General features: G+C 66.8%; 58 protein-coding genes and 1 pseudogene (1 of these 59 running past the window's edge). 22 read left to right on the forward strand and 37 right to left on the reverse strand.

Translation table 11 applies throughout. The features are described 5' to 3' along the window. The 3 genes and pseudogenes from E2493_RS22285 to E2493_RS07280 form a co-directional block, all read right to left on the reverse strand. Positions 1–178, reverse strand: a pseudogene (locus E2493_RS22285) (IS110 family transposase); the annotation flags it as partial. A gap of 22 nt (positions 179–200) precedes the next feature. Next, positions 201–665 carry a winged helix-turn-helix transcriptional regulator gene (locus E2493_RS07275; RefSeq protein WP_225421205.1) on the reverse strand — a complete coding sequence of 155 codons (465 nt, stop codon included), beginning with the start codon at positions 663–665 and terminating at the stop codon, positions 201–203. A 375-nt stretch (positions 666–1,040) separates the two neighbouring features. After that, positions 1,041–1,424, reverse strand: a complete 384-nt coding sequence (locus tag E2493_RS07280; protein WP_135085234.1) for a hypothetical protein — start codon at positions 1,422–1,424, stop codon at positions 1,041–1,043. Positions 1,425–2,408: 984 nt separating this feature from the next. Here E2493_RS07280 and E2493_RS07285 point away from each other — a divergent pair. Continuing rightward, positions 2,409–3,311, forward strand: coding sequence for a tyrosine-type recombinase/integrase (locus tag E2493_RS07285; protein ID WP_135085236.1), 903 nt, complete (start codon positions 2,409–2,411; stop codon positions 3,309–3,311). A gap of 6 nt (positions 3,312–3,317) precedes the next feature. Next, positions 3,318–4,508 carry an IS91 family transposase gene (locus tag E2493_RS07290; protein WP_135085238.1) on the forward strand — a complete coding sequence of 397 codons (1,191 nt, stop codon included), beginning with the start codon at positions 3,318–3,320 and terminating at the stop codon, positions 4,506–4,508. 348 nt (positions 4,509–4,856) lie between these two features. On the opposite strand, the gene E2493_RS07295 is transcribed toward E2493_RS07290, so the two are convergent. The 19 genes from E2493_RS07295 to E2493_RS07385 all read right to left on the reverse strand — a co-directional run bounded on the left by E2493_RS07295 (position 4,857) and on the right by E2493_RS07385 (position 22,593). Continuing rightward, on the reverse strand, positions 4,857–5,714 hold the full coding sequence (locus E2493_RS07295) for a hypothetical protein (RefSeq protein ID WP_135085240.1): 858 nt from the start codon (positions 5,712–5,714) through the stop codon (positions 4,857–4,859). A gap of 25 nt (positions 5,715–5,739) precedes the next feature. Continuing rightward, complete coding sequence (locus E2493_RS07300) at positions 5,740–6,561, reverse strand: hypothetical protein (RefSeq protein ID WP_135085242.1); 822 nt, start codon at positions 6,559–6,561, stop codon at positions 5,740–5,742. A gap of 72 nt (positions 6,562–6,633) precedes the next feature. Continuing rightward, positions 6,634–7,500: a HesA/MoeB/ThiF family protein gene (locus E2493_RS07305; protein ID WP_135085244.1), complete on the reverse strand. Its 867-nt coding sequence runs from the start codon at positions 7,498–7,500 to the stop codon at positions 6,634–6,636. Next, positions 7,497–8,003, reverse strand: a complete 507-nt coding sequence (locus E2493_RS07310) for a hypothetical protein (protein ID WP_135085246.1) — start codon at positions 8,001–8,003, stop codon at positions 7,497–7,499. Before E2493_RS07310 ends, E2493_RS07305 begins: the two co-directional genes overlap by 4 nt. Continuing rightward, positions 8,003–8,431 carry a hypothetical protein gene (locus tag E2493_RS07315; protein WP_135085248.1) on the reverse strand — a complete coding sequence of 143 codons (429 nt, stop codon included), beginning with the start codon at positions 8,429–8,431 and terminating at the stop codon, positions 8,003–8,005. Before E2493_RS07315 ends, E2493_RS07310 begins: the two co-directional genes overlap by 1 nt. After that, positions 8,416–8,724: a multiubiquitin domain-containing protein gene (locus E2493_RS07320; RefSeq protein ID WP_135085250.1), complete on the reverse strand. Its 309-nt coding sequence runs from the start codon at positions 8,722–8,724 to the stop codon at positions 8,416–8,418. The genes E2493_RS07315 and E2493_RS07320 overlap by 16 nt, the downstream gene beginning before the upstream one ends. 87 nt (positions 8,725–8,811) lie before the next feature. Further along, positions 8,812–9,921, reverse strand: coding sequence for a HigA family addiction module antitoxin (locus tag E2493_RS07325; RefSeq protein ID WP_135085252.1), 1,110 nt, complete (start codon positions 9,919–9,921; stop codon positions 8,812–8,814). 881 nt (positions 9,922–10,802) lie between these two features. Next, positions 10,803–11,990, reverse strand: coding sequence for an IS91 family transposase (locus E2493_RS07330; RefSeq protein ID WP_135085254.1), 1,188 nt, complete (start codon positions 11,988–11,990; stop codon positions 10,803–10,805). A 6-nt stretch (positions 11,991–11,996) separates the two neighbouring features. Next, positions 11,997–12,902, reverse strand: coding sequence for a tyrosine-type recombinase/integrase (locus E2493_RS07335; RefSeq protein WP_135085256.1), 906 nt, complete (start codon positions 12,900–12,902; stop codon positions 11,997–11,999). A 456-nt stretch (positions 12,903–13,358) separates the two neighbouring features. Further along, positions 13,359–14,141: a substrate-binding domain-containing protein gene (locus tag E2493_RS07340; protein WP_135085258.1), complete on the reverse strand. Its 783-nt coding sequence runs from the start codon at positions 14,139–14,141 to the stop codon at positions 13,359–13,361. After that, positions 14,138–15,103, reverse strand: a complete 966-nt coding sequence (locus E2493_RS07345) for a PQQ-dependent catabolism-associated beta-propeller protein (RefSeq protein ID WP_135085260.1) — start codon at positions 15,101–15,103, stop codon at positions 14,138–14,140. The genes E2493_RS07340 and E2493_RS07345 overlap by 4 nt, the downstream gene beginning before the upstream one ends. After that, positions 15,103–15,474, reverse strand: a complete 372-nt coding sequence (locus E2493_RS07350) for a c-type cytochrome (RefSeq protein WP_225421206.1) — start codon at positions 15,472–15,474, stop codon at positions 15,103–15,105. The genes E2493_RS07345 and E2493_RS07350 overlap by 1 nt, the downstream gene beginning before the upstream one ends. A gap of 25 nt (positions 15,475–15,499) precedes the next feature. Further along, positions 15,500–16,375, reverse strand: a complete 876-nt coding sequence (locus tag E2493_RS07355; protein ID WP_135085264.1) for a cytochrome c oxidase assembly protein — start codon at positions 16,373–16,375, stop codon at positions 15,500–15,502. Beyond that, positions 16,372–16,701: a hypothetical protein gene (locus E2493_RS07360; protein WP_135085266.1), complete on the reverse strand. Its 330-nt coding sequence runs from the start codon at positions 16,699–16,701 to the stop codon at positions 16,372–16,374. Before E2493_RS07360 ends, E2493_RS07355 begins: the two co-directional genes overlap by 4 nt. Beyond that, positions 16,698–17,315, reverse strand: coding sequence for a cytochrome c oxidase subunit 3 (locus tag E2493_RS07365; RefSeq protein WP_135085268.1), 618 nt, complete (start codon positions 17,313–17,315; stop codon positions 16,698–16,700). Before E2493_RS07365 ends, E2493_RS07360 begins: the two co-directional genes overlap by 4 nt. Then, entirely contained in the window at positions 17,312–19,237 is a 1,926-nt protein-coding gene (ctaD, locus tag E2493_RS07370) for a cytochrome c oxidase subunit I (RefSeq protein ID WP_135085270.1), read from the reverse strand. Before ctaD (E2493_RS07370) ends, E2493_RS07365 begins: the two co-directional genes overlap by 4 nt. After that, a complete protein-coding gene (gene coxB, locus E2493_RS07375; RefSeq protein WP_135085272.1) occupies positions 19,234–20,259 on the reverse strand; it encodes a cytochrome c oxidase subunit II in 1,026 nt (341 codons plus the stop codon). Before coxB (E2493_RS07375) ends, ctaD (E2493_RS07370) begins: the two co-directional genes overlap by 4 nt. Further along, a complete protein-coding gene (locus E2493_RS07380; protein ID WP_135085274.1) occupies positions 20,259–20,801 on the reverse strand; it encodes a c-type cytochrome in 543 nt (180 codons plus the stop codon). Before E2493_RS07380 ends, coxB (E2493_RS07375) begins: the two co-directional genes overlap by 1 nt. Beyond that, complete coding sequence (locus E2493_RS07385) at positions 20,779–22,593, reverse strand: PQQ-dependent dehydrogenase, methanol/ethanol family (protein ID WP_135085276.1); 1,815 nt, start codon at positions 22,591–22,593, stop codon at positions 20,779–20,781. The genes E2493_RS07380 and E2493_RS07385 overlap by 23 nt, the downstream gene beginning before the upstream one ends. A 203-nt stretch (positions 22,594–22,796) precedes the next feature. Here E2493_RS07385 and E2493_RS07390 point away from each other — a divergent pair, with 203 nt between their 5' ends. Next, complete coding sequence (locus E2493_RS07390) at positions 22,797–23,033, forward strand: hypothetical protein (RefSeq protein WP_135085278.1); 237 nt, start codon at positions 22,797–22,799, stop codon at positions 23,031–23,033. Between the two features lie 167 nt (positions 23,034–23,200). Further along, the gene (locus tag E2493_RS07395) at positions 23,201–24,727 is read left to right on the forward strand and encodes an FAD-dependent oxidoreductase (RefSeq protein WP_135085280.1); all 1,527 of its coding nucleotides are present in this window, start codon (positions 23,201–23,203) and stop codon (positions 24,725–24,727) included. 46 nt (positions 24,728–24,773) lie between these two features. Here E2493_RS07395 and E2493_RS07400 read toward each other — a convergent pair whose 3' ends face one another. Both E2493_RS07400 and E2493_RS07405 read right to left on the reverse strand, forming a co-directional pair. Continuing rightward, a complete protein-coding gene (locus E2493_RS07400; protein ID WP_135085281.1) occupies positions 24,774–25,235 on the reverse strand; it encodes a PA2169 family four-helix-bundle protein in 462 nt (153 codons plus the stop codon). A 120-nt stretch (positions 25,236–25,355) separates the two neighbouring features. Next, positions 25,356–25,793 carry a group III truncated hemoglobin gene (locus E2493_RS07405; RefSeq protein WP_225421207.1) on the reverse strand — a complete coding sequence of 146 codons (438 nt, stop codon included), beginning with the start codon at positions 25,791–25,793 and terminating at the stop codon, positions 25,356–25,358. Between the two features lie 124 nt (positions 25,794–25,917). Here E2493_RS07405 and E2493_RS07410 point away from each other — a divergent pair, with 124 nt between their 5' ends. Beyond that, entirely contained in the window at positions 25,918–27,144 is a 1,227-nt protein-coding gene (locus tag E2493_RS07410) for an NAD(P)/FAD-dependent oxidoreductase (protein ID WP_135085289.1), read from the forward strand. On the opposite strand, the gene E2493_RS07415 is transcribed toward E2493_RS07410, so the two are convergent. Further along, positions 27,141–28,013 (reverse strand): arginase family protein, encoded by an 873-nt coding sequence (locus E2493_RS07415; RefSeq protein ID WP_225421208.1) that lies wholly within the window; start codon positions 28,011–28,013, stop codon positions 27,141–27,143. The genes E2493_RS07410 and E2493_RS07415 overlap by 4 nt on opposite strands. 40 nt (positions 28,014–28,053) lie before the next feature. On the opposite strand from E2493_RS07415, the gene hutI reads away from it, so the two are divergent. The 6 genes from hutI to E2493_RS07445 all read left to right on the forward strand — a co-directional run bounded on the left by hutI (position 28,054) and on the right by E2493_RS07445 (position 35,696). Beyond that, positions 28,054–29,265, forward strand: coding sequence for an imidazolonepropionase (gene hutI, locus E2493_RS07420; RefSeq protein ID WP_135085293.1), 1,212 nt, complete (start codon positions 28,054–28,056; stop codon positions 29,263–29,265). A gap of 91 nt (positions 29,266–29,356) precedes the next feature. Then, positions 29,357–31,018, forward strand: coding sequence for a urocanate hydratase (hutU, locus tag E2493_RS07425; protein ID WP_404828300.1), 1,662 nt, complete (start codon positions 29,357–29,359; stop codon positions 31,016–31,018). Beyond that, the gene (gene hutH, locus E2493_RS07430; protein WP_225421209.1) at positions 31,015–32,544 is read left to right on the forward strand and encodes a histidine ammonia-lyase; all 1,530 of its coding nucleotides are present in this window, start codon (positions 31,015–31,017) and stop codon (positions 32,542–32,544) included. The genes hutU and hutH overlap by 4 nt, the downstream gene beginning before the upstream one ends. Next, positions 32,541–34,136, forward strand: a complete 1,596-nt coding sequence (locus tag E2493_RS07435; RefSeq protein WP_135085390.1) for an FAD-dependent oxidoreductase — start codon at positions 32,541–32,543, stop codon at positions 34,134–34,136. Before hutH ends, E2493_RS07435 begins: the two co-directional genes overlap by 4 nt. Continuing rightward, positions 34,133–35,236 carry a CDP-alcohol phosphatidyltransferase family protein gene (locus tag E2493_RS07440; protein ID WP_135085295.1) on the forward strand — a complete coding sequence of 368 codons (1,104 nt, stop codon included), beginning with the start codon at positions 34,133–34,135 and terminating at the stop codon, positions 35,234–35,236. The genes E2493_RS07435 and E2493_RS07440 overlap by 4 nt, the downstream gene beginning before the upstream one ends. A 10-nt stretch (positions 35,237–35,246) precedes the next feature. Then, positions 35,247–35,696: an HIT family protein gene (locus E2493_RS07445; RefSeq protein ID WP_135085297.1), complete on the forward strand. Its 450-nt coding sequence runs from the start codon at positions 35,247–35,249 to the stop codon at positions 35,694–35,696. On the opposite strand, the gene E2493_RS07450 is transcribed toward E2493_RS07445, so the two are convergent. Next, positions 35,656–36,429: a phosphocholine cytidylyltransferase family protein gene (locus tag E2493_RS07450; protein WP_135085299.1), complete on the reverse strand. Its 774-nt coding sequence runs from the start codon at positions 36,427–36,429 to the stop codon at positions 35,656–35,658. The two genes, E2493_RS07445 and E2493_RS07450, sit on opposite strands and share 41 nt — an antisense overlap. A 118-nt stretch (positions 36,430–36,547) precedes the next feature. On the opposite strand from E2493_RS07450, the gene E2493_RS07455 reads away from it, so the two are divergent. After that, complete coding sequence (locus E2493_RS07455) at positions 36,548–37,360, forward strand: nucleotidyltransferase family protein (RefSeq protein WP_135085301.1); 813 nt, start codon at positions 36,548–36,550, stop codon at positions 37,358–37,360. Between the two features lie 2 nt (positions 37,361–37,362). Continuing rightward, positions 37,363–37,974: a PAS domain-containing protein gene (locus E2493_RS07460; RefSeq protein ID WP_135085303.1), complete on the forward strand. Its 612-nt coding sequence runs from the start codon at positions 37,363–37,365 to the stop codon at positions 37,972–37,974. Between the two features lie 66 nt (positions 37,975–38,040). Here the strand turns inward: E2493_RS07460 and E2493_RS07465 are convergent, their stop codons facing one another. After that, on the reverse strand, positions 38,041–39,714 hold the full coding sequence (locus E2493_RS07465) for a flotillin family protein (protein WP_225421210.1): 1,674 nt from the start codon (positions 39,712–39,714) through the stop codon (positions 38,041–38,043). Positions 39,715–39,737: 23 nt separating this feature from the next. Then, positions 39,738–40,367: an OB-fold-containig protein gene (locus E2493_RS07470; RefSeq protein ID WP_135085305.1), complete on the reverse strand. Its 630-nt coding sequence runs from the start codon at positions 40,365–40,367 to the stop codon at positions 39,738–39,740. Between the two features lie 181 nt (positions 40,368–40,548). On the opposite strand from E2493_RS07470, the gene E2493_RS07475 reads away from it, so the two are divergent. Next, positions 40,549–41,040 carry a flavin reductase family protein gene (locus E2493_RS07475; RefSeq protein WP_167737439.1) on the forward strand — a complete coding sequence of 164 codons (492 nt, stop codon included), beginning with the start codon at positions 40,549–40,551 and terminating at the stop codon, positions 41,038–41,040. Positions 41,041–41,049: 9 nt separating this feature from the next. On the opposite strand, the gene E2493_RS07480 is transcribed toward E2493_RS07475, so the two are convergent. The 4 genes from E2493_RS07480 to E2493_RS07495 all read right to left on the reverse strand — a co-directional run bounded on the left by E2493_RS07480 (position 41,050) and on the right by E2493_RS07495 (position 44,665). After that, a complete protein-coding gene (locus tag E2493_RS07480) occupies positions 41,050–41,724 on the reverse strand; it encodes a prolyl hydroxylase family protein (RefSeq protein WP_135085309.1) in 675 nt (224 codons plus the stop codon). Beyond that, a complete protein-coding gene (locus E2493_RS07485) occupies positions 41,721–42,992 on the reverse strand; it encodes a metal-dependent hydrolase family protein (RefSeq protein WP_135085311.1) in 1,272 nt (423 codons plus the stop codon). Before E2493_RS07485 ends, E2493_RS07480 begins: the two co-directional genes overlap by 4 nt. A gap of 115 nt (positions 42,993–43,107) precedes the next feature. Further along, positions 43,108–44,007: an RcnB family protein gene (locus tag E2493_RS21735; RefSeq protein ID WP_225421211.1), complete on the reverse strand. Its 900-nt coding sequence runs from the start codon at positions 44,005–44,007 to the stop codon at positions 43,108–43,110. 106 nt (positions 44,008–44,113) lie between these two features. Further along, the gene (locus E2493_RS07495; RefSeq protein WP_135085313.1) at positions 44,114–44,665 is read right to left on the reverse strand and encodes a (2Fe-2S)-binding protein; all 552 of its coding nucleotides are present in this window, start codon (positions 44,663–44,665) and stop codon (positions 44,114–44,116) included. A 29-nt stretch (positions 44,666–44,694) separates the two neighbouring features. On the opposite strand from E2493_RS07495, the gene E2493_RS07500 reads away from it, so the two are divergent. From E2493_RS07500 to E2493_RS07510, 3 genes are all read left to right on the forward strand, one after another. Next, on the forward strand, positions 44,695–45,519 hold the full coding sequence (locus E2493_RS07500) for an enoyl-CoA hydratase-related protein (RefSeq protein ID WP_135085315.1): 825 nt from the start codon (positions 44,695–44,697) through the stop codon (positions 45,517–45,519). A 213-nt stretch (positions 45,520–45,732) separates the two neighbouring features. Beyond that, entirely contained in the window at positions 45,733–45,939 is a 207-nt protein-coding gene (rpsU, locus tag E2493_RS07505) for a 30S ribosomal protein S21 (protein ID WP_106515466.1), read from the forward strand. Positions 45,940–46,031: 92 nt separating this feature from the next. Beyond that, the gene (locus E2493_RS07510; protein ID WP_135085317.1) at positions 46,032–46,592 is read left to right on the forward strand and encodes an FKBP-type peptidyl-prolyl cis-trans isomerase; all 561 of its coding nucleotides are present in this window, start codon (positions 46,032–46,034) and stop codon (positions 46,590–46,592) included. 52 nt (positions 46,593–46,644) lie between these two features. Here the strand turns inward: E2493_RS07510 and E2493_RS07515 are convergent, their stop codons facing one another. Genes E2493_RS07515 through pyrE form a run of 5 tightly spaced genes read right to left on the reverse strand, consistent with a single transcriptional unit; the run spans position 46,645 to position 50,389 of the window. Then, positions 46,645–47,706: an AI-2E family transporter gene (locus E2493_RS07515; RefSeq protein WP_135085319.1), complete on the reverse strand. Its 1,062-nt coding sequence runs from the start codon at positions 47,704–47,706 to the stop codon at positions 46,645–46,647. After that, positions 47,703–48,581: a signal peptidase I gene (lepB, locus tag E2493_RS07520; protein WP_135085396.1), complete on the reverse strand. Its 879-nt coding sequence runs from the start codon at positions 48,579–48,581 to the stop codon at positions 47,703–47,705. Before lepB ends, E2493_RS07515 begins: the two co-directional genes overlap by 4 nt. 23 nt (positions 48,582–48,604) lie before the next feature. After that, positions 48,605–49,021, reverse strand: a complete 417-nt coding sequence (gene acpS, locus E2493_RS07525; protein ID WP_135085321.1) for a holo-ACP synthase — start codon at positions 49,019–49,021, stop codon at positions 48,605–48,607. A gap of 55 nt (positions 49,022–49,076) precedes the next feature. Beyond that, a complete protein-coding gene (locus tag E2493_RS07530) occupies positions 49,077–49,796 on the reverse strand; it encodes a pyridoxine 5'-phosphate synthase (protein WP_135085398.1) in 720 nt (239 codons plus the stop codon). An 8-nt stretch (positions 49,797–49,804) separates the two neighbouring features. After that, positions 49,805–50,389: an orotate phosphoribosyltransferase gene (pyrE, locus tag E2493_RS07535; RefSeq protein WP_135085323.1), complete on the reverse strand. Its 585-nt coding sequence runs from the start codon at positions 50,387–50,389 to the stop codon at positions 49,805–49,807. Between the two features lie 171 nt (positions 50,390–50,560). Between pyrE and coxB (E2493_RS07540) the strand changes: the two genes are divergently transcribed. The 5 genes from coxB (E2493_RS07540) to E2493_RS07555 form a co-directional block, all read left to right on the forward strand. Further along, entirely contained in the window at positions 50,561–51,769 is a 1,209-nt protein-coding gene (gene coxB / locus E2493_RS07540; protein ID WP_135085325.1) for a cytochrome c oxidase subunit II, read from the forward strand. 4 nt (positions 51,770–51,773) lie between these two features. Continuing rightward, the gene (gene ctaD, locus E2493_RS07545; protein ID WP_135085327.1) at positions 51,774–53,435 is read left to right on the forward strand and encodes a cytochrome c oxidase subunit I; all 1,662 of its coding nucleotides are present in this window, start codon (positions 51,774–51,776) and stop codon (positions 53,433–53,435) included. A 140-nt stretch (positions 53,436–53,575) separates the two neighbouring features. After that, positions 53,576–54,475, forward strand: a complete 900-nt coding sequence (locus E2493_RS07550) for a heme o synthase (protein WP_225421212.1) — start codon at positions 53,576–53,578, stop codon at positions 54,473–54,475. Further along, a complete protein-coding gene (locus E2493_RS22045) occupies positions 54,472–54,606 on the forward strand; it encodes a hypothetical protein (RefSeq protein ID WP_263854060.1) in 135 nt (44 codons plus the stop codon). Before E2493_RS07550 ends, E2493_RS22045 begins: the two co-directional genes overlap by 4 nt. Next, positions 54,603–55,130, forward strand: partial view of a cytochrome c oxidase assembly protein gene (locus E2493_RS07555; RefSeq protein WP_135085331.1) — the 5' portion only. Its footprint extends 24 nt past the window's final position; the window shows 528 of its 552 coding nt (coding positions 1–528); its start codon is at positions 54,603–54,605; the stop codon falls past the right edge of the window. The genes E2493_RS22045 and E2493_RS07555 overlap by 4 nt, the downstream gene beginning before the upstream one ends.

Raw genomic sequence — 55,130 nt, forward strand, 5'->3', positions numbered from 1 at the left:
GATGCGCACCGCCGCACGCCTCCAGCGCTACAATGCATCGCGGCTGCCCCGCGAAGAAGTCGAGCAGCTTGCCGCGCGTGAGCTTGCGGCTGAACACCAGCGTACCGCGCGCATCTGCGCCATGCGCATGAAAAACACTCTTGGCGATATCCAGACCGATTGTGGTAACTTCCGACACGGACGCCTCCCTCAGTGGTGTTTCAACACCTCCACTTTGGCACATCGATGCCGTCGGGGGGCGTCCACCCCATCAGCTTTCGTCCATCCGCCGCGCGGACTTCGATCGGCGCAATTGGAAGTCTGTCCCTGACGTCGACGAGAACGAGCTGGCTTTCACCCCTTCGCACCCACTGTTCGCCCCATTGGCGGATTGCGATGACCACGGGGAGGAGTGCATCTCCTTTTGCGGTCAAGCGGTACTCGACTTTGCGGCGGTCAGTCTTGTCACACACCCGGTCCAGTACACCGTTTTCAACAAGGCGCACTAGACGACTGGACAAAATGTTGCGGGCGATACCCAAGGTACGCTGGAACTCCTCGAAATGAGACAAGCCATTGAAAGCGGCCCGCAGAATCAGGAAGGACCAGCGCTCCCCGACGACTTCAAGCGCTGCAGGGATGGAGCATTCCCGTAGCATGGCTTTATGGTGACTGAGCTCGATCATGCCTCCTCCCATCGGCTAAGAATGCCTCGCATGGATCATGTTCGTCCCGCCTGCGGGCTCACCGAGCGACAAGGCGGGAGCATTCACCGTTGGGTGATGGTGGGACCATCCGGTTCCGTTGTCTACAGAAACTAACACTGATGCGACCCATCAGCGGGCAGCTGGCCGGACGCGCCGGTGGACGCACGCTTGTTCCTTTTGCTTTACCGTTGCGGAGGGGGCGGCGCAGGTTCTCAAGTCTTCCCGCGCTTGCGACCGGGACGCTTTGGCTTCGGCGTCGCGCTCGAGCATGGTCTCGCTAACGCTGCGTAACAATGAAGTACGCGCCGGCCGTGGAGTGGTTGGTGAAAGGCGAGCGAGTGCCGGCAGACAAGGTCATTCGACGCAGTCGGCTTGAGTCGAGCACAGGCGGAAGATGAGATCGCGGCTCGCGGCCGTCGGCGGTGTGTCTGCTCGTGCGCCGGAAGGCCGCTGCTCGGTATCGGTCCGGCGAACCACACCGGTGAGGCAATCTTCGACACCTGTTTTCGGAAGCCCCTTCGCAGCAGGGGCGATCCGCAGCCTCTGATCGGACCCGCGCAATGCCACCTGCTCGGCCATGCCGTCTAACACAACCTTTCCACAGATCTTCACGGGGACGTTCCAGTAGCCTGGATTCAGCACTGCCGCGGGGACGGTGATCACGAGAGGGCGTTCGGTAACCGCCGTCGGCTGCAGCGCCTTGGCGAGAAGGATGCCTGGCAGGATGTACAAGGGCATATCTGTTCCTGTTGTTTACCGGCGGCAAATTGATCGGCGGCGCGAGGTGGAGTTCTCCACCGGCAACGTCCGACAGAGCACCTGAGTTCACTCCGGCCCAGTCGTCGACACGAGGGGGGAACCTCTCTTCAGCGCCCCGAGCTCGCCCGCTACGGGGCCGATAGCGGATTGGTTCGCCTCCCGCTCGCGGGACGCTCTTCCGCTTAGCGCACGCGATCGGTCTGAGAGCGGTGCTAAACAAGCCAGGAGGCTCGGGTCAGGACATCTGCGGAATGGACGCTCGCCAACTTTGCTCCATCTTGGATTGAAGAGGCTCTCCGGCGCGGTGTGCCCCAGGACAGGGGGGGGCGGGGGGCGATGCGTGATCCAACTGATGGGTGAGCTACTTGAGCAGGCGTGCCGGTGGTGCGGGGGCGCTCGATCCCAGCGCCGATCATACGAGCACTCTTATTGCGACTCGTTCGAACAGATCGGCACCGGCGTCGTATTTAGTCAAATTTAGAATGTGAATTACCTCTAGCTGAGCATCGCCCGTCGACTCTCGAGCTTCTTGATTGGCGCGATAAATGAACCGAACGCCTCCATCGCCGACCTTACCTAAGAGCCGCAGTCGCACGGCATGATCTGATGCTAGCAACATCGTAGAACTTCTTCCGGATGAGGTCTCCGTGAGATGCGGCTCAATTTTGTTGGGCGCAGGAGTTCGCGCCCTAGCCTCGACAGGCTAAAAAGGGCTCGCTAGCTGTCGACCCTCTGTCCCGGTTGCGAACGGCAGCTATTGCCGCGAGCGATCGTTGAAAGCTGCCAGTCGGCTCGCGCCCAGCTCCAGCCGAAAAGCAGCCGGGCTAGAATGCGCCAAAGTACGAACCCGCTCGCGCGGGATTGGCGCGAGCGGTGAGGCAGCGGGTCATCGATATTGCTTGAGCGCATCGGAGTCGTCCTCCGAGCCTGAGGGGTCACCCTTCAGCTCGAGAGGAAGACGCAATGACGACACAGTTCCCCCGTCCGATCAGCCCACTCCGCCAGCGCATGCTGGAGGACATGGCGATGCGCGGCCTGCGCGAGGGCACGCAGCGCGACTACATCCGGTTCGTGCGCAGCTTCGCCGCTTTCCTGGGGCGGCCTCCCGACACGGCCACGGCCGAGGATGTCCGTCGCTTCCAGGTTCACCAGGCCGAGAGCGGCGCGCAGGCGCCCACCGTCAACAGCGCAGTGTCGGCACTGCGCTTCTTCTTCAGCGTGACGCTCGATCGGCCGGATCTGGCACGGCGGCTGGTGCTCACCCGCTATGCTCGCAAGCTCCCGACCGTGCTCAGCGTCGAGGAGGTCGGTCGCCTGCTCGAGGCGGCGCCCGGCCTCAAGTACCGGGCGGCGCTCGGCACCGTCTACGGGGCCGGGCTGCGGGTCTCCGAGGTCGCCACGCTCAAGGTCGACGACATCGACAGCACGCGGATGCTGATCCGGGTCGAGCAGGGCAAGGGCCGCAAGGATCGTAACGCGATGCTGTCGCCCCAGTTGCTGGCTCTGCTGCGGCTGTGGTGGCGTGAGGGCAGGCGCCGCAGCGTCTTGCTGCCGCACGGATGGCTGTTTCCCGGGCGCAGCTACACCGATCCGCTGTCGACGCGTCAGCTCAATCGCGCCGTGCACGAGGCCGCCGAGGCCGCAGGGATCCGCAAGCGCGTCACTCCGCATACCCTGCGGCACAGCTTCGCCACCCACCTCCTCGACCAGGATGTCGACATTCGCGTCATCCAGGTGCTGCTCGGCCACAGCAAGCTCGACACGACGGCGCTCTACGCCAAGGTCGCGACGCGGACGATCCGCTCGGTTACCGGCCCGCTCGAGCGGCTTGCGGCCGTGATGGAGGGGAGAGAGCCCGCCGGTTGACAGCCCGTGCGCGCCTCGCTCGAGGTCGCCGATATCTTCCGCAGCGCCGGGCCGGGATACCGCTCACGTCATGCCGGGCATCTGAGCCTGGGCCAGCTCAAGATCATGTCGGCGATCGAGGCCTGCCGCACCGCCGCTCTCGGCGGCCATGTCGAGGGCTGCGAGGACTGCGGCCACCTCCGGATTGCCTATAACAGTTGCCGCAACCGGCACTGCCCAAAATGCCAGGGCGCTGCGGCTCGCGCCTGGCTCGCCGAGCGCGAGGCCGACCTGCTGCCGGTCGGCTATTTCCACGTCGTCTTCACGGTGCCGGCCGAGGTCGCCGACGTGGCCTTCCACAACAAGGCGGCCGTCTACGACCTGCTGCTCCGGACGGCGTCGGAGACGATGATGACGATCGCCGCCGATCCGAGGCATCTCGGCGCCCGCATCGGGATCACCGCAGTCCTGCACACCTGGGGATCGGCGATGACCCATCATCCGCACGTCCACATGATCGTGCCGGGCGGCGGCATCTCGCTCGACGGGCAGCGCTGGGTCTCCTCGCGCGCCGGCTTCCTGCTGCCGGTCCGGGTGCTCGGCAAGCTCTTCCGACGCCTCTTCCTCAGCCGCCTCAATGCCCTGCACGAGACCGGCCGGCTCGTTTTCTTCGGAGCGCTGGCCGCCCTCAGCGACCGGCGAGCATTCCTGCGCCACCTGGCGCCCGTCCGGAAGAAAAGGTGGGTGGTCTATGCCAAGCCGCCCTTCGCCGGGCCCGAGGCGGTGCTCGCCTATCTCTCCCGCTACACCCACCGCGTCGCCATCTCGAACCGGCGGCTGATCTCTTTCGACGAGCGCGGTGTCACCTTCCGCTTCAAAGACTATCGCCGCACCGGCGCGGAGCGCTACCGCGCCATGACGCTCGGCGCCGACGAGTTCATCCGCCGCTTCCTGCTCCACGTGCTGCCCCGCGGCTTTCACCGTATCCGCCACTACGGCCTGCTCGCCAGCGCCTCCCGCAAGGAGAGCATCGCCCGTGCCCGCGAGCTCCTCCCAGTGGCACCGCCGTCCGAACCGCCACCAGCGGATCAGCCCGCGCCGCTGCCGCCCTGTCCCTGCTGCGGCGGACGCATGCGCATCATCGACAGTTTCGAGCGATGGCGCCAGAAGCGCCCACCGCCCCCGGTGGTCGCGCTCGCCCGGGAGAAGGCGCCGTGACCCGGCACGGCCTGTTCCACCTCGATGCTGCTGCGGTAGCGCTCCAGCCGACCGCCCCAGTCGTCTCTCTCGCTTCGAAGGACGTCCGGCCAGGCCTCCACGACCGATCGCGAGGCCGGATCATGCCGCCGCCGGTGCGCCAGGTCGCTGCTCTCATTGCCGCCGAGCCACGCCAGACCATCCGGCGTCGAGCCGCTGTCAGCAGCCGGAATCTCAAAACCCCATAGCGCCGCGCTCCGCACCCGCGGGTTCCTACATTGGAGGATTTCGTACGCCTGCCGGCATCCGAAATCCTTCACAATCGCGGCCGTTCAGCAATGCCTGAGCGTCGTCTCGAAGCGGACGTTCCTACGCCTCTTCCAAGCCGTTCATGTCGTCAATTAGCCGCGTCAACTCGCGGGCGAGTTCATCCTGCCGGCTCGCGTGCGCGGCTAGGTCGAACACAGCGGCCATCGCGTCTATGACTCCGCTAGTGCCGAAGAACATCGCAGACAGCACCGTGACAAAGTGTTCGAGTAACCAAAGGTGATCGAAGGCAGCTCGGCTTCTTGCGGGGCGCTCGCGGCTGCCCTGCCAGAAGTAATTCACCCCGTAGTAGGTGCCGTGCAGCAGCTCTGAGGAGGGTCGGTAAATCGCGAAGACAGCTGCCCCGACGCAAAGCCCCGCACGCCTCGACCGCTGTGTGACAGCATCGATCCGCTCCTCGATAGTGGCGGTGGACCAGTCGCGTATCTCTCGCCCCCGCTTGTTCGTGTACTCCTCCAGCGCCTCCGGGAGGCCAGGCAGATCGTCCGGCGTTAGCCCGATGTCGCGCCTCACGCTCATGCGCCAGCCGCCAATGTTCGCTTCACGGCTGAGGTCGCGCCACCGCTTCTGGCGCATATGTCGAACGGCCTGCTCCGCGATAGCCTCGCCGCCCACCGCGATGTAAGCGGCGTTCACCGCTGTCTCCACCGCTGAACGCGTGATGCCAAAGCCATCACGGATGGCCATGTCTCGGCTCCGGGTCAGGGCGAGCACGCTATCTAGTGACACGCCCACAGCTTGGAGCATTAGGAGTGGGACCCTAATCGCGATGTTATCCAAATCGGGATCGAGTAGGTGCAGGTCGTGAATAATCGCGTCCAGCGCACCGGCCTGCGCGTGCAGCACGCCACGACCACGGTCGTGCAAGTGGTCCGCAGGCGTACCGTTCGCACCAGACATGGCATCATCTCGCATCGACAGATGATTAGATCGCCTTCCTTCGATCGGCTACGTCGTCGAGCAACGCCATCAAAGGCGCAGGCCAGACAACACCGGCGTCAGTGGCACGGTCTACCAGCTTCCTAATGTGGGAGACCGAAGCGGGTGCACCGTCCAGCGCAGCGTAGGCGTCAATCATCCCCATGATGGTAGCGTTGAACTTCTGCCGCTGCGCCCGAATTCCTGGGTAGAGGAAAGGGAACACCACCAGGGAGAAAGCAGCACCGAGGAGGGTGAGGCCGGCGATGATCCCGGCCATCCACAGCACGACGGTGGCCTCGGGTGCGAGCCAGGCGAGCACGCCCGCAATCGAGAGGCCAATTACGAGAGACTTGAGATTGCTCCACAACCAGGAGAGCACCGTAGGGAGCTTCTGCGTCAGCTGAGGTTGCATCTCGTCGGCGAACGCGAACATCTCCGCTGCCATGAGCATGTCGGTCAGCAAGCGATCGAGATCATCAACGCGATAGGACAGGGCAAGATAGCCGGCGGCGGCTTCTTCGACATCGAGGCGAATGATGTACGGGTCGGCGTGCTTCTTGCCAGCGAGCGTCGGCCTCGAGCGGTGGTGCCACGCGAGAGCCCCCTTTTTGCTATTGCGATCCCACCAGTTCGGATCGACGGCTCTTGCCGCCGTCTCCACAACGTCGAGGCCACGCCGGATGTTGTCCTCTCGCTCGTATTCGTTGGACGCGCTGCCTGCCGCGGCCTGGCTGACTTCGGTCACAAGCCGACCCCAGAAACGATCTTTGAACAACTCGTGGTCGCGGACCTGTTCGTCCTGATGCGGGCTCCAGATCGTGGTCATCGGCGACGCTCCCCCCGGGAAGAAGCTATGGTTGGTCGCAGCACCTGTCAAAGGCAGGACACGATCTGCAACTTACCGAAGGTGCTTCCCCCGAAGATAACGCTCGACGTCCGCCGCCTCGCGCCGTCCATATTGCACACGGCAATAGTAGCAGTTGGCCTTCGGCCTATCGTTCACATTGCCTACCCGGCCCTGGTCAGCACGGTAGGTAAGGTGACGCTTCGGCGTCCGCAGACCGGTTACGGCCGCCATGAACTCGACCGCTCCGAGACTCGCGACTACTCCGTTCACCGGCGAGACAGAGGGGCCCTTCGCGTCGAGCAACGTCTTGTCGATGCCGTAGGCATCGTCGCGGCGTTGAGCTTCTTCCTCGCCTGCGAAGTAGGCTTGCACCTGCTGCTGGTCGAGGACACCGAAACAACTCAAGCAACCTCCACCGCCGGTTGAGACGAACACCCGCCCACCGTAGGCGCCGGGCTCGGGAACGTCCGACGCAAGGTCAATATAGGGCTTGGCGTATGCTTGGCAGAGCTCATTCAAGAGCGCACGAGGTCCGTCATGGTCAAAACAGCCGAAGATAAAGTCGCCGGCCTGGATGGCCTGAAAGGCGGCGCTCGAAACCAAACCGGCTTTGATTGGCGTCGCCCGGATTGACGGGTCGATTTCGTTCGCCAGTCGGCAGGCGAGGTCCACCTTTGCGGAACCGGGGACTGGATCTGATGCGCGCGCGCCGACGAAGCGGTTGCGGTTGCTCTCCTCAAGATCCTCGTCGTCGATGGCGGTGATCGCGCCAACGCCCAGGAGGGCCAGATGCTGAACACTTGGACTGCCCAGCCCGCCGGTGCCCACAATGACTGCGTGGGTGTTCCGCAGCCGCGCCTGCCCCTCGGGCCCGAACAGCCGAATGTTGCGATCGAATCGTTCTTCACCTGCGTTCATCGCCAGCCCCCAAGGCTAAGGTTTGTTGGCGTGAGCCGCTCATCGCCGCAAACGATGGCCTCGAGCGGCTGCGGCAGTTCAGGATTGTCAAGCCAGACCAGCGCGTCGAAACTGGCCGGCGCGACGACTACCGCGAAATATGGACGGCCTCTCAAGCGCCACCACATGTGCGGCACCGTCTCCCGAAGACCGCTCCGGTCGGCCATCGAGAACGCCGCCGGAAGAGGGAAGGGATGCGAGTGCAGCTCGACCACCGAGGCACCGAGCGCATGCGCACGCTTGATCACCCGAATTCGTGCTTCGTCGGTAAGCTCGAGATAATCGTCGTGCTGCTCGGCGAGATCACTCGGGCCGATCAGCATTGCGTCAATCGCGGTGAAAGCATCTGACCCCTCGTCCCGGGTTGCAAACAGGAATGCGGCCTGCTCCCGGTCATCGTCTGTGGGAAGAAGGTGGTCGAACAGCGAACGCAGCGACCCTGAACTTATGTGGAGTGTTGTCATCACACGCCCTCCTTCAGGCGCTCACCGAAGCTTCGCGCCCAGTGGAGCAGATTGACGCCTGACCGGACTTCCGCTTCCGGCTCCCAGGGGAAATTCGGCGACCAGGAAAACTGTGCCCACCCGCCTTCGAAGGGACAGTGTCCGTCCGGCACGTCGGCGAAGTTGTTGGGCGTGGTACCGCTAAATGTGAGGGTTCGCGGGGCCAAAAACGCGTAGGGCTGCTGGCCCGGATAGCTTGAGTTCACCATGAATGCGAGACGGACGGTGTCGATCGGCTGACCGTTCTCTCGCCATGAAGGCGGACAGCGGTATGCGGGAAGCAGGAACCAGTCGTTGCCGCTGTGCTCCTGATGAACCGCTCCGGGAAAACTCTCCCGGAGCAGCGCATATTCCTCGGCAAGTCGCGACCTCATCAGCCGCGCTGCCACTTGAACTTCTTGCCGAACCCGTGGCCAGGCTTCAGCGTAATGACCTCGCCGACAGCGAGCGTCCGCTCGTCATTCTCCGCATCGATCTCGATGACCCCTTGGCTCGCGTCGAAGCCGCCCAGCGCCGCGATCTCCTCGGTGGAGATGGTCGGCTTGTCCCAAGGGTATTCCTGGTTCTCGATCGTGACGAAGTACTTTGGCCCCTGCGCCTTGCTTGGATTGGATCCGGTCCCTGCTTCCTGAACCATGATGCCCTCCTGACGTGGCCGGCGAGATTCGCCGATGGCCAGCAAATAGGGCCTCACCCTATCTGCGTCAAGAAAGTGATACGTATCAGGTGGCAGATTTTTCGAAAAATGCTGTTACCCGAAGGGAGACAGCTACATATCCGCACTCCAAGCGTAGCGGCACTTGAGGTGGTTCATGGAGCTAAATTCCAAAGCGCCGAGGTGTTGGAGACGGCCCACGACAATTCCTGGCGCCACTCCACATTCTGCTGCGAAGTCGACGATTTCGCCCTCGTCGCCCGAGAATCCACGGAGAAAGCGTTTCAAGGCCGCATGTGGGATCAGGAAGTCGGCGGCCCAATCGTTTGCCTCCTCCTCCTGCTTCGGTGCAGCATTTCCAGAGCCCTTCGCCATGTCAATGAATATTACCTTTCGACTATGAAGAAGAAGGTGAGCGCATTCATGAAAGAATGTGAACCAAAAATGGTCGTCGCTTTTATAGCGGAGACTCTGCTGAATCAGAGCGCGGCGCGGGCTCAGCCATCGCGAGACTCCGCTCGCCCGGACCTTTGAGAAGGGGCGCTCAAGCACAAACACAACGCCTGCCTTGGCACATCTCTCCTCTAGCTCTGGCAGAGCTTGGTCTAAAGGTGCGAGAGTTAGTGCGCGTATTTCTTTGAGTGTTTTTAGAAAGGCTTCTCGACTGTAATCCGACGCGGGCTGCTTCTGCGCCTCTCGCTCCCCGATGCGCAGCCAGGCAGCTAGAGATTGCAGACTGTTGGCGTAGCTAGGCGATGTACGGAAGTCCGCAGCAACGAGTTCCTCAATTCTCTCCTCACACGCTCGAACACTTCCAACACCAAAAAACTTTAAAACCTCCCGCACCTGCCCAGCAGGATCCTTTTCTCGTGATATCAGATCACGATCCGCTAGTTCCTTAAGCGGGAACGCCTTCGCCCATTCATGCCACGCAGTGAGATTCCTGTTTTCATGCTCACGGGCAACATGAAGCTGGTACTCGGCTTCCATGTTTATCCATACAGACGCAGATAAGCCGAGCACCCGCTCTAACTGCAGCGCCGTCTCAGGCTCAATAGGCGCCTTACCAGCGATGATTTCTGTCATCAGCTTGCCAGACCGGCCACACCGACGCGCAAGCTCGCGCGCAGAAATTCCCAATTCTTCTAAATATTCTTGGATCAGCTGCCCGGGTGGCGTTGCGTGATCTGGCCGATACGCAAAGTCGGCGCTGAGGGCATTCATGGCTTCTTTCCCTTCTGGAGCTGAGTGCACTGCACGCCGGTGACCTCGATATGGGTCACGGCTGCCGGATCGACAGCTTGTTCCACCTTCCCGTTCGGGGTCATCGCTCGGAAGTCGAGGCGATGGTCACGTCCTGCAGCGACAGAAAATCGCCGTTTCTTCCCAGGTGATCTAGTGAGGTGGATTGGGGGCTCCGTGGGCACGAGAGCCAAGGTCGCGGCCGCTCGGAGTACTGAGAGGCGGCAGCAGATGAGCCTTGCCACGGTCATGCCCAGGGCGGCTTCGAGGCGCTCGCGACTACAGAAAAGATCTCGAGCCTCCTCATCGGGAAAGGAGATCTCCAAAACGTCAGCCCCACAAACTGTTTCGTCTCAGGTAACACCTTTTTTGGCCGTGGCAACCCACAACAGCCAAACGCACCCACGCACTTTGCGATATTCGTGCATTGGCGGCGGATTGCGGCTGCGTGTGGGGCGTGCAAATGGAAAGGCATATCCGCAACCTATAGCTTCGTCGGTGGTCGATTGTCGGGCAGTGGCGGCTTTCCGGGCTCCGGTTTCTGAAAGCTGCCCGTCCGCTACCGTGAAGAGTTTCGGGCGCCGGCAGGCGTACGAAAGTCCCCGAGGAAGGAACCCGCGGGGACCGAGATCGCGGCCTATGGGGATTTGTGAATTTGGCCGTGGAGGCTGGGACCGGGCGCCGGCGGGAGAGGCGCCCTGAGCTTCCTTGCAGGTCGCGTCCGTCGATAGTGTGGCGGGGCTTCGGGGTGGCGGCGATGCGTCTGACCAGGCTGACGCCGTCGATGACAAGCGCCGGCGTGAGCTGGGGCGCAGACCGGAGCGTCAGGGCTGCGGCATCGGGCAGGAGCAGTGCGTGCCGGGTCACGCGGCGATCGTCCGGATTGCATTGGCGGACGCCGGCGGGCCGCGCGGCTGCATCCAGCGCTCGAAGGTCTCGATGATGCGCATGCGGCCGCCGCAGCATGGACAAGGCGGGAGCGGATCGGGAGGCTCGACCGGCTCTGCGGCTGGCGGCGGAGGCGCGACGGCGAGGAGCTCGCGGGCGCGAGCGATGCTCGTCTTGCGCGAGGAGGCGGCGAGCAACCCGTAGTGCCGGATGCGGTGAAAGCCGCGCGGTAGGACGTGGAGCAGGAAACGGCGGATGAACTCGTCGGCGGCGAGCGTCATCGTGCCGTAGCGCTCGGCGCCGTCGCGGCGGTAATCCTTGTAGCGGAAGGTAACGCCGCGCTCATCGAGGGCGATCAGCCGCCGGTTCGAGATGGCGACGCGGTGGGTGTATCGGGCGAGATAGGCGAGCACCGCCTCGGGCCCGCCAAAAGGAGGCTTGGCGTAGACCACCCAGCGCTTCTTGCGCAGCGGCGCGAGGTAACGGGCGAAAGCGCCGCGATCGGCCAGGCCGGCGCTGCGTCCGTAGAAAGCGAGCGAGCTGTGCAGCTCGAGCAGCCGGGTCAGGAAGAGCCGTCGGAAGAGCTTGCCGAGGACTCGCACCGGCAGCAGGAAGCAGGTGCGCGAAGAAATCCAGCGCGTGCCGTCGAGCGAGATGCCGCCGCCCGGCACGATCATGTGGACGTGCGGGTGGTGGGTCAGCGCCGAGCCCCAGGTGTGGAGCACGGCGGTAATGCCGATACGGGCGCCGAGGTGTCTCGGATCGGCGGCGATCGTCATCATCGCCTCGGAGGCGGCGCGGAAGAGCAGGCCGTAGATCGCGGCCTTGTTGTGGAAGGCGATGTGAGCGATCTCGGCCGGCAGAGTGAAGACGACGTGGAAGTAGCCGACCGGGAGCAGGTCGGCCTCGCGCTCCGCCAGCCAGATACGAGCCGCTGCGCCCTGGCACTTGGGGCAGTGCCTGTTGCGGCAACTGTTATAGGCAATGCGGCGGTGGCCGCAGTCTTCGCAGCCCTCGACATGACCACCGAGGGCAGCGGTGCGACAGGACTCGATCGCCGACATGATCTTGAGCTGGGCAAGGCTCAGGTGACCGGCATGGGCAGAGCGATAGGCCGGACCTGCGATCCGAAAGATGTCGGCGACCTCCAGGGAGGCGCGCACTGGGCCTCAGCCGCCGGGCGCCACTCCCGTCCTGAGCATGCCCAGCTTGTCGAGCGGGCTGGTGACGGCGCGCACCGTCCTGGTCGCGACCTTGGTGTAGAATGCAGTGTTTTCGAGCTTGGCGTGGCCGAGCAGGGTTTGGATCACCCTTATGTCGACGCCGTCCTCGAGCAGATGCGTGGCGAAGCTGTGGCGCAGCGTATGCGGACCGACGTGCTTGGCGATCTCCGCCGCCTGCGCGGCCTCGACGACGATGCGATGAAGCTGGCGGGTGCTGATCGGCTTCATCGTGTGCTGACCCGGAAACAGCCAGCCGTCGCGATGCATCACGCCCTGCTGCTGCCCGACTCTCCACCACTGGCGCAGCAGGAAGAGCAGATCGGCCGGGAGCAGGGCATTGCGGTACTCGCCACCCTTGCCGCGCTCGACCCGGATCAGCATCCGCTCGCTGTCGATGTCGCGGACCTTGAGCGCCGAGACCTCGGCGACGCGGAGGCCGGCGCCATAAGCAACCGCCAGGGCAGCCTGGTGCTTGAGACAGGTCGTCGCATCGAGAAGGCGCGCGACTTCATCGCGGCTCAGCACCACCGGCAGGGTGCGCGGATGAAAGACCCGCACCAGCTTGCGCGCGAGATCCGGTCGGTCGACGGTGTGCGTGAAGAAGAACCTCAGCGCTGAGACGATGCTGTTCATCGTCGGTGCCGCCATCCCGGCATCGCGCTGCTCGACCTGGAAGCGGCGCAGGTCCTCCGCCGTCGCCCGATCCGGCGGACGGCCGAGGAACGTCGCGAACCGCCCGATATCGCGGATGTAGTTGCGCTGCGTCGCTTCGCTGAACCGCCGCATCCTCATGTCGTCGATCAGGCGCTGGCGCAGGGGGCTGATCGCAGTTGCTGGAAAGGGAGTGGTCATCATCTGGCTCCTCACATCTGAGAAGCCGATTTTACCTCGTCACCCGCACCCATCCCGCGCAGCGGGTTCGTTCCACGGCCAGGTCCAGCCAAGATCGGCCGAGCGTAGCGCACCAGAGTCGGTCATTCAGACCGTCTCTTCCTGCTGGGCACGACGGCGTGGTCGGTCAGCCGAACGCGAGTTCTGCAAAGGTCAAATCGTGCTCCCGCAACCAACACACAACCGCCAAGGCACACGCCGCGGCGGTTTTTTTGTGCCCGCGGCAGGGGGACGCGTGTCGGCCGCGCCGCCACCGCCCGCGCCTGCATTCTTTCTGTATTAACAGCAAACCCCGCTCGAGTGCACCGCTCGAAAGAGACAGGGAGATAAGCGACGGCTCTCGCGGGAGAGAGCCGTTGGCAGACGATCGCGACCGTACCCGCGGGCTGTCGCCGGGCGCGCGGCCAGCCGCCGGCGTCAATCGAGCAGCGGGACGTGATAGTCCTCGAGGAGCTTGCGCACCTCGGCGTGCCGCTTCGCCAGCACGGCCTCTATCTCGCCGCGCAAGGCGACGTCCGCCCTGCGCGTGCCCATCGAGATATCGAATACCATCGGCAGCTGCGGTCCGTCGAACGCGCGGGCGAGCGGCGTGACCTTGAGGCCTCCCCCGTGCCGGCCGGCAAAATAGCCCGCCACCGGGCCCCAGACGAAGGCAAGGTCGATCTCGCCCGACGCCACGGCCTCGACGATCGCGGCCTGCGGCGCCGGCGTCCCGTAATCGCCATAGACCATGTAACCGCGCACATTGTCGACGATGCCGCGCCGCGACAAAGCATGAGCGGGCGGGGTGTTCGAGAAATCGTCGCCGATCAGCTGGACGCCGATCTTCAGCGTCCGCAGGCGTTCGTCATCGAACGATGCGATGTCGAGACCGCGCTCGGCACGTGTGACCACGACATAGGTCGAGCGATAATAAGGCCGTGTCGTCCCGAGCATCTCGAGGCTGGCGCCCACCCCCGGAATGAGATCGCAAAGGCCTTCGTTCAACGTCTCGCGCACATTGCCCCGGCGCTGCGCCCACCAGGTGTAGCGAACCTCTGCGCCGAGATCGGCGGCGATCAGCGCGACCAGCTTGTTTTCGAACCCCTCTTCCTTTGCGTTGGAGAAGGGCAGATTGTTGGGATCGGCGCAGACCTTGAGTTCGCGGGCGCCCGCAGGCGTTGCGCCGATCAGCAGCAAGGCGGCGAGCAGCGCCCTCATCGCGTCACCGCCACGCCCCAGGGACGGCCGCCGAGCTTCACCGAGTCGATGACCCGATTGGCATCGAGATCGATCGCGGTCAGATCCTCGCTGAGGCCATTCGCCGTGTAGAGCCGGCGCTCGTCGGGGGAGGGGGCGAGATTCCAGGCTCGCCAGCCGACGGGAAAGGTGCGGACGATCGTCAGCTTTGCCGGATCCACCTCCGCGACGAGCTTCCCGCGGCCGAGCGCCACGAAGGCGCGCTTGCCTTCCCGGGTGAAGGCGATCGCCACCGGCTGGACGAAGACGTCGGCATCCGGCGTCACCAGATCCGCCGCCTGAAAATCGATCTTGCCGACTTGCTTCCTCGTCGCGGTGTCGAACACCGTCACCGTGCCGCGGACTTCCGAGGACACCCAGAAATGGCGCCCGTCGGGGGTGAAGGCGACGAAACGCGGCCTAGTGTCCACCAGCAGGTTGTCGGTCACCTCGCCGCTCGCGGCGTCGATGAGATGCGCCATCGACGCGCTTTCCGAAGTCTGGACGACGAGCTTGCCGTCGGGGCTGACGGCGGTCCCCTCCGGCTCGCCGCCGACCATCACCTCCTGGCGCAGCCTCGCGTCCACGACGTCGACGATGCTCAGCGCATTGTCGTCCTCATTGGCGGCGAACAAGGTCTTGCCGTCAGGAGACAGAGCGAAGGTCTCCGGATCGGGGCCTGAAGGCAGATAACCGGTCACCTTGGCGGTGGCGATGTCGACCACCGCGATGCGATTGTCCTTGCTGACGGCGACATAGACCGACCGCCCGTCCGGCGCGGCGACGATGCCGCGAGGCCCGGCGCCGACGGCGATCTGCCCCTTCTCCTTCAGCGTCGCCGCGTCAATCAGATGGATCCGGTCGGCGGCCTCGTTCGAGACCCAGATCGTCTCGGCAGCCGCGGGCGCGCCGCAGCCGAGCGCCAGGAACAGCAGCGGGCGCATCAGGTGCGGGTGTAGAGGAAGGCAGAGATGTCGCGCGCGTCGGCGGGCGTCACGCCCAGTCGCGGCATGGCGGTGCCTGGCGAGACGGACTGCGGATCGACGATCCAGCGCTGCAGATTGGCCGGCTTGTTCTCCAGACGGCCGCCGATGATCGCGCGCACGGCCACTCCGTCGAGCGGAGGCCCCACCGTGCCGGAGGCCTGCGGTACGCCCTTCACGGCGTGGCAGCCCCCGCAGCCATAGCGGCTGAAGGCCGCCTCGCCGCGTTGCACGTCGCCGCCGGTCATCGCCGCGGCCTTGCGGACCAGCTCCTCCTTCTCGTGCGTGACCTCCGCGTAGCGGCCCGCGCCCGCCGCGGCGGTGATCGCCACCGCGCCGGCCAGAAGCGCAAGGATTCTATTCCGCGAAGGCATGGGAGACCTCGCTCGATTTCAGCCATTGCCACAGGAAGTACAATGCGGCCGCGGCGTGGAAGATGCCGCCCGGGATCCACATCAGCAGGCCGGCGAGCTGCTGGTCCTCGATCGGCGTTAGGCCCTGGGGCGTCATTCCCATCGCCGCATAGCCTTCGTACCACGGGCTCCCCGAGAAGGTCATCAGCGCGCCGAGCGCCCCGCCGCCGAGCGACGTGAGGAACAGGCACAGCGACGCGGTTCCATGGCCATGCCGGCCACCGCGGCCGTGGGTCATGGCCCACCAGAACAGGAGAGCGCTGAGCAGGAAGGAGAGGTGCTGAGCGACATGCCACGAATCGCGTTCGAGCGCGCGTCCGAACAAGGCGGGCGCATGCCAGCCTGCCATCACCGCCAGCTGGAGCAGGGTCGCCGCGACCGGATCGGTGAGCCCCCGCCAGACCGGCTTCGCGGCATGAACCGCACGCCCGATGCGGTTGCGCGCGGCCGCGGGCAAGCCCCACAGGAACACGGCGCCCGGTCGCGCCGCCACGAGCAGCAACGCCGCCGGCAGCATGATCAGTTCATGCTCGATCATGTGCATCGTGAAGCTCGCCTCGCCCGCCTCATGAAGCGGCGAGACCAAAGCGGCCGCAAGCGTGGCCCAGCCCGCCGCGAACAGCAGAGCCGCGCGACCGAGGGCGGTGCGGCCATACTCCGAACGCCGCCGGAGGCGCAGCCAGCCCCAACCGTAGAGCGATGCGGATGCGAGCAGCGGAACGACGATCCAGGGCGCGAGCGTCCAGCCGCCGTGCGTCTCCCCGGCGTGGGCAAGCGCCGGCGAGGAGAGAAAGAGCAGGAGAAGGGCGGCGGCCCTCATCCCCAGCACCGGGGCAGCAGCAAGGCGCCGGTCAACTGCAGCACGATCGCGAAGGCGAACAGCCCCGAGGCGCCGAGCCCGAGCATGGCGGCGAAACGATGTCCATCCGGAGCCCCGTGGCGCCACACTCGCCAGGACAAGGCAAAGCCGGTGCCGATCAGCAGCAGCGCGAGGAGAGCGATCAGCAGGAGCGGGACCGCACCGGTCGCGCCGCATCTGGTGAAGGCGAGCTGGCTCCCGAGCTCGTGCCAGCCGAACCAGGCGAAGCCGCCGACGGCGAGCGCGCCCCATGACAGGGCCAGGGTCTTGCGGGCGCTCCGGCTCATGCCGCCCACCTCGGCACCCAGTAGATCAGCACGTAGAGCGGCAGCCAGGTCAGCCAGACGAACCGCCAGTACATGGCATTCTCGGCGACGTCGACGTAGCGCCGGCTCTCCGCCGCGTGGCGGGTGAACATCAGCGCCGCCAGCACCACGGAGTCTCCGAAATCGGTGACGAAGTGGGTCGCGTGGAGGAACAGCAGGGCCCAGATGATCGAGCCGTAGGCATTGTCCGTCCACCAGACGTTGAGCAGCAGAAACTCCCAGGCGCGCAGCGCTCCCAGGACGAGGCAGATCGCGAGCAGGATCAGCATGTAGCGGTGAACGGCGCGCAGGTCCTTTTTCTCGGCTGCCCGCTTGACCAGCGTGTTGGGGATTTCGCTGAGCAGGATCACGATCGTGAACAGGGTGCCTGCGAGCAGGCTGGGCGGCTCGAAGCGGCTCGGCGGCCAGCCCTGCTCGTTGCCCATCAGGAAGAAATAGCTGGCGATCGCGAAGGCGAAACCCGCGCCTTCGATCATGAAGAAGGCGACGACCCCCCACCAGGTGAGGCTCCGATGCCCATAAGCATGGGTGGGGAGCTCGGCGAGATCGCCGGAAAATTTGACGGGGACGCTCATTCCGCCACGGGCTCCGGTGTCGGCGCCACCTTCGGCCAGAACCAGAAGGTGAGCGCGGCGGCGACCGGGACGGCGCCGATCACGACTGCCCACGGCGTGAAGATCGACGCCACGAAGGTCCCGCCGGTCGCCGCCGCCGCGACCAGCGGCCAGATGGTGGGCTCCGGCGAAGGCTCGCGAAGATCCGGCTTCGCCTCCATCACCGTGGTGAGAAGCAGCTCCCGGTCGTCGACGCGCAGGCCGGTCATGACCGGAAGATGGTGGCGGTTGTCCCACAATGGCGAAGCGCTGCTCACCACCGGAATATGGGCGAAATTGTACGGCGGCGGCGGCGAGCTCGTCGCCCATTCGAGTCCGGCGGCGTCCCAGGGATTGGGACCCGAGACCCGGCCGCGCGCGATCGAGACGGCGGCGTTGACCAGGAACAGCAGCACCCCGGTGGCGAGCACGAACGCCCCGGCGGTCGAGAGGAGGTTGAGCTGGTCCCAGCCCATGCCGACCGGATAGGTGTAGACCCGCCGCGGCATGCCCATCACGCCTGTCCAGTGCATCGGCGCGAACGTGAGGTGAAAGCCGACGAAGGTGATCCAGAAGCTCAGCCTGCCGAGCCCATCCCCCATCATCCGGCCGGTGAACTTCGGGAACCAGTAAGCGAAGGCGCCGAGCAGCGGGAAGACGGCGCCGCCGATCAGCACGTAATGGAAATGGGCGACCACGAAATAGGTGTCGTGGAGCTGCAGGTCGAGCGGCACGCTCGCGAGCATCACCCCGGTAATGCCGCCGAGCACGAACGTGACGATGAACCCGACCACCCACAGCATCGGTACCTCGAAGCGTGGACGCCCGCTCCACATCGTCGCGATCCAGCAGAAGATCTGGATGCCGGACGGGATCGCCACGGCCATGCTGGCGGCGGTGAAGAAGGAATAGCCGAGCCGGGGCAGGCCGGTGGCGAACATGTGGTGGACCCAGAGACCGAAGGCGAGGAGGCCGATCGCCACCACCGCGAGCACCACGGCGGGGTAGGCGAAGACGGGCCGGCGGCTGAACGTGGCGACGATCTCCGACACGAAGCCGGCGCCCGGCAGGAAGATGATATAGACCTCCGGGTGACCGAAGAACCAGAAGAGGTGCTGCCAGAGCAGGGCGTCGCCATGCTCGAACGGGTTGAAGAAATGGGTGCCGACCAACCGGTCGCTGAGCAGGAAACCCGAGGCAAGGGTCACCGCCGGCATCGAGAAGATCACCATCAGCGAGACGACCAGCGACACCCAGACGAACACCGGCATCCGCGCCAGGGTCATGCCTGGTGCGCGCTGCTTGAGGATCGTGGCGACGATCTCGACCGAGATGCAAAGCGCCGCGACCTCGGTGAAGGTGACCATCTGCGCCCAGACGTCGGCCCGCTTGCCGGTGCCGTATTCGGGACCGGCGAGCGGCGGGTAGGCGAACCAGCCGACGTCAGGGCCGACGTTCAGAACGAAGGCGACCCACAAGAGCAGCCCGCCCGAGAGATACACCCAATAGCTGAACGCGTTGAGCCGCGGGAACGAGATGGCGCGCGTGCCGATCATCAGCGGCACGAGGAAGACCGACATCGCCTCCATCACCGGCACGGCGAAGAGGAACATCATCGTCGTGCCGTGCATCGTGAAGATCTGGTTGTACCGGTCCGGCCCCATCAGCGCGTTTTCCGGCTTGGCGAGCTGGAGCCGCATGGCGAGGGCGAGCACGCCGCCCAGTGCCAGGAAGATCAGGGCCGTGACGATGTAGCGCCGCGCGACGTCCTTGTGATCGACGGTGGTCAGCCAGCCCCAGAAGCCCGGCTCCCGCCGCCACGTCGCCTCCAGCCGCGCGTGCAGCGCCACGCCCTGCAGCATCTCGCCGTCCCTCGGCAGATCCTTGCCGCTCAGCACGGTCATTTCAGCGACTCCAGATAGGCGGCGACGGCGTGGAGCTCGTCCGCTTCAAGCCCGATGTACGGCATCGCATTGCCCGGCTTCGGACCCTGCGGATCGGCAATCCAAGCGTAGATATGGCCGCGCGACATCGGCAGCGTCCCCGCCGCGATCGACCTGCGGCTGGCGAAATGGGTGAGATCTGGCGCGACCTGACCCGAGGCGGGAGTTCCCGCGATGGCGTGGCACGTGCTGCACTCTCGGGTGGTGAAATAGTCGTAGCCCGCCCGGGTCAGGGCATTGGTCGGCGGCACCGCGGGCGCGGCATTGTGCGCGCGCCAGCGTTCGAAGGCCTCGCGCGGCTCAACCGTCACATCGAGCGCCATGTGCGCATGCTGCATGCCGCAGAATTCGGCGCATTGACCGCGATAGACACCGGTCTTGCGCGGAATCAGCATCAGATCGGTGATCCGACCCGGAATGAGGTCCTGCTTGCCGGCGAGGTTCGGCACCCAGAAGCTGTGAATGACGTCGTTGGATTTCAGCGTCACGTGCGCCGGGACGCCGGCCGGGAGGTGGAGCTCGTTCGCGGTGCGCACGTCCCGCGACGGATCGCGGAAGTGATAGCGAACGTCCCACCACCATTGATTGGCGACGATCTCGATCCGCAAGGCCGAGGCGGGATCGGGAAGCGCACGCGCCATCGATCGGTCGGTGAGATGGCTGGCGAGGGTCAGGCCGAACAATCCGATCGCCACGGCGGCGATCCAGACGATGAGACCGGTCTTGAGCGGCCGCTCAGTCCCCGATCCTTCGGGATCCTCGATGCCGTCCGCCCGCCGACCGCGGCGGCGGAGCGCCGCCGCGCCCAGGAACGCCGCAACGACCGCGGCGAACAGCAAGGTTGCGACCAGGAAGATGCCGAACAGATCGGCGATGGCGGCGCCGCCCTGTCCATCGCGCCCGCCGACCGACTGGATGCCGTCGACGCTGCATGCGCTCCCGACGAGGAGCAAGGGAAGAAGGGGGAGGAGGCGCCGTCGCATCAATCCTTCTCCGCCGAAGGCAGGGTCGTGTTGCTCTCCGACTGCTGCGGCCGGCGCTCTTCCAGCGTCTGCGGCTCGGCATTGCTGATGTCGTCGCTTCGCCCGGGTAGGACGTCCTGCCGCGGCTGCGCGGAGAGGGAGCGGACGAAGGCGGCGAGCTGCCAGGCCTGCTGCTCGGTGATCCGGCCTTCGAACGCCGGCATGCCGTTCGGACGGCCCTTGAGGATGGTCTGGACGATATCCTCCATCCTCCCGCCGTAGCGCCACTCGTCGTCGGACAGCGGCGGACCCATGCCGCCGCCGCCGGCGAGCGCATGGCAGCCGCTGCAGTTCATCCAGGAATAGTAACGCTGACCCTGGGAGATGTGGAAACTGCTGTTCTCATACTCCTTCGCACGCGGATCGCTCGAGGCGAGCGAAATGGTCTCCGGCTTCGGCTGGCGCGACGTGTCCCGCTCTTCGCGGTCGCAGGCACCGAGCGCCAGGAGCGCTGCGCCCGCGAGGCCGATGCGCGCCAACTTATTGGGGGAGCGCGAAGACATAGAGTCTCCCTCCCGCCTTGGTCTTCCCCGGCAGGTCGCGCATCGCGTTGACGAAGCCGAGCGCGCTGGTCGGATCACCCGGATCGAGCTGCCCCGAGACGATCGCGCCCGCCCAGCCCCCGACGCCGGAAAGGATCGCGACATATTGCCGCCCGTCTGGGCCGCGATAGGTGATCGGCTGACCGATGATCCCGCTCTCCAGCTGTTCCTGCCAGAGCAGCTTGCCCGTGCGCCCGTCCACCGCCTTGAAGCGTCCGTCCATGGTTCCGTAGAAGACGAGGTCCCCGGCCGTAGCGAGCGCACCGGACCACAGCGGCAGATCCTCCCTGATCTCCCACGCGGCCTTGCGCCGGACCGGGTCCCAGGCGGTGAGCACGCCGCGGTGGCCGCCCGGCCCCGCGTACATCTTCACCTCGGCCCCGAGATAGGGTGTGCCGGCGATGTAGTTCGCCTCGATCACGCCCATGTCCATGCACAGATTGAGATGGGGCACGTAGAGCAGACCGGTGCGCGGGCTGAAGGCGGAGGGATTCCAGTCCTTGGCGCCGGGTGCTGCGGGGCAGATGTTGCGGGTGACGCGGCCTTCCTGCGGCACCTTCTCCTCTACGGGGATCAGCCGGCCGGTCTTCAGGTCCACGCCCTTCGCGCTGTTGATGAAGCCGTAGGGATCGGCCGAGAGCACCTGCCCGGTGCCGCGGTCGATGACGTACATATAGCCGTTCCGGCCCGGGCGGACGAGCACCTGACGCATTCGCCCGCCGACCGGCATGTCGAGCAGGATGCTCTCGTTGATGTCGTCATGATCGAAATGGTCGTGCGGCGAGGATTGATAGAACCAGCGCGCCTGGCCCGTCGCGATGTCGCGGGCGAAGACCCCCGACGTCCATTTGTTGTCGCCCGGCCGCTGGTGCGGATTCCAGGGGCCCGCATTGCCGGTGCCCTGAAACAGCGTCCTGGTCGCCGGATCGTAGCTGATCCAGCCCCAGGTGGTGCCACCCCCGGTCTTCCAGGCCTCCGGGGGCCATGACTTGACGCCCAGATCCTTGCCGCGATCCATCGCGTAGAAGGGTTTGAACTGCGGCCCGATCAGCACATCCGCGTCCGGGCCGGTGCTGTAGGCACGCCAGGCGAGCTTGCCCGAGGCCGCGTCGAGCGCGGTCAGCCAGCCGCGCACGCCGAATTCGCCGCCCGAATTGCCGACCAGCACCTTCCCCTCGGCCACGAGCGGAGCCATCGTGACCGTCTCGCCCTTGTTGATGTCGGCGACGGAGGTCCGCCAGACCTGGTGGCCGTTGCTGGCGCGGATGGCGAAGACGTCGCCGTCCAGCGTCGCGAAGTAGATGTTGCCATTGGAATAGGTGCCGCCGCGATTGACCACGTCGCAGCAGGCGACGCCTTGCGACGCCGGTTTCGGTCGGGGCCTGAACACCCAGACGAGCCGTCCGCCGCGGGCAAGGTCCAGCGCCCAGACGTGATTGGGATAGGGAGTGATGATGTACATCATCGACCCGACGACGAGCGGAGCGGCTTCGTGCCCGCGCCGGTTCTGCGTATCGAAGGAGAAAGCCAGCTTCAGTCGTGAGACGTTCGCGCGGTTTATCTCGCCGAGCGCGCTGAACCGCGTGCTCGCGTAATCCTTGGCGGCCATCGTCCACTGGCCGTCGTCGGGCGGCGAGGCTGCGGCCGGCGCGCGCGCGCCATTCCCCTGGCCGACGGCCTGAGACCCGGGACAGGCAAGCAGCAAGAATGCGAGCAGCGCGACCTTCGAACGGATCACGAGCGCGTGACGCATCCACTCTCCCCTGTTTTTCTTTGTTCCTACCCTCTCGCGATCGTCCGTCAATTGATCTGGATCAGCCCGCAGCGCCGATGGAAGAACGTTTCGGCTTGCGCATCATCGCGTGGCGAGTCAGCTATCGATACGTCGCGACCGGCGGGTGCCGCTCGACATCAGATGGAGGTGAGCAAATGAAGCGTCTTGCTGGTGCAATCGCAATGTCCTCCCTGCTCCTGCTCGCCGCGTGCGAGGGGCAGGCGGACGAGAATCTCGCTGCCGCCGCCGAGAACGGCGCCGCCGCCGTCGGCGAGACGATCGAGGAGGGCGCCGGAGAAGCGGGCAACGCCCTCGACAAGGCCGGAGACGTGATCAGCAACCAGGCAGCCAAGATCGAGAATGGCGTCGATATCGACGTCGATCTCAACACCGGCAACGCGGCCTCGAACACGCAGTAAGCCAGCCTGGCTTCGCGGGGCGCACGCCTCTCGCAGCCTGACGAACACGTTGCGCGCGCTCGCCCTGTGGCGGGCGCGCGTTGCTTTGCGTCCCGCAACGTCTTGCTGCCCGCTGGAACCGCGCCGCGGCTGGAGGATTGGCCGTTCAGCTGAAGAGGAGGCTGAGCATGAACGTTGCGGATGAACGGAGCATCTCGTGCTGGATGGATCGGGTCCCAGTAGTCGAGGCGCCCCCGCTCGCCGCAGATGCGCGATGCGACGTGGTGGTGATCGGCTCCGGCATCGCCGGCCTCTCGACCGCTTATGAGCTGAGCCGCTCCGGCCGTTCGGTGATCGTCATCGACCGCGGCACGATCGGCGGCGGGATGACGGCCCGGACGACCGCCCATCTCGCCACCGAGCTCGACGATTTCTATTCCGAGCTGATCCGCGTCCGCGGCGAGGACGAGGCCCGAATCTACCACGATAGCCAGGTCGCGGCGGTGAACAGGATCGAGGCGATCTGCCGGGACGAGAAACTCGACGCCGATTTCGCCCGCGTCGACGGCTATCTCTTTCCGGCGGAGGAGGACCATCGGCGCGACCTCGAGGAGGAATTCGACGCCTGCCGCAAGATTGGCGTCGAGGTGGAGTGGGTCGAGCGGGCGCCGGTTCCCGGCTACGACACGGGCCGCGCGCTTCGCTTCCCCAACCAGGGACGCTTCCATCCCACCAAATACCTGGCCGGCCTGGCGCAGGCGATCATCCGGCACGGCGGCCGGCTTCATGCCGACACCGCCTATGTCTCCGACAACGAGGACGAGAACGGCGTGGAGATCACGGTCGAGGCCGGCCACGTGATCCGGGCCGGCGCCGCCGTCTTCGCCACCAACTCCCCGGTCAATGACAAGGTCGCGATCCACACCAAGCAGGCGCCCGACCGGACCTACGCGATCGCCGGCCGGGTGCCGAAGGGATCGGTGCCCGATGCGCTCGTCTGGGACACATACGACGCTTATCACTACGTTCGCATCCAGCCGCTCGGCGAGGCTGAGGATCTGCTGATCGTCGGCGGCGAGGATCATCGCTCCGGCGAGGCCGAGGACATGGACCAGCGACTCGACGCATTGGAGCGATGGACTGGCGAGCGCTATCCCAGCTTCACCCGGGCCGAGTACCGCTGGTCGGGCCAGGTGCTCGAGCCGATCGATTTCATGCCCTTCTCCGGGCGCAATCCGGGGAGCCGCAACATCTATATCCATAGCGGCGATTCCGGCCAGGGAATCACCAACGGCGTCGCCGGCAGTCTCACCATCTTCCCGCTGATCATTGGCGAGGACAGCCGGTTCGCTCCGGTGCTCGATCCCGCAAGGAAGTCGCTCACGTCGACCTCCTCATTGGGCGAATTCGTGCGTGGCCAGGCCGGCGTGATGAAGAACATGGCCGAGCATCTCGGCCCGTCGGAGGTCGCTTCCGAGGACGAGATCGCCCCTGGCGAAGGCGCGATCATTCGCGAGGGCCTGGCGAAGCTCGCCTGCTATCGCGCGGAGGACGGAAGCATCGTGCGGCGTTCGGCAGTCTGCACCCACGCCGGGTGCATCGTTCACTGGAACGGGTTCGAGAAATGCTGGGATTGCCCATGCCACGGGTCGCAGTTCGCGCCCGACGGGGAGGTCCTGAACGGTCCCGCGGTGAAGCCGCTGGCGGAGGCGTGAGAGAGGCCGGACGCGCTCCGCACAGGGAGCGCGTCCGGGAGGAAGGTCACGCGCCCTGCAGACTGTGCTTCAGCGCGCTGGCCCGATCATGGCCGGCACGGACCGACTGGAAGGCTTCCTGGACGACCGCGCGGCATTCGGACGAAAGCTGCTCGTCGGCCAGGGCAGTCTCGTATTTGCCCTTGATGTAATCCTCGCCGCGCTCGACTTCCTCGATCACGGCCTTGTCGTTGCCGCCGCCGCCGATCGCGGTGCGCAGATCCTCGAAGCGGCGGTGAAGGTCCGCCTTGAGCGATCCGTCGTCATTCGGCGTGCCGCCGTGCATCCGCACATGCTCCTGCAGACGTCCGACGATCTGACGCCGCTCCTGGGCGAACTCGCGGAACATCTGCTCGAATTGCGTGCCCTGCACGTTCTCCGCCGAACGCTCGAAGCCGTTCGCGCTGTCGATCGTCGTCGTGATCAGGCTGTTGAGCACGGATATGTCATGTTCGCGGTTCAGCATCATTGCTTTGGCTCCATCCTTTGGGGGTGCGGAATCAACCGGTCTCGGAGCCAAAGGTTCAATCGCCGGGGAGGCGGCAAAAAGGCTGTAGCGGCGCGCCCGCGATGCGCGGCTCGATCGGCTTCAATCCGCCTCTGCGGGACGCCAGGCAGTCCGCGCGGCGCGCCGCGTCAGACCCAGTGCGGCGTCAGGATCCCGGTGGAAGGCCATTCCCATCGCCAGGCTCTCGGCGATCCGCCCGGCCTTGTCCTGCAGCGCCGCGGCAGGCCCCGCCTCGAACAGTTCGCCGGACGTTTCGGCCCATAGGGCCAGCCAGCGCTCGAAGGACGCCGCCGAGATCGAATCGGCATGTTTGATGTGCGCCGGCATCGGCCGCCCCTTGTAGCGACCGGTGCCGAGCGTGACCGACGACCAGAAGGCCTGGAGCTTTTCCAGATGCTCCGGCCAATCGTCGATCGCGGCGTTGAAGACCGGGCCGATCGCCGGATCCTGGCGAACCTTGGCGTAGAAGGTCTCGACCAGGACGCGCAGCCCGTCTTCCGTGATCTCGTTTCGTTTCAATCCCGCCTCGCCATTGCCCATATCGACCCTTGCCTCGAAATCCGGCGCAATGCGCTACGGAGATTCCCTGAGGCCTCCGCGCCCCAGATTGGCTTCGACGGCCGCCGCCGCTAGACCTCCCGCCGTGATTCATTTCGATATCGCGATCGTCGGCGCCGGCCATGCCGGTGCCCAGGCCGCCATCCAGCTTCGCCAGCTCGGCTTCTCGGGCTCGATCGGCCTGATCGGCGACGAGCCGGAGCTGCCCTACGAGCGGCCCCCGCTCTCCAAGGAGTATCTCGCCGGGGAGAAGGCGTTCGAACGAATGCTGATCCGGCCGGAAACATTCTGGGCGGAGAGGGAGGTGGCGCTGATCGCTGCCACGCGGATCGACTCCTTGGACCCGGTTGCGCGCAGGCTGAGAAGCTCGGCCGGCGACGTCTTCTCTTACGGAGAGCTGATCTGGGCCGCGGGCGGCACGCCGCGGCGACTGGGCTGTGCCGGAGGCGATCTTGACGGCGTGCACGTCGTCCGGCGTCGCAGTGAGGTCGACGCGATCCGGACCGGTCTCGACGGTGTCGAGCGCGTGGCGATCGTGGGAGGCGGCTATGTCGGCCTGGAGACCGCGGCAGTCCTTCGAAAGGCGGGCAAGCAGGTCGTGTTGATTGAGGCGCTCGAGCGGCTGCTCGCCCGGGTGGCGGGGCCGGATATCTCCGCTTTCTACGCCGCGGAGCACCGCGCGCAGGGCGTCGAGGTCCGCCTCGGCTCAGCGGTGGAACGCGTCGAAGGCGCAGGTGGCCGCGTCACGGGCCTGGCCCTGCAATCGGGCGGGACGATCGCGGCCGACATGGTGATCGTCGGGATCGGCATCGACGCGGCGGTCGCGCCGCTGCTCGGCGCCGGAGCGGCCGGGGCGAACGGAGTCGACGTCGATTCCTTCTGCCGAACCAGTCTTCCTCACGTCTACGCTATCGGCGATTGCGCCGCCCACGAGAACCTCTTCGCCGGCGGGCTTCGGATCCGGCTGGAATCCGTGCAGAACGCGCACGATCAGGCGGCAACCGCCGCGCGGGCGATCATCGGGCGGCCGGAACCCTATGCGGCGATCCCGTGGTTCTGGTCCAACCAATATGATCTGAAGCTCCAGACCGTCGGCCTGTCGCTCGGCTATGATGCTACGATAGTCCGCGGCGATCCTGCCACGCGCAGCTTCTCGCTCGTCTATCTGTTGGAGGGACGGGTGATCGCGCTCGACTGCGTCAACGCCACGCGCGATTACGTGCAGGGGAGAAAGCTCGTACTCGACCGCGCCATGGTCGATCCGGCGCGGCTGGCCGACACCGCCGTCCCACTCAAGGAGATGGACGGCTAGGGGCGGCCGGCATAGCCCGCGAGAATCTCGCAGACCCACCGGGCGGCGGTGAGAGCGGTGATGTCGCCGACGTCGAGGCTCGGGTCGAATTCGGTCAGATCGACCAGCCTCACCCTGGGCTCGCGGCCAAGCCGCCGCGCCGCCTCGAAGAACATGCGCGCCGGCATTCCGCCGGGCCTCGCGCCCGGCGCCCCGGGGCACTGGCCGCGGTCGATCACGTCGATGTCGAAATCGATCATCACCGCCTCGGCATGGGCAAGCCGTGCCAGCGCGTCGTCGAGAACCGCAAGGATGCCGCGCTCCAGGCACTGGGTGATCGTGTAGACGCCGATTCCGGCCTGCACGGCATCGGCGTGCATTTTGGCCGTATTGGCGAACGGCGCCAGGCCGATCTGGCAAATATTCCGGCCGGGCAGGCCGTCCTCGAGCAACGCTCGGATCGGGTTGCCGTTGAGAAGCCCCTGGTCCGTCTCGCGGAGATCGAAGTGGGCGTCGAGCGTGATCAGGCCCACCCGCTCCAGCGGCACGCCAAGTCCGTGCGCCGCCGGCCGGGTGACAGCGTTGTTGCCGCCGAGCAGGAGAGTGAGCGCATGGCCGGCACCCGCGGCGGCCGCCGCGTCGCGGATCGGCCCGAAGCCTTGGGCCGGCATGACGCCCCGGATCGGAACGTCGCCGAGATCCGCAAGCGCAAGCGACAGCTCCGTGCCCCGCTCGACATCGTAAGTGCTGAAGCGCTTCAGCGTCCGCCGGATCGTGTCGGGGGCGAGATCGCACCGGCCGGGGGTGACCGAGCCCGCTTCCATCGGGACGCCGAGCAGGGCGACCTCCCCCTCGGCCGAGATAAGATCCGCGATCGAACGCCACGCCATGCTTTGACCCTTACACGCGAAGCGGCCATGAAGGCGAGCCATGTGGGATCGGCTTCTGACCAATTGCAACGTCGCGACGATGGACCCGACGACCCCCGGTTCGTTCGGAGCGATTGAGGACGCGTCGATCGGAATCCAGGACGGGCGAATCGTCCAGGTCGGCCGCCGCATCGATCTCGCCGGTTACCGCGCGCGCAGCGTCGAGCGGCTGGACGGCGCCTGGATCACCCCCGGCCTGATCGATTGCCACACGCACCTGGTCTTCGGCGGAGATCGAGCGGCGGAGTTCGAGCAAAGGCTCGGCGGCGCGAGCTACGAGGAAATCGCCCGCGCCGGTGGCGGCATCCTCTCCACTGTGAAGGCGACCCGCCTCGCCTCGCGCGACGACCTCGTCGCTGCCGCGCGGCCTCGGCTGGAGGCGCTGATGCGCGGCGGCGTCACCACGGTCGAGATCAAGTCCGGCTACGGACTCGACACTGCGACGGAGCTCAAGATGCTGGAGGCAGCGCGGCAGCTCGGGGAGACGGCGCCGGTGCGCGTCGTTCCGACCCTCCTCGCGCTTCATGCGCTGCCGCCGGAATATCGGGGGGACCGCCGCGGCTTCGTCGAACTTGCGATCGAGGACATGATCCCTGCTGCGGCCGAGACCGGCCTGGCGACTGCCGTCGATGCCTTTTGCGAAGGGATCGGGTTCACGCCGGACGAGGTGCGGGCCTTGTTCGCCGCCGCGGAGGAGCACGGCCTGAGGGTCAAGCTCCACGCCGAGCAGCTCAGCAACCTCGACGGCGCGGCGCTCGCCGCCGAACACAAGGCGCTCTCGGCCGACCACCTCGAGCATGCGGACGAAGCCGGCGTCGAGGCGATGGCGAGGGCCGGCATGGTCGCCGTGCTGCTCCCCGGCGCCTTCTACGCGCTCGGCGAGACCCGCAAGCCGCCGATCGCTCTCCTGCGCAAGCACGCAGTGCCGATCGCGGTCGCGACCGATCTCAACCCGGGCACCTCGCCCGTGCTCTCCCCGACGCTGATGCTGGGAATGGCCTGCACCCTGTTCGGCCTGACCCCGGAGGAGGCATTGCTGGGCATGACCCGCCATGCCGCCAAGGCGCTGGGTCTGGAGGACGAGATCGGCACTATCGCGCCTGGGAAGGCGGCGGACCTCTGCGTCTGGCGCGTCAATCGTCCCGCCGAGCTGTGCTACTGGATCGGCCATCCCGGCCCCGAGCGCCGGATCGTCGCCGGGAAGGACGCCTGACCGCGCGGGCGCCGGCCTTGTGGAAGCAGGCGCCATTTTCTAACGCCACGAAAGAGGAAGGGCGGCCACGGGCGCGCCGACAGGGGACAGGATGCTGCACAGGCGCGACAACAGCCGTTCGATCCGGGCACGGACCGGAGGCGAGATCCGGGCGAAGAGCTGGGCCAGCGAGGCAGCCGTGCGGATGCTCCAGAACAATCTCGATCCCCGTGTCGCGGAAGCGCCGGAGGAGCTCGTCGTCTATGGCGGCATCGGCCGCGCGGCTCGCGACTGGGAGAGCTTCGACAGGATCGTCGAGACGCTGGAGCGCCTCGAGGACGATCAGACGCTACTGGTCCAGTCGGGCAAGCCGGTGGGCGTGTTCCGCACCCACGAAGATGCGCCGCGCGTGCTCATCGCCAACTCTAACCTCGTGCCGAAATGGGCGACCTGGGAGCATTTCCACGAGCTCGATCGCAAGGGATTGATGATGTACGGCCAGATGACGGCCGGATCGTGGATCTACATCGGCACCCAGGGGATCGTTCAGGGGACGTACGAGACCTTCGTCGAAATGGGCCGGCAGCATTATGGCGGCGACCTCTCCGGACGCTGGATCCTCACCGCCGGCCTCGGAGGCATGGGCGGCGCGCAGCCGCTGGCGGCGGTGATGGCGGGCGCCCACTGTGTCGCTATCGAATGCCAGGAGAGCCGCATCGAGAAGAGGCTGGAGACGCGTTACCTCGATCGCCGGGCGACCTCGCTCGACGAGGCGCTGGACATCATCCGCAATGCGGCCGAGCCGACGTCCGTCGGCCTGCTCGGCAACGCCGCCGAGATCCTTCCCGAAATGGTGCGCCGGGGCATTCGTCCCGATGCGGTGACCGACCAGACCTCCGCGCACGATCCGGTGAACGGCTATCTTCCCGCCGGCTGGAGCGTCGATACGTGGATCGACATGCGCGAGCGAGATCCGCAGGCGGTCGAGGCGGCGGCGCGCGCATCGATGGCCGTCCATGTCGAGGCGATGCTCGCCTTCCGGGAGCAGGGCATCCCGACATTCGATTACGGCAACAACATCCGCCAGGTCGCCAAGGATGAGGGCGTCGAGCACGCCTTCGATTATCCGGGCTTCGTGCCCGCTTACGTGCGCCCGCTCTTCTGCCGCGGCGTCGGGCCGTTTCGCTGGGTCGCGCTCTCGGGCGATCCGGAGGATATTTACCGCACCGATCAGAAGGTGAAGGAGCTGATCCCGGACGATCCGCATCTCCACCGCTGGCTGGACATGGCGCGCGAGCGGATCGCCTTCCAGGGGCTGCCGGCGCGGATCTGCTGGGTCGGCCTCGGCCAGCGGCACCGGCTCGGCATGGCGTTCAACGAGATGGTGGCGCGCGGCGAGCTCAAGGCGCCGATCGTGATCGGCCGCGACCATCTCGACAGCGGCTCCGTCGCCAGCCCCAATCGCGAGACGGAGAGCATGAAGGACGGATCGGACGCCGTGTCCGATTGGCCGCTGCTCAACGCGCTGCTCAACACCGCCTCGGGCGCGACCTGGGTATCGCTCCACCATGGTGGCGGTGTGGGCATGGGCTATTCCCAGCATGCCGGGATGGTGATCGTCGCAGACGGCAGCGAAGCCGCCGCGCGCCGTCTGGAGCGGGTGCTGTGGAACGATCCGGGCACCGGCGTCATGCGCCACGCCGATGCTGGCTACGACATCGCCATCGCCTGCGCGCGCGAGCAGGGTCTCGACCTGCCGATGGTCGGCAAGTGATCGCGCCGCCCGCCGCCGTCGAGCTCGTCCCGGGCGAAGTGACGCTTGCCCAGCTGCGCGCCATCTGGCGCGGCGCGGCCGTTGCGCTTGCCCCCGGCGGATGGACGGCGATCGACGCGGCCGCCGAGGCGGTGGCGCGGATCGTCGCCTCCGGCCGCACGGTCTATGGCGTCAACACGGGCTTCGGCCTGCTCGCCCAGACGCGGATCCCCGACGATCGCCTCGCCGAGCTGCAGCGCAATCTCCTCCTCTCCCACAGCTGCGGCATCGGCGCCCCGCTCGCCCCGCGTATCGTTCGCCTGATCATGGCGCTGAAGGCGATCGGCCTCGGCCGGGGACGGTCGGGCGTCCGCCGCAAGGTGGTCGAGCAGTTGCTGGCGCTGCTCGAAGCGGACGCCCTGCCGCTGATTCCCAGCCAGGGCTCGGTCGGAGCCTCGGGGGACCTGGCGCCGCTCGCGCACCTGAGCGCCGCCATGATCGGCGAGGGGCAGATCGTGCTTCAAGGCGCGGCGCTGCCGGCACGGGAGGCGCTTGCCAAGCTGGGGCTGGAGCCGCTCGTGCTCGGACCCAAGGAAGGGCTGGCGCTGATCAACGGCACCCAGGTCTCGACGGCGATCGCACTCGACGCGCTGTTCGCGGGAGAGCGGGTCTTCGCCTCGGCGCTGATCGCCGGTGCGCTGTCGCTCGATGCCCTGAAGGGGACGGACGTGGCGTTCGATCCACGCATTCACGAGGCGCGCGGCCAGCCGGGTCAGATCGCCGTGGCGGCGGCGCTGAAGCGGCTGCTCGAGGGGAGCGCGATCCGCCACAGCCACGAAGACTGTCCGCGGGTGCAGGATCCCTACAGCTTCCGTTGCCAGCCGCAGGTGATGGGCGCCTGCCTCGACCTGATCCGCAACGCGGCGCGGACGCTGGAGATCGAGGCCAACGCCGTGACGGACAACCCGGTCGTATTCGCGGAGGCCGAGGAAGCACTGTCCGGCGGCAATTTCCACGCCGAGCCCGTCGCGTTCGCGGCCGATATGCTGACGATGGCGTTGTGCGAGATCGGTTCGATCTCGGAGCGGCGCACGGCGGTGCTGGTCGATCCGAAGATGAGCGGCCTGCCGCCCTTCCTCGTGCGCGACAGCGGAGTCAATTCCGGCTTCATGATCGCTCAGGTGAGTGCCGCCGCACTGGTATCGGAGAACAAGAGCCTGGCGTTCCCGGCCAGCGTCGACAGCATCCCGACCTCGGCCAATCAGGAAGACCATGTATCGATGGCGACGCACGGGGCCTGCAAGGCCGGGCGGATCGCGGCCAACGCCGCCGGCGTGATCGGCATAGAGCTGCTCACGGCGGCCCAGGGCGTCGATTTCCACGCGCCGCTCGAAACCTCGCCGCAGCTCGAGACGGCCCGGGCGCTGATCCGCGCGCATGTGCCGCATTACGAGGCCGACCGCTATTTCGCCGACGATCTCGCCTGGGCGCGCGAGGCCGTGCTTCAAGGGGCCCTCTCCGACGCCTTGGAGGGCGAGTTCTTCTGATCGATCTCGCCGACATCGACGGGCCGATCGCACTCGAAGGCGAGGTCTGCGTCATCGGTGCGGGCGCTGCCGGCATCAGCCTCGCCCGGCGCCTGCTCCGCGCCGGTCACACGGTCGTGCTCCTCGAGAGCGGCGGCCTCGATTACGAGGCTCCGATCGCCGACCTCAACGCCGGCGAGAATGTCGGCGAGGATTATTACGATCTGGAGGATTCCCGCCTGCGCTTCTTCGGGGGCACCACCGCCATCTGGGGCGGTCGCTGCGCCGAGCTCGATCCGATCGACCTGGAGCGGCGCGACTATCTGCCCTTCTCCGGCTGGCCGATCGGTTGGGACGAGCTTCGTCGATGGTATGACGAGGCGCGGCCGCTGTTCGATCTTCCCGCGCGACGGCCGGAGCCGAACGACCTGCGCGGCGCGGGCATTCCTCTCCCGGCCTTCGATCCGGACGAGCTGCAAACGCCCTTGTGGACCTTCGATCGCCGCTTCAACCGATTTGCCTACGAAAGCTGCGGCGACCTCGAGGCGGATCCGAAGTGCCAGATCGTGACCCATGCCACGGTGAGCGAGATCGTCGCGAGCGAGGGCGGCCGCGGCGTCGATCGAGTCGAGGCGCGGGCACTCGGATCGGGGCGCCTCACCGTCCGCGCGTCCTCCTATGTGGTGGCCGCGGGAGGCATAGAGACTCCGCGCCTGCTGCTCGCCTCCCGCTCGGTGATGCCGAACGGGCTCGGCAACGACCGCGATCAGGTCGGCCGCTATTTCATGGAGCATCCGCACGCCCGCGGCGGCCGCATCGTCCAGGGAAGGGCGTGGGACCTGCTGAAGGCGTTTGGCCGCAGGCACAGGATGGCCGGCGAGGACATCGCCGCGCTGATCACTCCCGGTGAAGCCCTGCAGCGGCGCGAAGGGATCCTCAACACTTCGCTAACCATCGTCGCGCGGCAGCCCGCCGGGCGCAGGCAGTTCCTCGGGATGAAGGCCTATAGCGGCATCAAGCACAAGATGGCGCCGACCAAAGGCGGCCGCGCCCTCTGGATGGCGACCAAGAAGGCAGCGGGCTGGGCGCAGCGCCATGTCGACCCGGCGCGGCCGTGGCTGCTGCACAAGCTCGGCAGCCTCGACGTCGCCCTGTTGGTGCGCGCCGAGCAGGCGCCGAACCCGGAAAGCCGCGTCATGCTGGATGGGGACTTGGATGCGACCGGCGTTCCGCGCGCGCGCCTCGACTGGCGCTTGTCGGAGGTCGATGTGCGTAGCGTCGGCGTGCTGGTCGGCGCGCTCGATCGGGAGCTCCGGCGCCTCGGCCTCGGCGCCGTCGAGCCAGCCGGCTGGCTCGGCGGCGGACGCTGGGAGACCGATCCGTTGATCTCGTCCCACCCGATCGGCGGCTATCATCACATGGGAACGGCGCGAATGGGTGACGATCCGCGGACCAGCGTCACCGATGCGGACGGGCGCGTGCACGGCCTCGGCAACCTCTGGATCGCGGGCTCATCGCTCTTCCCGACCGGAAGCTGGGCCAATCCGACCCTCACCATCGTCGCTCTCGCCCTGCGCACCGCCGAGCGCATCTCGGCCGAGCTGAAGCGATGAGCGCGGTGCTTCCGGTCGGCAGCAACCGCACCCGCTTATGGGGCCTGACGCCGCGCGAGCGCCTGGCACGGATGGCCGCCGGCCAGCAGCTCGATTTCGCATCGGGGGCGGGCGGCGGTCCGCTCGTCGCAAACCTCGCCTTCGTCTTCGATCCGGCCTGGCTGCGCTTCATCGCCGAGCGACCGAACCACGTCCTGACGGTGGAGGGCGTCCCCGTCCTCGCCCACGTCGAGGACCTCGAGCCTCGCCTCGCCGTCACCTTCGCGATGGGGCACGATCTGCCGCTCGCCGACCCGGCGGGATGCGTCTCCGTGGCGTATGAGGAGCTCGGCGCGCTCGAGAACGAGGCCTTGCGCAAGCGAGAGAAGCCGTTCCTCGGCCGGCTGACACCGGAGACGGTGCGTGCGCTGGAGCGGCAGAGCTATTTCGGCGCCTACAAGGGCGTGACCGATCTGCTCACAAAATATCTTTGGCCGGAATGGGCGCTGGTGCTGACCCGCTGGGCGGCCCGGATCGGTATGACGCCGAACCAGGTCACCACGATCGGCGCGCTGCTCTGCATCGCCGCCACCTGGCTTTTCCACGAGGGTCATTTCTGGACAGGGATTGCGCTCGGGCTGGTTTTCATGGTGCTCGATACGGTCGACGGAAAGCTCGCCCGCTGCACCCTCACCTCATCCTGGTGGGGCAATGTCTTCGACCACGGCATCGATCTCGTCCACCCGCCCTTCTGGTGGTGGGCCTGGGGCGTCGGCCTCCACGCGTGGGGGCGCCCACTCGACGGCGAGCTTTTCGCGACCGTGATGGCCGTGCTGATCGGCGGCTATGTGGTTCAGCGGCTGATCGAAGGCGCATTCATCGCCCGCTTCAGGATCCACATCCATGTCTGGCGGCCGTTCGACAGCTGGTTCCGCCTGATCACGGCGCGTCGAAACCCGAACATGGTCATCCTCGTCGCCTTCCTGGCGCTCGGCCGCCCCGAGTGGGGGCTGCTCGCCGTCGCCGGCTGGACGATCGCTTCGCTTGCCGTGCATGGCGTTCAACTGCTTCAGGCGATCCGGGCGGCACGTCGCCGCCCCGTGGTCTCCTGGCTGGCATGAGGAGGGACGGGTGAACGAAACGATCGTGCGCTTCGGCCATCCCGAAACCCTGATCGCCGAATACCGGCACTGGTTGGTGCTGCTGCGGCCGGCGCAGCCCACGCTGGGCAGCCTGGTGCTCGCGGCGAAAAGCGTGGCGACCGCCTATTCGGACCTGCCGGCGGACGCCTTCGCCGAGCAGGCGATGGTCGTGCGCGACATCGAGCGGACGCTCGGCACCCTGGTGGGCTATTCCCGCATCAACTACCTGATGCTGATGATGGTGGACCCCCATGTCCACTATCACGTCATTCCGCGCTACGAGGGCGTGCGCGGCGCCTGCGGGATCGAGATTGGTGATGCAGGCTGGCCGAAGCTCCCGGCGCTCGGGGAGGCCGTGTCGCTCGCGCCTCCGGAGATCGCAGCGCTCGTCGCGTGGCTCAAAGCCGCATGGCCCGCGGCGCATCCTCCTCGGCCGTGATGCTGGCGGCCCAGCGCGCGGTCAGCGCCTCGGCCCTGGCGAGATCCTCGGGGAAATCGACCTCCTGCCAATCCTCGCCCCGAATTGATACGGTCCGGACATCGGCGCCTTCCTGGGCGAGCTCGTCTATCGCGCGAAGATACCAGCGCCGCGTGCCTTCCGGCCGGCGCATCATCGCTTCGACCTTGGCGGCGAATTGACCGGCACCGCCGCCCCGAAAGGCAAGCAGGCCGATCGATTCGCCATTATAAAGGCCAGCCTCGAGCGTCTTGCCGATGCGCAGTAGCCGGTCGCCTTCGGTCAGCACCTTCATGTCGTCGGCGTCGTAGGAGGGCTTCTCGTCCGTGGTGACGGCGATCGGTCCGCCGCCCGCGGCGAGCACGCGGGCGAGCAGGGCAGGGGACACCAGCGTGTCGCCATTGAGGAGCAGCAGTTCGCCGCTCAGCTCGTGCCGCGCCATCCATACCGAGCCCAGGTTGTCGGCGACGTGGTAGAAGGGATTGAACAGGGTCCTCACGCCGGCGCGTGTTGCCGCGACCGCCTCGACCAGCTCCTCGCGAAAGCCGGTGACCACCACGATCTCGCCGATCCCGGCCGCGAGCAAGGTGTCGAGCTGCCACTCGAGCAGGCTCTTGCCGGAAAATTCGATCAGGCATTTGGGTCGGTCGGCGGTGAGGGGAAGCAGGCGCGAGCCTTTGCCGGCACTGAGGAGGATGGCTTTTTGGATTGGCATGGTCTTGGATGCTAGAGAGGCAAGAAGGCGTTGCGCCTTCGCAACATCCTAGCGTTCTCGGCACGGCGCGCCACTTTTTTGATGGCCTGTCGTTCGTGAACCTGTTTGAGGTCGGGCAATGGGGGAGTGGACGGCTATCGTGCTCGCAGGCCAGCGACCTGGCGAGACCGGCTTTGCGGAAAGCATGGGCGTGTCTTCCAAGGCGCTGATCCCGGTGGGTGGAGAGCCCATGCTGGCGCGCGTCGTGCGCACATTGCTCGCCTCGCCGTCGATCGGTCGCGTGATCGTCCTGGCCCAATCGGCAGACCGCCTGCTCTCGCAGGCGCCTGCCTGGCTCCGCGCCGAGGCGCGGGTGAGTACGGCGGACGCGGGCGACGGCATCTCGACGAGCATCGCAGCAATTGCCGGCGGCGCCGATGCGCCTTTCCCCCTGCTCGTCACGACCGCCGATCATGCCCTCCTGACCGAAGACATGGTCGAGACCTTCCTCGGCCGGACCGTCGACACCGACGTTTCCTTCGCGCTTGTCGAGCGCGGCACGGTTGAAGCGGCCTATCCGGAAACCAGACGCACCTGGCTGAAGTTCTTCGACGGACATTATACCGGTGCGAATCTGTTCGGGCTCGCCAATCCCAAGGCGCGGAGCGCGCTGGAGTTCTGGGCCCGGGCAGAACGCGATCGCAAGAAGGCGTTGAAGATGCTGAGCTTTTTCGGTCCCACCATCTTTCTGCGGGCGCTGACCAGAACGATCTCGCTCGATGCCGCCGCCGCGAAGGTCGGCCGAGCCCTCGAGCTTCGCCTGAAGGCGATCCGCTTGCCTTTTGCCGAAGCGGCGATCGACGTCGACAAGCCGTCCGACCTGGCCCTTGCCGAGCGTGCCGTCGCCGCACGGCGTCACGACGCCGCTCGCGTGGTGGCAGGAGCGCGCTAGACATGGTCGTGGACAAGGAAGGCGAGGCGCTGATCGCCTCGATACGCCTGAGCCCGATCGCGACGGTCGTCACCAATCCGCGGCTGGGCGACAATCCCATCATCGCCGCGAACGCGGCCTTCGAGCGGCTGACCGGCTATGAGGAACAGGAGTTGCTGGGACGCAACTGCCGCTTGCTCTCCGGCGAGGGCACCGACGCGGCCGACCAGGCCCGTATCCGCGAGGCGATTGCCGACGAGCGGTCGGTGATGGCCGAGGTGCTGAACTACCGGCGTGACGGCACCGCCTTTCGCAATGCGCTGATGATCGCGCCCGTGTTCGATGACGACGGGCGGCTGCTCTACTTCATCGGCTCACAGATGGATGTGTCGGACGATCCGCCGCGGGGCGAGGATGCCCGCAAGGCCGCTGCCCGTGAGCGTCTGTCACGACTTACCGCACGGCAGCGCGACGTTCTCGAGCAGATGGCGCGCGGGCTGCGCAACAAGCAGATCGGCCCGCTACTCGGCATCAACGAGAAGACGGTGAAGATGCACCGTGCCGCGCTGATCGAGCGGCTGGGCGTTGCGACCTCTGCCGACGCCGTGCGGATCGCGGTGGAAGCCGGGCTCTAGACGATCTCTTCAGAATGTCGCGCCGAAGCGGGGGCCCTTCCGCTTCCGCGGAAGAGCCCCGGCCAATCAGTCTTTCGGGTTCTCGACCGGGACGGCGACCAGCGCCTCTGCGCCCGGCACGGAGGGCGCCTTCGGGGCGGCCCCGCCGACGAGACTCTCCAGCGTGGATCCATCGAAGCCGAGCTCCTTCATCAGTCCGTCGACGATCGGCGCTTGAGCCCGATAGCGCAGCGCCGCGGCGACAGCGCTGGACGCCAGGTTGGTATCGCCCGCGCCACCGGCGCCACCAGCCGCCGGCGCGCCGCCGGTCAGGCCGTCCACCTGGACGATCTTGATGCTGTCGATCGCCTCCATCGGCTTGGCCGCTTCGCGGACGATCTCCGGAAGCACCTTGAGCAGCGCGACCTTGGTCTGCAGGGAGACCTGGTCCGATGAGAGCAGGTTCGCCGCCTCGTTGATCGCGCGTTGGCCCGCCGCCTCGACCTCGAAGCGCACCCGCGCCGCCTCGGCCCGGAGCTTTTCGGCCTCGGCCTCGCCTTCGGCTGCGAGGCGCGCTGCCTCGGCGCGGTCGGCTGCGGCCTGCTTGTCGGCATCGGCCTGAACCCTGATGGCGATCGCGGCTCGTTCGGCTTCGCGCGCCGCGTCGATCAGCTCGATCCGCTTCTGACGCTCGGCGATCTCGGTCTCGCGCGCCGTGCCGACCTGTTCCTCCGCCGCCACCGCGGCGGCGCGCGCCTTGTCGGCTTCCGCCTTAGCCTGGCTCTCCTCGCGGCTCTTGTTCTGCACCGCGATCTGCTGCTCCTGCCGCGCGATCTCGAGCGCCTGGGTCTGCGCGATCTTGGCCTGCTCGACGACCCGGTTCGCCTGGATCTGGGCGCTGTCGACCTGCTGCTTGGCGGCGATCCGAGCCTCCTCCGCCTCGCGCTGGCGCAGCGCCTGCTCCTGAGCGACTTCCGCGTTCTGCGCGGCGCGGCGGACCTCGACCTCGCGCTCCTGCTCGAGCCGGGCGAACTCGGCCTCGCGGGCGATCTCCAGGCTGCGGCGCTGCGCGTCGAGGTTCTTCGCCTCGATCTGCACCCGGGTTTCCTGCTCGATGTCGTTGCGCGCCTTCTTGCGCAGCTCGATCTGCTCGGTGAGCTTGGTGAGGCCCTCGGCGTCGAACGCATTATTGGCGTTGAAATGCTCGATCGAGGTCTGGTCGAGGCCGGTCAGCGACACGGACTCGAGCTCGAGGCCGTTCATCGCCAGGTCGGCGGCGGAGACCTGCTGCACCTTCTGGACGAAGTCGGCACGCTGCTCGTGAAGCTGGGCCATCGTCATTCCGGCGGCGACCGAGCGGAGCGCGTCGACGAACTTGCCCTCGATCAGCTCCTTCAGGCTCTCCGGCTGCATGGTCCGGAGGCCGAGGGTCTGCGCGGCGGTCGCGATGCTCTCCTGATCGGGCCGGACGCGGACGTAGAACTCGGCCTTCACGTCGATGCGGAGGCGGTCGAGCGTGATCAGCGCGTCGGTGTTCTTGCGCTCGACAGCGAGGCGCACGGTGTTGAGGTTCACCGGCATCGTCTCGTGAAGCACCGGAAGGACGAGCGCGCCGCCGTTGATCACCACCTTCTCGCCCCCGAAGCCGGTGCGGACGAAGCCGATCTCCTTGGTCGCGCGCCGGTAGAGGCGCGTGATGATGATGCCGAGCGTCAGCAGCGCGGCGAAGACGACGCCTGCATAGATGGCCAGCTGGATCATTCCATTCCCTTCCATAAGCATCGTCAGTTCATCCCGAGCTGTTCGTGTATGTGCGGCGTCAGGCCGTCGGCGGTCCCGATCGCGGTGAAGACATGGCCGTCGCGGCGGACGAGCAGAACGGTCTCGCCCTCGACGATCGGATGATCTTCGTTCTGCGGCTCGACCATCACGTAATGGCTCTGCCCGTGCGAGTCGCGGACCCGCGCCTGGGCCGGGCTGCCGCGGCGGGCGGTGCCGATCGTGATCGTGCCGCGCTTGCCGACCAGGGTGTCGAGGCTGACGGCGGTGGTCTCGTCGCGCGGCAGGATTCGGGCCAGGCCTCGGCTGAAGAGGCCGGTCGCCGGCAAGGCTGCGGCAATTGCGGCCGGAACCGCGATGACGAGGGGCAGCGGCCGCGTGGCGACGCCTTCTGCCACCTGCTGGATGGTGAGCCCGAGCAGCCCGAAGAGCGTCAGGAAAACGACGATCACGATCAACAGCGGCACCTGCCCGATGCCGAGCCAGCCAAGCAGATCCGCGTCGCCGTCCAGGTCCGCGTCGAGATGCGCAGCGCTCGCTCCAAGACCAATCGCTTCGGCAAGGCCGATCAGAAGCATCACCGCCAGTGCCGCCGAGAAGGGCAGGTTGGCCGGTGCGGTCAGCGTTTCGAGCATGGTCCCCCTCTTCGGAGCCGATGCTAGCGGTCTGAGGATATTTTTCCAGAGAAATCCGACGTTTGTCTCTGCTGCTCCTGCTCGTGACGGTCCGACATCATCCCTGCCCCGGTCGGTTCGGGACGGCCAAGCAGGTCGGCTAGACGTTGCCAGCCGCGCGCACAGCGGCCATGGGGCGGCGATGAGCGAGACCGATCCCAGCGCCGTCGAGTCCTTCCGCGCCGCGATGCGCCGCGTCGCATCGACGGTGAACGTGATCACGATCTGCGTCGGTGGGGAAAGGATGGGCATAACCGCGACGGCGATGTCCTCGCTGGCCATGGACCCACCGAGCCTCCTGGTTTGCATCAACCGCTTCTCGGCGATGCACGGGTCGATGGAGGATGTCTCCCATTTTTGCGTGAACGTCCTCCACCGCGATCAGGAGAACATCGCTCGCATGTTCGCTGATCGGCGCCAGCACGCCTTGCGCTTCCTCAGCGGCTGGACCGAGGATTGCGTCCGCCCGCCGCGGCTGATCGATGCCCAGGCATCGATCGTGTGCCGCCGGATCGACCACCATCGCTTCGGCACGCACAGCATCTTCATCGGCGTGGTCGAGGACGCCCAGGTCCGCGAGGAGGTCAATCCTCTCGTCTATGTCGACGGCCAATATGGCGGCGCCGTCGACTGACGTCGCGGCTCAGCCGCGCCCCCAGGGCCGTTCGCGATACCATTTGGTGATCACGTATTTGACGCCCGCCTCGACCGGCATGCCGCTGTGCAGCGAATAGTGATTGGGCTGCCCGAACTCGTCCATGTTGTTCCACAACAGGAGGTTGCCGCGCCGCGGGGTGACCCGCACGTTCGCTTCCGGGAACCAGGTCTGGCCCCCCGCCTCCACGTCGTTGAGGAAGATCATCGCGGTCCAGGTCCGCTGGCCGCCGCTGCGCTGCATGTCCTCCCAATATTCCGTGTTCATATGGAAGAAATCGTGGTGCGGCTTGAACTGCTGGCCGGGGGCGTAGCGCTGTCCCTGGATCGTCTCGCCATGCTCGGGCTGTATCCCGGTGAGCGCGTTGATCTTGTCCTGGACGCGCACGTTGATCGCGTCGCTCATCTTCAGATGACAGCTCTCGCTGGTGCGGAATTCCGGATCGCCGTTCGACGACAGCAGTCCCGACGGGACGCGATCCTTGTCGATCAGCGCAATGACCTGCTCGCACTCGCGCGCTGTGAGGAAATCCCGCGCGACGAAGATGTCCAGGCCCTTGGCAGGGATCTGGAGGCAGTTGGGCGTCCTTTTCACCCTCTCCTTCACCCAGGCGCCGATCTGCATCCGGTAGAAGGCGGCCGGATCTCCGGTGACCGTGCTCATTCGATCGTACGTCCTCTTACCATCACGAATTCCACTTTTTCCAGGGTGCGCACGTCGCGCAGCGGGTCGCCGCTCACCGCGATGATATCCGCCGAATAGCCTGGCGCAATCCGGCCAATCTCACTGTCCAGTCCGAGCAGGTGCGCCGCCGCGGTCGTGGCCGAGGTGATTGCCTCCGCCGGGCTCATGCCGGCGTGCTCGACCAGCAGGGCGAGCTCCTCGGCGTTGCGGCCATGCTCGAACACCGCCGCGTCGGTCCCGAACACGACCGGCACGCCCGCGGCGCGCGCCGCCCTCGCCGCCTTGCCCACTTCCCCCAGTGTCTGGCGAACCTTCGCTTCGACGGTCGGCGTGTAGATGCCCTTGCCGAGGCGTTCCCGAATGCCGGTGAACGCCATCAGGGTCGGCACCAGGGTCGCGCCGTTGGTCTTCATCACCCGGATCGCTTCCCCGTCCGCGAAGGTGCCGTGCTCGATCGAATCGACGCCGGCGCGGGCGGCGGCCTCGATGCCGCGCGCGCTATGCGCATGCGCGGCGACCTTGAGGCCGAGCCCGTGGGCCGTGTCGACGATCGCCTTCATCTCGGCGTCGGTGAAATGCTGGCCAAGGCCGCGCGCCTGCTGCGACAGCACCCCGCCGGTTGCGGTGATCTTGATGACGTCCGCGCCGGCCCGGGAGAATTCGCGCACGCGGGCGGCGCATTCCTCGGCGCCGGTGCAGGTGTTGCCGCTACCCAGCACCGCGAGCACTTCCGGACGGAAGCCGGAGACGTCGCCATGGCCGCCGATGGTCGAGATCGCGGGGCCGGAGGAGAGAATCCTGGGCCCCGGGATCGCGCCTTCCGCGGTCGCCCGCCGCAAGGCGAAGCCGACCAGTGGTCCGGAACCGAGGTCCCGTACGGTGGTGAAGCCCGCGCGCACGGTGGCGCGGGCATTCCTGGCGCCGACCAGCGTCGCCCATTCGTCGCTGTCGACCGCCTGGTTACGATAATCGTCGTCGGGATCGCCCGAGAGATGGACGTGGGTGTCGATCAGGCCGGGGAGCACCGTCTTGCTCGAGAGATCGATCAGCCGGGTGCCCGCCGCCGGCGGCGCGAGCCCCTCGGCAATCGCGGTGATCCGTCCGTCGATGACCGTGATCGTCGCCGGCCCTATAACCGGCCGGCCCGGGTCGGCGATCAGCCGGCCGGCGTGGATCGTCACGGTTTCCGCCGAAGCGGGCGCGGCGATGGCGCAGGCAAGACCGGCGGCAAGAGCGAAATGGCGCATCGGCATCGATCCCTCGGATGATCGACGCTCCATGCGTCGCCCTCCGTCCGGCTGGCAAGCAAAAAGCCCGGAGCGTCCGCACGCCCCGGGCTTCCTGTTCTTGGCCGGCTGTCCTCTACCAGAAGAAGTCGTAGATCACGTCGATGACTTCGCCCGAGTAGACGTCCACCAGCAGGACATCGTCATAGTAACGGACCCAGCGGGTGCCCGGATAGGCGGGCGGCAGGCGATACTGCCACGGATCGCTGATCCAATAATTGTCGCCGTAGAAGCCCGATCCGAGGAAGAGGCCGATCGAAAGCCGGTTGTAGCTGTGATTGCGGTAGGGCGCGTAATAGCGGCCGATGTGGAACAGGTTCCGGTTGGAATAGCGGTAGCTCTGCCAATCGTAGCGCCGATCGTTCCGCCACTGCCGATCCCAATTACGCGCCTGGCGATAGTCGCGCCGGTCGTTCCGCCAGTCGCGCCGATCGTCACGGCGATCTTCCCGCCAGTCCCGGCGCTGCTCGCGCATCCGCTCCTCGGCACGCGCCTGGTTGCGCGCCGCCTGGCGCTGATACTCGGGCGACAGCCCTTCGGCGCTGCGGCGCGACGCTTCCCGCGTCTCCTGCACGCGATTGCGGAAGGCCTCTCCGCCGTCGCCGCCGCGGCGCCCGCGCCAGCTCTGGGCGGACTGGCTGCTGCCCTGCGTGCTCTGGCCGGCAGCAGCATTTTCCTGCCATGTTCGGCGATTCTGCCAGGCGCCGTTCGATTGCTGGCGCTCGCCGGAATAGACGCGGGTGCGCTCCGGCCGCTGGACCGACTCGACGCTTCGCGCCTGGGGAGCCTGGACGCGCGGCTCGCGCACAGCCTGACGCTGCTGGCGGGCTTCCGACCGCGCCTGGTTGCGCGCGCCCTGACGCTCGTAACGCTGCTGGATCCGGGCGGCGCGATCCGAATCCGCCGGCTTGGCCTGGGCTGCGATCGGGGTAAGCACCGTCGCCGCCATGATGATACCGATCAATGCTTGGCGCATCGAAGAACTCCTGTGAGCCGGCGAGATGCCGCGCTTTATGGTGACGAGTTGTGCACGAGAGTCGATGAGCCGTGGGTGAACCGGTTAGACAACGATCCGACAGGAATCACCGCTTGGGTGCCGCCGCTGGGCTGAGCGCCGGAACGTGGCGCGCGGCATCGGCCGGATCGACTCCCGGCGGGGGTGCGGCCGAAATCTGCTCCTCCCCGCTGCGCATCCGGCCGGCGCGGCGGATCGCTTCCCGGATCCTCGGATAGCTTCCGCAGGGACACAGGTTGGTGATCGCGGCGTCGATCTCCTCGTCCGTCGGCGCGGGATTGCGATCGATCAGGGCGGCTGCGGCCATGATCATCCCGGACTGGCAGAAGCCGCATTGCGGAACCGACTCGGCAACCCAGGCCTGCTGGACGGGATGAGAGCGATCGCGCGACAACGCCTCGATCGTGGTCACGAAGCTGCCCTCGAGCCGCCCGATCGGCAGCTGGCAGCTTCGGGTCGGCCGGCCATCGACGTGCACGGTGCAGGCGCCGCACTGCCCCGTGCCGCACCCGTATTTCGTCCCGGTGAGGTTGGAAGCGTCACGCAACGCCCATAGGAGGGGTGTCTCCGGGTCCAGCCGATATTCGATGGGCTGGCCGTTCACGGTGAAGCGCGTCATGACGGCGTCTTAACGGGAGGAACGCCGGCATGGAAAGCGAAAGGATCGTCGTCGCGCGCGAGGAAGGCGTCGCCCATGTCGAGCTCGCCCGCGAGGATCGCTTCAACGCAATGGACGCGGCCATGTTCGAGGCACTCGGGGAGACGTTCCGCGCGCTCGGTAGCGACCCGGCGGTGCGGGCGATCGTCCTCTCCGCCCGCGGTCGGCACTTCACCGCCGGAATCGATCTCCACTACGCGTCCGGGCAACTGGGCGTCGGCGGCGGGGAGGGAGACCCGGGGCGTGCCGCCGAAGCGCGCCTCCGTCACATTGACTGGCTGCAGGATGCCTTCAACGCGGTCGAGAACGCCAGGCCGCCGGTGATCGCGGCGGTTCACGGCGGCTGCATTGGCGCCGGCGTCGACCTTGCCAGCGCCTGCGACCTGCGGCTCGCCGCGGCCGGCGCCTTCTTCCAGGTCGCGGAGGTCGACGTGGCGATCACCGCCGATCTCGGCACGCTGCAGCGGCTCATCCACCTCATACCCTCCGGCATCGTGCGAGAGCTCGCTTATACCGGCCGCCGAATGGAGGCGGAGGAGGCGCTTCGCCTCGGCCTCGTCAACCGCGTGGAGCCCGATCGCGATTCGCTCGTCGCGGCCGCACTGGAGCTGGCCGGGGTGATCGCCGCCAAGTCGCCTCTCGCCGTCGTCGGCGCCAAGAGGAGCCTCAACTATAGCCGCGGCCGCCCGGTCGAGGAGGGACTGCGTCAGGTTGGACTGTGGAACGCGGCGACGCTGGTCGGCGCCGATCTCGCCGAGGCGCTCGAGGCCCGGCTGGCCAAGCGCGATCCGCGATTCGCGGATCTCGATCCCTGACCCCGTGCTCCAGTCATGGGATGCGACTCGGTTTTCAAGCACTTGCGCCTGATTTCGCAGCTTGAATTCCGGGCCCTTCGCTGGTAACGGGCGGCTCGTACGGCGCGGGACCTGTTCCGCGGCGAACCCTTTTTATGCTATCTATGGCTTGTTTGGAGGCGCGTCGCTCAGGGCCGCCGCCGGGACCCATTCAACGGAGAGTGACGACCGCTTATGCAAATCCTCGTTCGCGACAACAATGTCGACCAGGCGCTGCGCGCCCTCAAGAAGAAGCTGCAGCGTGAAGGCGTCTATCGCGAAATGAAGCTGCGCCGTCACTACGAGAAGCCGTCCGAGAAGCGCGCCCGCGAGCGCGCCGCCGCGATCCGTCGCGCGCGCAAGCTCGAGCGGAAGCGCGCGGAGCGCGACGGCGTCCGTTAAGTCGGAACTGCCGCAAGCTTGCCAGGATCGAGGGCGGCGATAGTGAGTGGGTGACCATTCACCGCCGCCCTTCTCTTTTTCGAGGTTCTCCCATGTCCGTAACCGCCGTTCCGCTCCGCCCGATCAGGAAGGGTTCCGTCCTGAAGCTCTGGCTCGGACTGATCCTGCTCGCTCTCCTTGCCGCCGGCGTGGCCTGGGCCGGAACCGCGGGGCAGATCATGGAGCGCACCACGTCCGGGCTGCAATATCGCGTGCTAGAGGAAGGTGAGGGGCCGAGCCCGACCGCAAGCGATGTCGCCTTCATCACCTACACCGGCCGGCTTGCCGACGGCACGGTGTTCGACAGCAATGAAGGCGGTCAGCCGCTGCCGATGCCGCTCGCCGAGGGCGCCGCGATCAAGGGCTTCACCGAGGGCCTGCTGATGATGAAGAAGGGCGCCAAATACCAGCTGCGGATCCCGCCGGAGCTTGGCTACGGGGCGGAGGCCAAGGGCCCGATCCCGGCCAATTCGACGCTCGATTTCGATGTCACCCTGGTTGATTTCATGCCCGAGGCGACGCTGCGCCAGATGATGATGCAGCAGCAGATGATGCAGATGCAGGGCGGCGGCGGCGCCGAGGGTGGGCCGCCCCCGCAGGGCGGCGGCCAGTAAGCTCCGCGGCAAAGCGGGCTTGATGAGGGGCCCGGCCGAAAGGCCGGGCCCCTCAGTCTTTCAGCTGCGCCTCGTTCTCTTCGGATTTGCGCTCGAGCGCGACCTTGATCATCGCCACGATCGGATCGGCGAGCGCGAGGCCGATCAGCCCGAACAGGGCGCCGAACAGCAATTGCGCGCCGAGGATCAGCGCGGGAGCGAGATCGACCGTCTTCTTGGCAACGTAGGGTACGATCAGATAGCCGTCGACGGTCTGGACGATGAGATAGACGGCGATCGCCCAAAGCCCCGCGTTGAACGAGACGCTGAACCCGGCGAGAACGATCAGCACGCCCGAGATGATCGCGCCGATGTTGGGCAGAAAGGCGAGCAGGCCGGTCAGGATGCCGAGCAGCGCCGCCATCGGCACGCCGCCGATCATGAGCAGGATCCAGGTGCCGACGCCCTCCACGGCCATGCCGAGCAGGCGCCCCGCCATCAGCCGCCGCATCGTGTGGCCCATCTCGGCCGCCGTACGGTAAAAGGAGTCGCGGCTGCGGAGGGGCAGCATCCAGGCGAAGCCGCGCTGGTAGAGCCGCGGCTCGGCGGCGATGAAGATGCCGATCACCAGGATCATGATCAGGCTGGTGAGGGCGCCCAGCGCGCTGCTCACCGCGGAGCCGAGCCTGCCGAGCGTGCCCATCAGCTGCCCGCTCAACTGGTCCATCTGGGCGCCGCCCTGCATGATGCCGACCTCGTTGCCCCAGGCGAGACCCCGATTCACCTGCGCGGTGATGACCGCCCGTAGCCGCTCGGCCTCGGCGGCGAGCGAGCTTCCGGCGAAATAGAAGGTCCAGGCGATGAATGCGACCCCAGCGACGGTGACGATCGTCAGCCGCCATCCGCGGCCAATCGGAAGCACCCTGCCGAGCAGCCGGGTCCCGCCGTCGAGGATCGAGGCGAAGACGATGCCGGCGAAGATCAGCAGCAGCGGCTGCGCCAGGAAGATGACCGCCAGAATGGCGAGGCCGAGGCCGAACCAGACGCTGGCGCGCTTCAGCTCCTGCCGGATCAGCGGATCGCGCAGCTCGGTGGGGCCCGGCTGCTCCGCGTGCGGTCCGGGCCCTTCGCTCACTGCGCCGTTGCTTCCTGTGGCCGCAGCGACGTGCCGGCACGGCCGCCGCGGAAGGCGGTGAACCAGCTGATCGGGTTCAGATATTGCGTGGTGCCATCCAGCGAGAAGGTGATGAACTCGGCGCGCCCGCCGATATTCTCCCACGGCACGGGCCCACCGAGACCCTGGGCAGCGGCGGCGACGCGGCTGTCGGCCGATTTGTCGCGATTGTCGCCCATCACCCAGACATGACCCTCGGGGATCGTGATCCTGGGCACATCGTCGACGAGGGGATCATAATGAAGATCGATCGTGTCGAAGGTTCGCCCGTTGGCCAGCGTCTCGCGAACGATCGGCAGCTCGCAATAGAGATTTCCGTCCTCGCCAGTCACCCGGTGATCCTCGGCGTCGCCGAATTCGCAGGGAACGTTGGCATCGACGGGGATGCGCACGTTCGGCCTGCGCTCGCGCTTCACCGCCTTGCCGTTGATGATGAGCTGGCCCTTGATCATCTCGACGGTGTCGCCCGGCACGGCGATGACCCGCTTGATATAGTCCGAAGTCTCTCCCGGAGGCGTCAGGATGACGACGTCACCCGGCGTGGGCATGCGGCCGAACAGTCGCCCTTCGGTGCGCGGAAAGACGTGGAAGCTGGGCGAGACCCAGGACCAGCCGTAGGGAAATTTGCTCACCACCAGCCGGTCGCCCTTCAGCAGCCCCGGCATCATCGATTCCGACGGGATGTAGAACGGCTTGGCGATGAAGCTGTGGATCGCGAGCACGGCGAGAACGAGCCAGAAGATCGCCTTCACCTCGCCCCACCAGTCGGTGCCCTGCTTCGGCGGCTGCGCGGCGGGAGTGCCCGCCTCGATCGTCGGCTTGGTTTCGTCGTTCATGGCAATGACGGGATCGCTGTTGCTCACCCTTCGCTCCTCGAAATCGGGATGGCGGCGATGATGACGAAAGCCTGTGCGAAGGGATGGTCGTCCGTCATCGTCAAATGGATCTCAGCGAAGTGGCCCTCGGGGATCATCGCGTCAAGTCTCGCCTTCGCGCCGCCGGTCAGCTCCAGCGTGGGCGCGCCCGAAGCCTGGTTCACGACTCCTATATCGCGCATGAACACGCCCCGCTTGAAGCCGGTGCCCACCGCCTTGGAAAACGCCTCCTTCGCCGCGAACCGCTTGGCATAGGTTCCTGCACGGGTGAACGGCCGCGTTTCGGCCTTGCGCTGCTCGGTCTCGGTGAAGACGCGGTTGACGAACCGCTCGCCGAATCGCTCCAGCGAGTTGCGGATGCGGTCGATGTTGCACAGGTCCGAGCCGATGCCGATGATCATGACGGCTCCTTCAGGCCGTCACCGCGGCGGATGGTCGATGCCGCCGCAGGCGCCGTCATCCGCGCGCCTCGTCCATGAGCGCGCGCATGTGGCGGATCGATGCGCCGAGCCCGATGAAGATCGCTTCGCCGATCAGGAAATGGCCGATGTTCAGCTCGCGGATCTGGGGGATGGCGGCGATCGGCACGACATTGTCGAAGGCAAGGCCGTGACCGGCATGGGGCTCGATGCCGTTCTTGACGGCCAGAGCAGCGGCGTCGGCGATGCGGCGGAGCTCGACCGCGCGCGCCTCGCCCTCGAGATGCGCGTAGCGACCGGTATGGAATTCGACCACCGGCGCCTTCAGGCGAATTGCCGCGTCGATCTGGCGGGCATCGGGCTCGATGAACAGGCTGACGCGGATCCCCGCCTCGGACAGGCGGGCGACGAGCGGCGAAAGCGGATCGTACTGCCCGGCGGCGTCGAGGCCCCCTTCCGTGGTGCGCTCCTCCCTTTTCTCGGGAACGATGCACACGGCATGGGGACGATGGCGAAGAGCAATGTCGAGCATCTCCTCGGTCGCCGCCATTTCGAGGTTCAGCGGCACCTCGAGATGGCGCATCAGCGCGCTGATGTCCTCGTCGCGAATGTGGCGACGATCCTCGCGCAGGTGCGCGGTGATGCCGTCGGCGCCCGCTTCGGCCGCGGCGAAGGCGGCGCGAACGGGATCGGGGTGATCGCCGCCGCGGGCGTTGCGGATCGTCGCGACATGGTCGATGTTGACCCCGAGGCGCATCTGGTTGGTCACGCCGCCTTGCGGCTCCCCGGCTTCTCGGCCGGAATGGCGGCGAGCTCGGGCGGGATTGCGCCGGGCTCGTAGCTCGGCACGTCGATCCGGATCAGCGGGAAGAACGGAACGCCGAGATCGGCAAGGCCATTCGACCGGTCGACCAGCGCCGCCGCCGCGACCACGGTCGCGCCGGCTGCGGCGACCGACTTCATCGCCTCGCGGGAGCTGAGCCCGGTCGTCACCACGTCCTCGACCAGCAGAACCTTCTGGCCCTTGCGAAGGCGGAAGCCGCGGCGCAGCTCGAACGTGCCGCTCGGCCGCTCGAGGAACACCGCTTCCAGCCCGAGCGAGCGGCCCATCTCGTGCCCGATGATGATCCCGCCCATCGCCGGCGAGACGACCATCGAGATCTGCGACTTGATCTCCAGCGGCAGCGACCGGGCGAGCGCCGACGCGAGGCGCGAGGCGCGGGAGGGGTCCATCAGCACCCGCGCGCACTGCAGGTAGCGTGGGCTGTGCAGCCCCGAGGAGAGAATGAAATGTCCCTCGAGCAGCGCATCCGCGGCTCGGAATTCGGCGAGTATCTCGTCCTCTGTCATGGGCTCCCGGGGGTTGAGCTGCGCTGCCTGCCTGATAGGCTTCGCACGCCGCGTCATCAACCCGCGCCAAGAGCCTTGAGGCGCGGTGCTTCCCTGCCTATAAGCCGCCGCAATTCGGCGCTCCCGGCACCGAATCCGTCCCGCTCCGCCCGGAGGCCCCAAGGGTTTCAGATGAAGATTTCGCTCAAGCTTTTCGCCGTCGCCGCTGCTTTCGGCATGGCACCGGTCGCCGCCGTCGCCCAGAACGCGCCGGCCGCCGCACCGACCGCGACCGCCGCTGCGCCCGCGGCCCCGGGCGCGCAAGCCGCGACTGCCCAGCAGCCGATCGACGCGATCAGCGCCAATTCTCAGGCCCAGCCGGCGCAACCGGAAGAGGCGAGCCTCACCAGCCGCGACGAGCAGCCCTCCAAGGCCGAGGTGCTGAGCAGCTCCCTCGCCCGCACCCAGCCGGATGCCGAGGTCGGTCAGCCGACCGGGAAGCTCGGCTTCCAGCCGCAGGTCACGCCGATCGGCGAAGAGGCCTCCTGGTTCCACAATGCGATCCTGCTGCCGCTGATCACCGCGATCTCGGTCTTCGTGCTCGCCCTGCTCCTCTATGTGATGATCCGCTTCCGCCGCAGCGCGAATCCGACGCCGTCTCGCACCACGCACAACACGATGCTCGAGATCGCCTGGACGCTGGTGCCGGTGTTGATCCTGGTCGCGATCGCGGTGCCGTCGATCCGCCTGCTCGCGCACCAATATTCGCCGCCCAAGGCGGATCTCACCGTCAAGGCGACGGGCAACCAGTGGTACTGGACCTATACCTATCCGGATCACGGCGATTTCGAGATCGTCTCGAACATGCTGAAGGACGAGGACGCCAAGAAGCGCGGCGAGCCCCGCCTGCTTGCCGTCGACGAGCGCGTCGTCGTGCCGGTCGGCGCGACCGTGAAGATGATCGTCACGTCCGCCGACGTCATCCACTCCTGGGGCGTTCCGGCCTTCTGGGCCAAGGTTGACGCGGTTCCCGGCCGCCTCAATGAGACGTGGTTCAAGACCGATCGTCCGGGCATCTATTACGGCCAGTGCTTCGAGCTGTGCGGCGCCCGTCACGCCTACATGCCGATCGCCGTCGAGGTCGTGACTCCGGCGCAGTTTGCCGCCTGGGTCGCTTCGAAGGGCGGCACGATGCCGGGCGCGGCCCAGCCCAAATCGGGCGACGAGACCGCGACCTCGCCGATCACCAACCCGGGCGCCGCCGCGGCCGCCGCCGGCCCGACGCCGACCGCCGGCGGCAGCGCCACCGAGACCAGCCCCGAGCCTCCCGCCATCACGCCTGGAACGTCCGCACCGCCGGTTTCCAGCCAGGGCGCCACCGAATCCAAGCGCGGAAACTGATCCAATGACCGACACCACCGCAAACGCCAGCCACTTCCACGCGCACGACGCCCATGACGCGCATCACGATGCGGATCACAAGCCGAGCTTCTTCGCGCGTTGGTTCATGTCGACCAACCACAAGGACATCGGCACCCTCTATCTGATCTTCGCGATCATCGCGGGCATCATCGGCGGCACCATCTCGGGCATCATGCGGGCCGAACTCGCCGCCCCCGGCCTGCAGATCCTGCCCAACTGGGCCGGCGGCAGCGTCGATCAGGCGGCCTATCTGTGGAACGTGCTGATCACCGCGCACGGCCTGATCATGGTCTTCTTCATGGTCATGCCGGCGATGATCGGCGGCTTCGGCAACTGGTTCGTTCCGATCATGATCGGCGCGCCGGACATGGCGTTCCCGCGCATGAACAACATCAGCTTCTGGCTGATCGTCCCGGCCTTCCTGCTGCTCCTCGGCTCGGCCTTCGTGCCGGGCGGGCTCGGCAACGGCGCCGGGATCGGCTGGACGGCCTATGCGCCGCTCTCGACCTCCGGCTCCTCGGGTCCCGCGGTCGATCTCGCGATCTTCTCGCTGCACCTTGCCGGTGCCTCGTCGATCCTCGGCGCGATCAACTTCATCACCACCATTTTCAACATGCGCGCGCCGGGCATGACCCTGCACAAGATGCCGCTTTTCGTCTGGTCGGTGCTGGTCACCGCCTTCCTGCTGCTGCTCTCGCTTCCGGTCCTCGCCGGCGCGATCACCATGCTGCTGACCGACCGTAACTTCGGCACGCACTTCTTCGACGCGTCCGGCGGCGGCGATCCGATCCTTTACCAGCACCTCTTCTGGTTCTTCGGCCATCCGGAGGTGTACATCATGATCCTGCCGGGCTTCGGCATGATCAGCCACATCGTCGCGACGTTCAGCCGCAAGCCGGTGTTCGGCTATCTCGGCATGGCCTACGCCATGGTCGCGATCGGCGTGATCGGTTTCGTGGTGTGGGCGCACCACATGTTCACGGTCGGCATGGACGTGAACACCAAGATGTACTTCACCGCCGCAACCATGGTGATCGCGGTGCCGACCGGCATCAAGATCTTCTCCTGGATCGCGACGATGTGGGGCGGCTCGATCAGCTTCCAGACCCCGATGATGTGGGCGATCGGCTTCATCTTCATGTTCACGGTCGGCGGCGTCACCGGCGTCGTCCTCGCCAACGGCGGCATCGACAACAACGTCCACGACACCTACTACGTCGTCGCGCACTTCCACTACGTGCTGTCGCTCGGCGCCGTGTTCGCGCTGTTCGCCGCCTGGTATTATTGGTTCCCGAAGATGTTCGGCAAGATGTACTCGGAGGTGCTCGGCCAGCTGCACTTCTGGATCTTCTTCATCGGCGTGAACATCATGTTCTTCCCGATGCACTTCCTCGGCATGCAGGGGATGCAGCGCCGCGTTCCGGACTATACGGACGCCTATGCCGAGTGGAACCACGTCGCCAGCCTCGGCTACGTGATCATGGCGATCGGTCTGATCCCGTTCTTCATCAACATCTTCTACTCGCTGCTCGCCGGCCGCCGCGCCGAGGGCAATCCGTGGGGTGAAGGTGCGACGACGCTCGAGTGGACGCTGTCGAGCCCGCCGCCGTTCCACCAGTTCGAGACGCTTCCGAAGATCGACTGACTCAGATTCCCTCCCGCCGGGCGGGAGGGGCTTCAGGGGGGTGGGGCATTCGCCGCCGGTCGCGTCCGGCTGCGGCGGCTCGCCCCCCATCCGCATCCGGGGCCTAGCGCCCGCACAGTGTGACTGACATGATTGCTAGCGTGTACGATCAGAGCGAAAGCCTTCCCGCCGAGTGGCGCGACTTCGTCGCGCTCACCAAGCCGCGGGTGATGAGCCTCGTCGTCTTCACCGGCCTTTGCGGCCTTCTCGCCGCACCCGCCCACATCCATCCGATCCTCGGCTTCACCGCGATCCTGTGCATCGCGCTCGGTGCCGGCGCCGCCGCGGCGCTGAACATGTGGTACGAAGTCGACCTCGACGCGAAGATGAAGCGGACTGCCTCGCGTCCGCTCCCCGCGGGTCGCATGGACCGCCAGTCGGCTCTCCACTTCGGCGTCGGGCTCGGCGTCTTCTCGGTGCTGCTGATGGGCCTCGCCACGAACTGGCTGGCGGCGGGCGTCCTCGCCGTCTCGATCCTCTTCTACGTCCTCGTCTACACCGTCTGGCTGAAGCGCCGGACGCCGCAGAACATCGTGATCGGCGGCGCCGCCGGCGCCTTCCCGCCGGTGATCGGCTGGGCCGCGGTGACCGGGGACGTAACCCTGCTCCCGATCCTCCTCTTCACCCTGATCTTCCTGTGGACGCCGCCGCATTTCTGGGCGCTGTCGCTGTTCGTCCGCTCCGATTACGCGGCTGCCGGCGTGCCGATGCTGCCGGTCGTCGCGGGGCCGCGCGTGACGCGCCAGCAGATCGCCCTCTATACGCTGCCGATGGGCGCGGCGGCGGTCGCGCCCTGGCCGCTCGGCCTCGCCGGCCCGCTCTACGGCATCGCGGCGAGCGCGCTCAGCCTCGCCTTCCTGGTGCTCTCCCTGCTGGTGCTCGCCAACCGCGCGACCGAGCCGGCCGGCATGAAGCCGGAGAAGCGGCTCTTCGCTTACTCCGTCCTCTATCTTTTCGCGATCTTCGGGGCGCTGGTCCTCGATCGCTGGATCCTGGCATGACCATCAAGGATGACCGAACCCCCGAGGTCCGCCGCCGCCAGAAGGCGCGGGCGATCGTCACCGCGCTGCTGCTCGGGGCATTCGTGCTGCTGATCTATGGGATCACCATCGCCAGGATGACGGGCAAGTGACCGCCGCCGCCACCCAGCGCCGCAACGCGCGCACCGCGGGTCTCGCCGCATTGCTGGTCGCCGCGATGGTCGGGCTCGCCTTCGCCAGCGTGCCGCTCTACCGGCTGTTCTGCCAGGTGACCGGCTTCGACGGCACGACGATGCGCGCCACGGGCGACGCCCCGGGCGGCGTTGCCGGCAAGAAGGTGTCGATCCGCTTCGATGCGAACACCGCGCCGAGCCTGCCATGGCATTTCAAGCCGGTGAAGCCGAGCGAGACGGTGACGATCGGCGAGCGGGACATCGCCTTCTACACCGCCAAGAACCTGACCGCGAAGACGATCACCGGCAGCGCCAGCTTCAACGTCACGCCGGTCTGGGCGGGCAAGTATTTCAACAAGATCGACTGCTTCTGCTTCACCGAGCAGACGCTGACGCCCGGCCAGGAGGTGCGGATGCCGGTGGTCTTCTACGTCGATCCCAAGATTCTCGACGATCCGGATGCCCGGGGAGTCAGCGAAATCACCCTCTCCTACACCTTTTAC

This window comes from Sphingomonas parva (ex Maeng et al. 2020), assembly GCF_004564275.1.
Classification (GTDB): domain Bacteria; phylum Pseudomonadota; class Alphaproteobacteria; order Sphingomonadales; family Sphingomonadaceae; genus Allosphingosinicella; species Allosphingosinicella parva.

Bases quoted from the DNA above. Each gene is read 5' to 3' on its own strand.
- E2493_RS07275 (WP_225421205.1), bottom strand. From the start codon at position 665: ATGATCGAGCTCAGTCACCATAAAGCCATGCTACGGGAATGCTCCATC.
- E2493_RS07280 (WP_135085234.1), bottom strand. From the start codon at position 1,424: ATGCCCTTGTACATCCTGCCAGGCATCCTTCTCGCCAAGGCGCTGCAG.
- E2493_RS07285 (WP_135085236.1), top strand. From the start codon at position 2,409: ATGACGACACAGTTCCCCCGTCCGATCAGCCCACTCCGCCAGCGCATG.
- E2493_RS07295 (WP_135085240.1), bottom strand. From the start codon at position 5,714: ATGTCTGGTGCGAACGGTACGCCTGCGGACCACTTGCACGACCGTGGT.
- E2493_RS07300 (WP_135085242.1), bottom strand. From the start codon at position 6,561: ATGACCACGATCTGGAGCCCGCATCAGGACGAACAGGTCCGCGACCAC.
- E2493_RS07305 (WP_135085244.1), bottom strand. From the start codon at position 7,500: ATGAACGCAGGTGAAGAACGATTCGATCGCAACATTCGGCTGTTCGGG.
- E2493_RS07310 (WP_135085246.1), bottom strand. From the start codon at position 8,003: ATGACAACACTCCACATAAGTTCAGGGTCGCTGCGTTCGCTGTTCGAC.
- E2493_RS07325 (WP_135085252.1), bottom strand. From the start codon at position 9,921: ATGAATGCCCTCAGCGCCGACTTTGCGTATCGGCCAGATCACGCAACG.
- E2493_RS07335 (WP_135085256.1), bottom strand. From the start codon at position 12,902: ATGACCACTCCCTTTCCAGCAACTGCGATCAGCCCCCTGCGCCAGCGC.
- E2493_RS07340 (WP_135085258.1), bottom strand. From the start codon at position 14,141: ATGAGGGCGCTGCTCGCCGCCTTGCTGCTGATCGGCGCAACGCCTGCG.
- E2493_RS07345 (WP_135085260.1), bottom strand. From the start codon at position 15,103: ATGCGCCCGCTGCTGTTCCTGGCGCTCGGCTGCGGCGCGCCCGCGGCT.
- E2493_RS07355 (WP_135085264.1), bottom strand. From the start codon at position 16,375: ATGAGGGCCGCCGCCCTTCTCCTGCTCTTTCTCTCCTCGCCGGCGCTT.
- E2493_RS07360 (WP_135085266.1), bottom strand. From the start codon at position 16,701: ATGAGCCGGAGCGCCCGCAAGACCCTGGCCCTGTCATGGGGCGCGCTC.
- E2493_RS07365 (WP_135085268.1), bottom strand. From the start codon at position 17,315: ATGAGCGTCCCCGTCAAATTTTCCGGCGATCTCGCCGAGCTCCCCACC.
- ctaD (WP_135085270.1), bottom strand. From the start codon at position 19,237: ATGACCGTGCTGAGCGGCAAGGATCTGCCGAGGGACGGCGAGATGCTG.
- coxB (WP_135085272.1), bottom strand. From the start codon at position 20,259: ATGCGACGGCGCCTCCTCCCCCTTCTTCCCTTGCTCCTCGTCGGGAGC.
- E2493_RS07380 (WP_135085274.1), bottom strand. From the start codon at position 20,801: ATGTCTTCGCGCTCCCCCAATAAGTTGGCGCGCATCGGCCTCGCGGGC.
- E2493_RS07385 (WP_135085276.1), bottom strand. From the start codon at position 22,593: ATGCGTCACGCGCTCGTGATCCGTTCGAAGGTCGCGCTGCTCGCATTC.
- E2493_RS07390 (WP_135085278.1), top strand. From the start codon at position 22,797: ATGTCCTCCCTGCTCCTGCTCGCCGCGTGCGAGGGGCAGGCGGACGAG.
- E2493_RS07395 (WP_135085280.1), top strand. From the start codon at position 23,201: ATGAACGTTGCGGATGAACGGAGCATCTCGTGCTGGATGGATCGGGTC.
- E2493_RS07400 (WP_135085281.1), bottom strand. From the start codon at position 25,235: ATGATGCTGAACCGCGAACATGACATATCCGTGCTCAACAGCCTGATC.
- E2493_RS07415 (WP_225421208.1), bottom strand. From the start codon at position 28,013: ATGGCGTGGCGTTCGATCGCGGATCTTATCTCGGCCGAGGGGGAGGTC.
- hutI (WP_135085293.1), top strand. From the start codon at position 28,054: ATGTGGGATCGGCTTCTGACCAATTGCAACGTCGCGACGATGGACCCG.
- hutU (WP_404828300.1), top strand. From the start codon at position 29,357: ATGCTGCACAGGCGCGACAACAGCCGTTCGATCCGGGCACGGACCGGA.
- E2493_RS07440 (WP_135085295.1), top strand. From the start codon at position 34,133: ATGAGCGCGGTGCTTCCGGTCGGCAGCAACCGCACCCGCTTATGGGGC.
- E2493_RS07450 (WP_135085299.1), bottom strand. From the start codon at position 36,429: ATGCCAATCCAAAAAGCCATCCTCCTCAGTGCCGGCAAAGGCTCGCGC.
- E2493_RS07455 (WP_135085301.1), top strand. From the start codon at position 36,548: ATGGGGGAGTGGACGGCTATCGTGCTCGCAGGCCAGCGACCTGGCGAG.
- E2493_RS07460 (WP_135085303.1), top strand. From the start codon at position 37,363: ATGGTCGTGGACAAGGAAGGCGAGGCGCTGATCGCCTCGATACGCCTG.
- E2493_RS07465 (WP_225421210.1), bottom strand. From the start codon at position 39,714: ATGATCCAGCTGGCCATCTATGCAGGCGTCGTCTTCGCCGCGCTGCTG.
- E2493_RS07470 (WP_135085305.1), bottom strand. From the start codon at position 40,367: ATGCTCGAAACGCTGACCGCACCGGCCAACCTGCCCTTCTCGGCGGCA.
- E2493_RS07475 (WP_167737439.1), top strand. From the start codon at position 40,549: ATGAGCGAGACCGATCCCAGCGCCGTCGAGTCCTTCCGCGCCGCGATG.
- E2493_RS07480 (WP_135085309.1), bottom strand. From the start codon at position 41,724: ATGAGCACGGTCACCGGAGATCCGGCCGCCTTCTACCGGATGCAGATC.
- E2493_RS07485 (WP_135085311.1), bottom strand. From the start codon at position 42,992: ATGCGCCATTTCGCTCTTGCCGCCGGTCTTGCCTGCGCCATCGCCGCG.
- E2493_RS21735 (WP_225421211.1), bottom strand. From the start codon at position 44,007: ATGCGCCAAGCATTGATCGGTATCATCATGGCGGCGACGGTGCTTACC.
- E2493_RS07495 (WP_135085313.1), bottom strand. From the start codon at position 44,665: ATGACGCGCTTCACCGTGAACGGCCAGCCCATCGAATATCGGCTGGAC.
- E2493_RS07500 (WP_135085315.1), top strand. From the start codon at position 44,695: ATGGAAAGCGAAAGGATCGTCGTCGCGCGCGAGGAAGGCGTCGCCCAT.
- rpsU (WP_106515466.1), top strand. From the start codon at position 45,733: ATGCAAATCCTCGTTCGCGACAACAATGTCGACCAGGCGCTGCGCGCC.
- E2493_RS07510 (WP_135085317.1), top strand. From the start codon at position 46,032: ATGTCCGTAACCGCCGTTCCGCTCCGCCCGATCAGGAAGGGTTCCGTC.
- lepB (WP_135085396.1), bottom strand. From the start codon at position 48,581: ATGAACGACGAAACCAAGCCGACGATCGAGGCGGGCACTCCCGCCGCG.
- acpS (WP_135085321.1), bottom strand. From the start codon at position 49,021: ATGATCATCGGCATCGGCTCGGACCTGTGCAACATCGACCGCATCCGC.
- E2493_RS07530 (WP_135085398.1), bottom strand. From the start codon at position 49,796: ATGCGCCTCGGGGTCAACATCGACCATGTCGCGACGATCCGCAACGCC.
- pyrE (WP_135085323.1), bottom strand. From the start codon at position 50,389: ATGACAGAGGACGAGATACTCGCCGAATTCCGAGCCGCGGATGCGCTG.
- coxB (WP_135085325.1), top strand. From the start codon at position 50,561: ATGAAGATTTCGCTCAAGCTTTTCGCCGTCGCCGCTGCTTTCGGCATG.
- ctaD (WP_135085327.1), top strand. From the start codon at position 51,774: ATGACCGACACCACCGCAAACGCCAGCCACTTCCACGCGCACGACGCC.
- E2493_RS22045 (WP_263854060.1), top strand. From the start codon at position 54,472: ATGACCATCAAGGATGACCGAACCCCCGAGGTCCGCCGCCGCCAGAAG.